This is a genomic window from Kitasatospora sp. NPDC058218 (assembly GCF_042882445.1).
Taxonomy (GTDB): Bacteria; Actinomycetota; Actinomycetes; order Streptomycetales; family Streptomycetaceae; genus Kitasatospora.
In genome coordinates, this window is sequence record NZ_JBHVWC010000057.1 from 1 (window position 1) to 55,768 (window position 55,768).

The 55,768-nt window shown below is 73.2% G+C and carries 55 protein-coding genes (1 of these 55 cut by a window edge); 18 read left to right on the forward strand and 37 right to left on the reverse strand.

Annotated features, from left to right (window positions below):
* On the forward strand, positions 1-380 hold a 380-nt coding region (locus ACFVYI_RS30800; protein ID WP_387891680.1), incomplete at its 5' end, for an amidohydrolase family protein.
* A 72-nt stretch (positions 381-452) separates the two neighbouring features.
* Here ACFVYI_RS30800 and ACFVYI_RS30805 read toward each other — a convergent pair.
* Positions 453-1,445, reverse strand: coding sequence for a hypothetical protein (locus tag ACFVYI_RS30805; RefSeq protein WP_387891682.1), 993 nt, complete (start codon positions 1,443-1,445; stop codon positions 453-455).
* Positions 1,446-1,647: 202 nt separating this feature from the next.
* Positions 1,648-3,447, reverse strand: coding sequence for a diguanylate cyclase domain-containing protein (locus ACFVYI_RS30810; protein ID WP_387891684.1), 1,800 nt, complete (start codon positions 3,445-3,447; stop codon positions 1,648-1,650).
* Positions 3,448-3,814: 367 nt separating this feature from the next.
* Between ACFVYI_RS30810 and ACFVYI_RS30815 the strand changes: the two genes are divergently transcribed.
* Complete coding sequence (locus ACFVYI_RS30815) at positions 3,815-4,342, forward strand: flavin reductase family protein (RefSeq protein WP_387891686.1); 528 nt, start codon at positions 3,815-3,817, stop codon at positions 4,340-4,342.
* A gap of 14 nt (positions 4,343-4,356) precedes the next feature.
* Here ACFVYI_RS30815 and arfB read toward each other — a convergent pair whose 3' ends face one another.
* Positions 4,357-4,788: an alternative ribosome rescue aminoacyl-tRNA hydrolase ArfB gene (arfB, locus tag ACFVYI_RS30820; protein WP_387891688.1), complete on the reverse strand. Its 432-nt coding sequence runs from the start codon at positions 4,786-4,788 to the stop codon at positions 4,357-4,359.
* Between the two features lie 100 nt (positions 4,789-4,888).
* Here arfB and ACFVYI_RS30825 point away from each other — a divergent pair, with 100 nt between their 5' ends.
* Together ACFVYI_RS30825 and ACFVYI_RS30830 are read left to right on the forward strand one after the other, a co-directional pair.
* Complete coding sequence (locus ACFVYI_RS30825; RefSeq protein WP_387891690.1) at positions 4,889-5,377, forward strand: hypothetical protein; 489 nt, start codon at positions 4,889-4,891, stop codon at positions 5,375-5,377.
* Between the two features lie 139 nt (positions 5,378-5,516).
* Complete coding sequence (locus ACFVYI_RS30830; protein ID WP_387891692.1) at positions 5,517-6,092, forward strand: TerD family protein; 576 nt, start codon at positions 5,517-5,519, stop codon at positions 6,090-6,092.
* Between the two features lie 154 nt (positions 6,093-6,246).
* On the opposite strand, the gene ACFVYI_RS30835 is transcribed toward ACFVYI_RS30830, so the two are convergent.
* The 7 genes from ACFVYI_RS30835 to ACFVYI_RS30865 form a co-directional block, all read right to left on the reverse strand.
* Positions 6,247-7,419, reverse strand: coding sequence for a hypothetical protein (locus ACFVYI_RS30835; protein WP_387891694.1), 1,173 nt, complete (start codon positions 7,417-7,419; stop codon positions 6,247-6,249).
* Positions 7,420-7,541: 122 nt separating this feature from the next.
* Positions 7,542-8,030, reverse strand: a complete 489-nt coding sequence (locus ACFVYI_RS30840; RefSeq protein WP_387891696.1) for a DUF3180 domain-containing protein — start codon at positions 8,028-8,030, stop codon at positions 7,542-7,544.
* 235 nt (positions 8,031-8,265) lie between these two features.
* A complete protein-coding gene (gene folK, locus ACFVYI_RS30845; RefSeq protein ID WP_387891698.1) occupies positions 8,266-8,865 on the reverse strand; it encodes a 2-amino-4-hydroxy-6-hydroxymethyldihydropteridine diphosphokinase in 600 nt (199 codons plus the stop codon).
* A 58-nt stretch (positions 8,866-8,923) separates the two neighbouring features.
* On the reverse strand, positions 8,924-9,283 hold the full coding sequence (gene folB, locus ACFVYI_RS30850; protein WP_387891786.1) for a dihydroneopterin aldolase: 360 nt from the start codon (positions 9,281-9,283) through the stop codon (positions 8,924-8,926).
* Positions 9,284-9,530: 247 nt separating this feature from the next.
* A complete protein-coding gene (locus ACFVYI_RS30855; protein WP_387891700.1) occupies positions 9,531-10,013 on the reverse strand; it encodes a nuclear transport factor 2 family protein in 483 nt (160 codons plus the stop codon).
* A gap of 31 nt (positions 10,014-10,044) precedes the next feature.
* On the reverse strand, positions 10,045-10,950 hold the full coding sequence (folP, locus tag ACFVYI_RS30860; RefSeq protein ID WP_387891702.1) for a dihydropteroate synthase: 906 nt from the start codon (positions 10,948-10,950) through the stop codon (positions 10,045-10,047).
* A 96-nt stretch (positions 10,951-11,046) separates the two neighbouring features.
* The gene (locus tag ACFVYI_RS30865; protein WP_387891704.1) at positions 11,047-12,882 is read right to left on the reverse strand and encodes a phosphatidylglycerol lysyltransferase domain-containing protein; all 1,836 of its coding nucleotides are present in this window, start codon (positions 12,880-12,882) and stop codon (positions 11,047-11,049) included.
* Positions 12,883-13,256: 374 nt separating this feature from the next.
* On the opposite strand from ACFVYI_RS30865, the gene ACFVYI_RS30870 reads away from it, so the two are divergent.
* Both ACFVYI_RS30870 and ACFVYI_RS30875 read left to right on the forward strand, forming a co-directional pair.
* Entirely contained in the window at positions 13,257-14,417 is a 1,161-nt protein-coding gene (locus tag ACFVYI_RS30870; protein WP_387891706.1) for an alpha/beta hydrolase, read from the forward strand.
* 118 nt (positions 14,418-14,535) lie between these two features.
* Entirely contained in the window at positions 14,536-15,324 is a 789-nt protein-coding gene (locus tag ACFVYI_RS30875) for a ferritin-like domain-containing protein (RefSeq protein ID WP_387891708.1), read from the forward strand.
* Between the two features lie 28 nt (positions 15,325-15,352).
* Here ACFVYI_RS30875 and folE read toward each other — a convergent pair whose 3' ends face one another.
* From folE to dacB, 6 genes are all read right to left on the reverse strand, one after another.
* A complete protein-coding gene (folE, locus tag ACFVYI_RS30880) occupies positions 15,353-15,958 on the reverse strand; it encodes a GTP cyclohydrolase I FolE (RefSeq protein WP_387891710.1) in 606 nt (201 codons plus the stop codon).
* A 109-nt stretch (positions 15,959-16,067) separates the two neighbouring features.
* A complete protein-coding gene (gene ftsH / locus ACFVYI_RS30885; protein ID WP_387891712.1) occupies positions 16,068-18,125 on the reverse strand; it encodes an ATP-dependent zinc metalloprotease FtsH in 2,058 nt (685 codons plus the stop codon).
* A 235-nt stretch (positions 18,126-18,360) separates the two neighbouring features.
* Complete coding sequence (gene hpt / locus ACFVYI_RS30890; RefSeq protein WP_280685463.1) at positions 18,361-18,915, reverse strand: hypoxanthine phosphoribosyltransferase; 555 nt, start codon at positions 18,913-18,915, stop codon at positions 18,361-18,363.
* A 71-nt stretch (positions 18,916-18,986) separates the two neighbouring features.
* Entirely contained in the window at positions 18,987-20,114 is a 1,128-nt protein-coding gene (tilS, locus tag ACFVYI_RS30895; protein ID WP_387891714.1) for a tRNA lysidine(34) synthetase TilS, read from the reverse strand.
* A 286-nt stretch (positions 20,115-20,400) separates the two neighbouring features.
* Positions 20,401-21,579 (reverse strand): zinc-dependent metalloprotease, encoded by a 1,179-nt coding sequence (locus tag ACFVYI_RS30900; RefSeq protein WP_387891716.1) that lies wholly within the window; start codon positions 21,577-21,579, stop codon positions 20,401-20,403.
* A 187-nt stretch (positions 21,580-21,766) separates the two neighbouring features.
* Positions 21,767-23,425: a D-alanyl-D-alanine carboxypeptidase/D-alanyl-D-alanine-endopeptidase gene (dacB, locus tag ACFVYI_RS30905; RefSeq protein ID WP_387891718.1), complete on the reverse strand. Its 1,659-nt coding sequence runs from the start codon at positions 23,423-23,425 to the stop codon at positions 21,767-21,769.
* A 76-nt stretch (positions 23,426-23,501) separates the two neighbouring features.
* On the opposite strand from dacB, the gene ACFVYI_RS30910 reads away from it, so the two are divergent.
* Both ACFVYI_RS30910 and ACFVYI_RS30915 read left to right on the forward strand, forming a co-directional pair.
* On the forward strand, positions 23,502-23,993 hold the full coding sequence (locus tag ACFVYI_RS30910; protein WP_329492202.1) for an inorganic diphosphatase: 492 nt from the start codon (positions 23,502-23,504) through the stop codon (positions 23,991-23,993).
* A gap of 217 nt (positions 23,994-24,210) precedes the next feature.
* On the forward strand, positions 24,211-24,882 hold the full coding sequence (locus ACFVYI_RS30915) for a heme oxygenase (biliverdin-producing) (protein ID WP_387891720.1): 672 nt from the start codon (positions 24,211-24,213) through the stop codon (positions 24,880-24,882).
* A gap of 113 nt (positions 24,883-24,995) precedes the next feature.
* Here the strand turns inward: ACFVYI_RS30915 and ACFVYI_RS30920 are convergent, their stop codons facing one another.
* Positions 24,996-26,651: an HtaA domain-containing protein gene (locus ACFVYI_RS30920; protein WP_387891722.1), complete on the reverse strand. Its 1,656-nt coding sequence runs from the start codon at positions 26,649-26,651 to the stop codon at positions 24,996-24,998.
* Positions 26,652-26,691: 40 nt separating this feature from the next.
* Complete coding sequence (locus tag ACFVYI_RS30925; protein ID WP_387891724.1) at positions 26,692-28,206, reverse strand: HtaA domain-containing protein; 1,515 nt, start codon at positions 28,204-28,206, stop codon at positions 26,692-26,694.
* 158 nt (positions 28,207-28,364) lie between these two features.
* Here ACFVYI_RS30925 and ACFVYI_RS30930 point away from each other — a divergent pair, with 158 nt between their 5' ends.
* From ACFVYI_RS30930 to ACFVYI_RS30940, 3 genes are read left to right on the forward strand one after another with little or no spacing between them, the layout of a single operon-like run.
* Positions 28,365-29,393 (forward strand): hemin ABC transporter substrate-binding protein, encoded by a 1,029-nt coding sequence (locus ACFVYI_RS30930; RefSeq protein ID WP_387891725.1) that lies wholly within the window; start codon positions 28,365-28,367, stop codon positions 29,391-29,393.
* A 23-nt stretch (positions 29,394-29,416) separates the two neighbouring features.
* Entirely contained in the window at positions 29,417-30,457 is a 1,041-nt protein-coding gene (locus ACFVYI_RS30935) for a FecCD family ABC transporter permease (RefSeq protein WP_387891788.1), read from the forward strand.
* Positions 30,454-31,275 carry a heme ABC transporter ATP-binding protein gene (locus tag ACFVYI_RS30940; RefSeq protein ID WP_387891727.1) on the forward strand — a complete coding sequence of 274 codons (822 nt, stop codon included), beginning with the start codon at positions 30,454-30,456 and terminating at the stop codon, positions 31,273-31,275. The genes ACFVYI_RS30935 and ACFVYI_RS30940 overlap by 4 nt, the downstream gene beginning before the upstream one ends.
* A 115-nt stretch (positions 31,276-31,390) precedes the next feature.
* Here the strand turns inward: ACFVYI_RS30940 and ACFVYI_RS30945 are convergent, their stop codons facing one another.
* The 3 genes from ACFVYI_RS30945 to ACFVYI_RS30955 all read right to left on the reverse strand — a co-directional run bounded on the left by ACFVYI_RS30945 (position 31,391) and on the right by ACFVYI_RS30955 (position 33,347).
* Positions 31,391-31,606, reverse strand: coding sequence for a dodecin (locus tag ACFVYI_RS30945; protein WP_360625025.1), 216 nt, complete (start codon positions 31,604-31,606; stop codon positions 31,391-31,393).
* 86 nt (positions 31,607-31,692) lie between these two features.
* On the reverse strand, positions 31,693-32,652 hold the full coding sequence (locus ACFVYI_RS30950; protein ID WP_387891729.1) for an asparaginase: 960 nt from the start codon (positions 32,650-32,652) through the stop codon (positions 31,693-31,695).
* Positions 32,653-32,726: 74 nt separating this feature from the next.
* Positions 32,727-33,347, reverse strand: a complete 621-nt coding sequence (locus ACFVYI_RS30955; RefSeq protein WP_387891731.1) for an ABC transporter substrate-binding protein — start codon at positions 33,345-33,347, stop codon at positions 32,727-32,729.
* Positions 33,348-33,822: 475 nt separating this feature from the next.
* On the opposite strand from ACFVYI_RS30955, the gene dtd reads away from it, so the two are divergent.
* Entirely contained in the window at positions 33,823-34,287 is a 465-nt protein-coding gene (gene dtd, locus ACFVYI_RS30960; protein ID WP_387891732.1) for a D-aminoacyl-tRNA deacylase, read from the forward strand.
* A gap of 40 nt (positions 34,288-34,327) precedes the next feature.
* Here dtd and ACFVYI_RS30965 read toward each other — a convergent pair whose 3' ends face one another.
* The 3 genes from ACFVYI_RS30965 to ACFVYI_RS30975 all read right to left on the reverse strand — a co-directional run bounded on the left by ACFVYI_RS30965 (position 34,328) and on the right by ACFVYI_RS30975 (position 36,567).
* Positions 34,328-35,290 carry a YgfZ/GcvT domain-containing protein gene (locus tag ACFVYI_RS30965; protein WP_387891734.1) on the reverse strand — a complete coding sequence of 321 codons (963 nt, stop codon included), beginning with the start codon at positions 35,288-35,290 and terminating at the stop codon, positions 34,328-34,330.
* 10 nt (positions 35,291-35,300) lie between these two features.
* Entirely contained in the window at positions 35,301-35,765 is a 465-nt protein-coding gene (locus ACFVYI_RS30970; RefSeq protein ID WP_360625041.1) for a Fur family transcriptional regulator, read from the reverse strand.
* 199 nt (positions 35,766-35,964) lie between these two features.
* Positions 35,965-36,567: an FABP family protein gene (locus ACFVYI_RS30975; protein ID WP_387891736.1), complete on the reverse strand. Its 603-nt coding sequence runs from the start codon at positions 36,565-36,567 to the stop codon at positions 35,965-35,967.
* Positions 36,568-36,854: 287 nt separating this feature from the next.
* Here ACFVYI_RS30975 and ACFVYI_RS30980 point away from each other — a divergent pair, with 287 nt between their 5' ends.
* A complete protein-coding gene (locus ACFVYI_RS30980; RefSeq protein WP_360625047.1) occupies positions 36,855-37,238 on the forward strand; it encodes a DsrE family protein in 384 nt (127 codons plus the stop codon).
* On the opposite strand, the gene ACFVYI_RS30985 is transcribed toward ACFVYI_RS30980, so the two are convergent.
* The 7 genes from ACFVYI_RS30985 to ACFVYI_RS31015 form a co-directional block, all read right to left on the reverse strand.
* A complete protein-coding gene (locus ACFVYI_RS30985; RefSeq protein WP_387891738.1) occupies positions 37,232-37,516 on the reverse strand; it encodes a DUF3099 domain-containing protein in 285 nt (94 codons plus the stop codon). The two genes, ACFVYI_RS30980 and ACFVYI_RS30985, sit on opposite strands and share 7 nt — an antisense overlap.
* A gap of 93 nt (positions 37,517-37,609) precedes the next feature.
* Positions 37,610-37,900, reverse strand: a complete 291-nt coding sequence (locus ACFVYI_RS30990; RefSeq protein ID WP_093861460.1) for a DUF1416 domain-containing protein — start codon at positions 37,898-37,900, stop codon at positions 37,610-37,612.
* 40 nt (positions 37,901-37,940) lie between these two features.
* Positions 37,941-38,774: a sulfurtransferase gene (locus tag ACFVYI_RS30995; protein ID WP_387891740.1), complete on the reverse strand. Its 834-nt coding sequence runs from the start codon at positions 38,772-38,774 to the stop codon at positions 37,941-37,943.
* 223 nt (positions 38,775-38,997) lie between these two features.
* Positions 38,998-39,078, reverse strand: coding sequence for an Ms5788A family Cys-rich leader peptide (locus ACFVYI_RS31000; RefSeq protein WP_350517234.1), 81 nt, complete (start codon positions 39,076-39,078; stop codon positions 38,998-39,000).
* A gap of 298 nt (positions 39,079-39,376) precedes the next feature.
* Positions 39,377-40,093 carry a DUF2993 domain-containing protein gene (locus tag ACFVYI_RS31005; protein WP_387891742.1) on the reverse strand — a complete coding sequence of 239 codons (717 nt, stop codon included), beginning with the start codon at positions 40,091-40,093 and terminating at the stop codon, positions 39,377-39,379.
* A gap of 214 nt (positions 40,094-40,307) precedes the next feature.
* Complete coding sequence (locus ACFVYI_RS31010; RefSeq protein WP_387891744.1) at positions 40,308-41,726, reverse strand: hypothetical protein; 1,419 nt, start codon at positions 41,724-41,726, stop codon at positions 40,308-40,310.
* A gap of 5 nt (positions 41,727-41,731) precedes the next feature.
* Entirely contained in the window at positions 41,732-42,025 is a 294-nt protein-coding gene (locus ACFVYI_RS31015) for a MoaD/ThiS family protein (protein ID WP_387891746.1), read from the reverse strand.
* A gap of 722 nt (positions 42,026-42,747) precedes the next feature.
* On the opposite strand from ACFVYI_RS31015, the gene ACFVYI_RS31020 reads away from it, so the two are divergent.
* From ACFVYI_RS31020 to ACFVYI_RS31040, 5 genes are all read left to right on the forward strand, one after another.
* Positions 42,748-43,479, forward strand: coding sequence for a response regulator transcription factor (locus ACFVYI_RS31020; protein WP_387891748.1), 732 nt, complete (start codon positions 42,748-42,750; stop codon positions 43,477-43,479).
* Between the two features lie 125 nt (positions 43,480-43,604).
* Positions 43,605-44,663 (forward strand): LacI family DNA-binding transcriptional regulator, encoded by a 1,059-nt coding sequence (locus ACFVYI_RS31025; RefSeq protein ID WP_387891750.1) that lies wholly within the window; start codon positions 43,605-43,607, stop codon positions 44,661-44,663.
* A gap of 106 nt (positions 44,664-44,769) precedes the next feature.
* Entirely contained in the window at positions 44,770-45,918 is a 1,149-nt protein-coding gene (locus ACFVYI_RS31030) for a S1C family serine protease (RefSeq protein ID WP_387891752.1), read from the forward strand.
* A 99-nt stretch (positions 45,919-46,017) separates the two neighbouring features.
* Positions 46,018-46,791 (forward strand): response regulator transcription factor, encoded by a 774-nt coding sequence (locus tag ACFVYI_RS31035; protein WP_387891754.1) that lies wholly within the window; start codon positions 46,018-46,020, stop codon positions 46,789-46,791.
* Entirely contained in the window at positions 46,788-48,302 is a 1,515-nt protein-coding gene (locus ACFVYI_RS31040; protein ID WP_387891756.1) for a sensor histidine kinase, read from the forward strand. The genes ACFVYI_RS31035 and ACFVYI_RS31040 overlap by 4 nt, the downstream gene beginning before the upstream one ends.
* Before the next feature lie 70 nt (positions 48,303-48,372).
* On the opposite strand, the gene ACFVYI_RS31045 is transcribed toward ACFVYI_RS31040, so the two are convergent.
* From ACFVYI_RS31045 to ACFVYI_RS31070, 6 genes are all read right to left on the reverse strand, one after another.
* Positions 48,373-50,166 (reverse strand): bifunctional metallophosphatase/5'-nucleotidase, encoded by a 1,794-nt coding sequence (locus tag ACFVYI_RS31045; RefSeq protein ID WP_387891758.1) that lies wholly within the window; start codon positions 50,164-50,166, stop codon positions 48,373-48,375.
* Positions 50,167-50,408: 242 nt separating this feature from the next.
* Positions 50,409-51,758: an ATP-binding protein gene (locus ACFVYI_RS31050; protein ID WP_387891760.1), complete on the reverse strand. Its 1,350-nt coding sequence runs from the start codon at positions 51,756-51,758 to the stop codon at positions 50,409-50,411.
* A gap of 18 nt (positions 51,759-51,776) precedes the next feature.
* Complete coding sequence (locus ACFVYI_RS31055; RefSeq protein WP_387891762.1) at positions 51,777-53,351, reverse strand: SCO6880 family protein; 1,575 nt, start codon at positions 53,349-53,351, stop codon at positions 51,777-51,779.
* A gap of 7 nt (positions 53,352-53,358) precedes the next feature.
* Entirely contained in the window at positions 53,359-54,675 is a 1,317-nt protein-coding gene (locus ACFVYI_RS31060; RefSeq protein WP_387891763.1) for a hypothetical protein, read from the reverse strand.
* Positions 54,665-55,483, reverse strand: a complete 819-nt coding sequence (locus tag ACFVYI_RS31065) for a hypothetical protein (protein WP_387891764.1) — start codon at positions 55,481-55,483, stop codon at positions 54,665-54,667. The genes ACFVYI_RS31060 and ACFVYI_RS31065 overlap by 11 nt, the downstream gene beginning before the upstream one ends.
* 169 nt (positions 55,484-55,652) lie before the next feature.
* Positions 55,653-55,768 carry the 3' end of a hypothetical protein gene (locus tag ACFVYI_RS31070; RefSeq protein ID WP_360625092.1) on the reverse strand. The gene runs 235 nt beyond the window's last position, so the window shows 116 of its 351 coding nt (coding positions 236-351); its start codon lies off the right edge, out of view; the stop codon is at positions 55,653-55,655.

The window sequence follows — 55,768 nt, forward strand, 5'->3', positions numbered from 1 at the left end:
TCGCGCTGATCACCGACGCCATGGGCGCCGCCGGCATGGGCGACGGCCTCTACCCCCTCGGCCCCCTCCAGGTCGAGGTCAAGGACGGCGTCGCCCGGCTGGTCGAGGGCGGTGCGATCGCGGGCTCGACGCTCACCCTGGACGTGGCGTTCAAGCGGTCCGTCACCGTCAACGGCCTCTCCCCGGCCCAGGCGGTCGAGTCGCTCAGCGCCGTCCCGGCCCGGCTGCTCGGCCTCTCCGACTCGATCGGCTCGCTGGAGCCCGGCAAGAACGCCGACCTCGTCGTCCTCGACTCCGAGACCTACGACCTGGTCGCCGTCATGCGCCGCGGCGAGTGGATCACCGGCGGCGAGACCTTCGCACCGGTCGGACCCGCCTGACCCACCGACGACGACGGCCGCCCGCTCCCCTCGGGGAACGGGCGGCCGTCTCGCGTCCGGACGCGGGGCCGGTCAGCCGCCGTACGGCTCGACGGTCACCTGGTCGATCAGCACCGAACCACCGCTCGGGTTCGTGATGGCGACGGTGTTCGAGCCCGCCTGGAGCTGCGGCAGTATGAACGTGGTGTACCAGGAGGACGCCGGGTCCTTGCCGGGCGAGTAGTTCTTGAACGACAACCCGCTCGGCCAGTCCTTTCCGTTGACCGCGGCCGAGGCCTTCACATCGGTCGCCGCGTTGTTGAAGTGCACGGTCAGCTTGTAGGTGCCGGCCGCGGCGACGTCGCCGGTCCAGCTCACCGTGGCGCCCGACTGGAGGGTCAGGTAGGAGCCGTCCGCCGACTTGGCACCCTTCACGGTGTTGCCGGAGGGGGCGTTCTGGCCCTGCAGCTGGCTCGCGTCGACGGTGGACGGGCCTGCGGTGCCGGTGGCACCGGGCGACGCCGTGGTGGAGGCCGACGGCGCGCCGCCCGTGGCGCTCGGAACCGGCGGCGCCACGGTCTGGGAGCCGTTCTTGCCCTTCTTGTCGTTGTCCGGGTCACCGGTGGAGAGCGCTATGCCGGCGCCGATCGCGATCGCCGCGACCACCGCCACCGCGCCGATCACCGCACCCTTGCTCTTGCCGCTGCTCGCCCGCTCCTCGCCCGGCTGCGGCCGGGAGCGCTCGGCGTACCGGGTCTGCTGGGTGGGCGCGGAGCCGTACTCCTGCTGCTGCGCGGGCTGGTGCTGCGTGGGCGCACCGCCGTACTCGCCCTGTTCCGGCGGGTACGGCTGCCCCTGCGGGTAGCCCTGCTGCGGCGGGTACTGCTGCGGGCGCTGCTGCCCGTACTGCGCACGACCGACCTCCATCGGGCGGTTGTACGACGTACGCGGCACGCCCTGCTGCGGCTCGGCCGGCTGCGCGGCGCCGCCGCCGGCCGGACGGTAGAGGTAGCCGAAGGGATCGTCGTCCTGGGGGGCACCGCCCTCCGGGCTCTCGGGCACTCCGTTGCTGCCGGCGGTCGTCACGGTGGTCAACTCCCCGTCGCGGTGGCGCCGCCGGGCTGCCGTGCCGTCGGCGCAAGTGGTGGTCGCTCGTACCCGGGAACCCTACCTGCCGCAGCCGACTCGCCGAAAAGACCCCTTGACAACCCGCGAGTAGCCTTCACCTCACCGCCACAGGTCACCGGCGCCGCCGGGGCCCCGGCCCCGGGCCCCGGCCGGACAGGGCCTACCCCGCCCGGCGGTGCGAGCGCTCGCCCCGGGCCCCGCGCACCGCGCCGCCCCGGGCCCGCTTCTCGTCGTACATCCGCTCGTCCGCGGTGTGCAGCACCTCCTCGATGCTCATCCCGCAGCCCGCCCAGCCGACGCCGAGGCTGACGCCGACCCGCATCCCCCGGCCGTCGATCCGCATCGGCGGGATGATCGCGTTGCGCAGCCGGTGCGCGAGGTCCTTGGCCTCCTCGCGGCCGATGCCGTCGGCCAGCACCACGAACTCGTCGCCGCCGAGGCGGGCCACCGTGTCGCCGTCCCGGACGGCCTGGCTCAGCCGGCGGGCGACCTCGACCAGGACGGCGTCGCCCGCGTTGTGACCGAACCGGTCGTTGATCGACTTGAAGCCGTCGAGGTCGCAGAAGAGCACCGCGAGCCCCTTGTCCGCCGCGGCCGCGCCGCCCGAGCGGAACGGGCCCGACCAGACGTCACCGCCCGGGCCGTGGTCGGCGGGGACCACCGCGTGCACGTGCTCGCCGTAGCCGGCGGCCGGCAGCGGGTAGCCCTCGGACACCACGTAGCCGTGCGTCGCGCCGGCCCGCGGGTCGGCCCCGTCCAGGCCCTCGTAGGCGGTGTGCGCGCTGTAGGAGTCGACGGCGTAGCCGCTGTACGGCTGCGCGTACGACCCCTCGCCGTGCCCGGCCGGGTGCTCGGCGAGGGCACCGACCGTCTGCGGTTCGTTGCAGAGCCGCCGCCCCAGTCGCGCCTTCAGCTCGGCGCCGTTCGGCAGACCGGTGAGCGCGTCGTGGCTGGCCCGGTGCGCGAGCTGGAGCTCGTGCCGCTTGCGGTCCTCGATGTCCTCGACGTGGGTGAGCAGGAAGCTCGGCCCCTCGGCCGCGTCCGCGACGATCGAGTTCCGCAGACAGACCCACTGGTAACCGCCGTCCCGCCGGGACAGCCGCAGTTCCGCCCGGCCGCTCTCGGCGCTGGTGCGCTCCAGCAGGGCGCGGTCGTCGGGGTGGACGAGATCGGCGAAACTCTGCTGGCGCAGCACCGCGCGGGGGCGGCCGAGCAGTCGACAGAGCGCGTCGTTGACCCTGGTCAGCTGGCCGCGCCCGGCGCCGTGCAGCTCGGTGATGGCCATCCCGCTGGGTGCGTACTCGAAGGCCTGGCGGAAGCTCTCCTCGCTGGCCCGCAGCGCCTGCTGCTCCTTCTCCAGGCGGGCCAGCGCGCGCTGCATCTCGGCCCGCAGCCGGGCGTTGCCGATCGCGATGGAGGCCTGGAGCGAGAACATCTCCAGCGCCTCGCGGGTCCAGGCGCCGGGCCGCTTGCCGCTGCGCGGGCGGTCCACCGAGAGCACGCCGAGCAGGTCGCCGCCGGCGCTGTACATCGGGGCGAGCAGGCCGTCCGCCGGGTGCCAGTCGTTGGCGTAGACGGGCATCGGGCCGTCGCCGATCCAGCGCGGAATGTCGCTGGCCACGGCCCAGCCGCGGTCGTAGGGCAGGAAGCGCAGGGTGCCCCAGTGGTCGCTGACGCCGAGCAGTCGGTCCCAGGACTCGCGCGAGCCGACCTGGCCGAGCAGCACGGAGGGACCGCCCATGGCGCTCTCCTCCAGCTCCCAGACGGCCGCCACCACGAGGTCGCCGTCCGGGCGGACCAGGCTGACCGCCGCGGCGTCGAAGCCGAGCCCGTGCACCGCGCCCTCGACCACAGCCTGCAGCGTGCCCGCCAGGCTGCGGGCAGCGTTGAGGTCCGCCACGACCCGGTGCAAGGTGCGGAGGGTCGCGAGACGGACGTAAGGCTCCGACTCGGCTTCCATGCGGGGGCTCCCCGGCTGCTTCGGATAGTTCTTGAATGGTTATCGTCCGATTGCCAGAAGAACTGAATCACAGGGAGCACAGCGTTCGGCACGCTCGGTCAGCAATAGGCCACCACTTGTGACTTAAATCACACGACACTTATGCACCCTTAATCAGCTCATCCGCCCCATAACGGGACATAGGGCTTTATAGGAACATTTCTGGTGGTCGGCCGCATTGACCGCGCACTGAAGCCGCCTGCCGCCCGGCAGGCCCCCCACTTCACCCCTGGGGGTGAGCCTCGCCGCAGACCGTAACCTCTGCGCCGCTGGTCCTACGACCACGGCCCGATGCCGTTCCGCCCGGCCGCCGACTAGCGTGCGGTACGTGTACTCGGCTCCGCAGCCCGAAGCTGCCTCCCAAGCGACGCCCGACGAGTTCCGGGCGGCACTCTCCCAGCTCGCCTCCGGCGTGAGCCTGGTGACCGTCCACGACCCGGAGGACGGCGAGGACGTCGGCATGACCGCCACCTCCTTCCTCTCGGTCTCACTGGAACCGCCGCTGGTGCTGATCTCCGTCCGGGAGGACTCCCGGATGGACGAGGTGCTCTCCCGCGCCGACACCTGGGCGGTCTCCCTGCTCGCCGAGGAGCAGAAGGCGCTCGGCTCGCGGTTCGCCATGAAGGGCCGGCTCAGCGACCGGCTGCTGTTCGCCGACGCCCCGCACCACCGGGGCCGCCACAGCGGCGCGCCACTGATCGACGGCGCGCTCGCCACCGTCGAGTGCCGCACCGAGCAGCGGATAGCCGCCGGCGACCACACCCTGCTGCTCGGCCGCGTCCTGGAGGCCGCGGTGCCGAACGCCGGCGGCCGCCCCCTGCTCTACTTCGGCGGCGGCTACCGCCGGCTGGGCTGACCCCGGCCGCCCGGCTACTCGCCCTTCGGCGAGCGCCGGCCCTGCTTCAGCTCGGCCCGGTGCCGCTTGTTGGTCAGTCGCCGCTCGACCGTGCCCCGGCTGGGCTTCGTCGCCCGGCGGGCCTTCGGCGGCGGCGCCGTGGCCTCGCCCAGCAGCGACGCCAGCCGGGCCGCGGCGACCTCGCGGTTGCGCCACTGCGAGCGGTGCTCCGAGGCGCGCACCACGAGCACCCGCCCGTCCACCAGCCGCCCGGCCAGCCGCTCCAGGGCGCGCTGCTTCCACACCTCGGGCAGCGCCGCGGAGGCCGCCAGGTCGTAGCGCAGCTCCACCTGGGTGTCGGAGGTGTTGACGTGCTGGCCACCGGGGCCGGAGGAACGGGAGAAACGCCAGAGGAGCTCGGCGTCGGGGACGACCACCGATCCCCGGACGCGGATGGGCTCGGGCATGCGCCCATCATCCCGTGCCCGGGCCCACCGGTCACGCGGTTATCCGGTCACCCGGCCGCCCGGTTATCCACAGCCGCCCGCAGCCCCGACAATGGCGTACGTGATCGAGCTCGGCTACTCCCTCTCCAACCGCTTCCCCGACCCCCCGCAGACCGACTACCGCAGCGCCTCCGTGCACGCCCTGCGGTACGACCTCTTCTGCGGCGACGTCTACCTGGACGCCGACGGCACCGAACTCTCCACCGCCTGGGGCTGGGTGCCGGTGCTGGACTTCGCCTGGGCGCTGTGCGACATCGTCGAGGAGCTGGACCGCGACCCGGACGGCAGCCGCGCCGCCCGGGTGCAGAGCTCCGACCTCGACTTCACCCAGAACACCGAGCTGCTGCGGTTCGCCCGCCGGTTCAACTGGGTCGAGGTGACCGCCACCTGGCTGCCGGACGGGCCGCCCGCGGTGGTCCGGCACAGCGATCTGCGCCGCGAGGCCCGGGATTTCCTCCAGGACACGCTGGCCGATCTCTTCGACATGCACCCCGACCTGGCCGACAATCCGAACATCTGGTCACTTCAGGGCCGCTTCCGCAGAATCTGAGCGGGAATCCGGGCGAGCTTCGACCTGGCCGAGCACCCATCCGTCATTCGCCGGGACAATGTGAGCCGCGATGCGTGGAACCAAGTCCACGGTCCCCCGCGTTATCCCGGGCAAAAGCAACGAAGGGACAGCAAACACCATGCCAGTGAGCCTCTCCAAGGGTGGCAACGTCTCGCTGACCAAGGAGGCCCCCGGCCTGTCCGCGGTCACCGTCGGTCTCGGCTGGGACGTCCGGACCACGACCGGTGCCGAGTTCGACCTCGACGCCAGCGCGATCGTGCTGAACGCCGACGGCAAGGTGCTGTCCAACAGCCACTTCATCTTCTTCAACAACACCAGCACCCCGGACAGCACCGTCGTCCACACCGGTGACAACCGCACCGGCGAGGGCGCCGGCGACGACGAGGCGATCAACGTCAACCTCGCCGGCCTGCCGGCCGAGGCCGTCAAGATCACCTTCCCGGTCTCGATCTACGACGCGGTCGCCCGCTCGCAGAACTTCGGCCAGGTCCGCAACGCCTACATCCGCGTGATCAACGCGGCCGGCGGTGCCGAGATCGCGCGCTACGACCTCTCCGAGGACGCCGCCACCGAGACCGCCATGATCTTCGGCGAGCTCTACCGCAATGGCGCCGAGTGGAAGTTCCGCGCCGTCGGCCAGGGCTACGCCTCCGGTCTCGCGGGCATCGCGCAGGACTTCGGCGTCCAGCTCTGACGCTCCCGAAGCGCCCGGCCCCCACCCCGGAGGCCGGGCGCTTCGCCGTTCCCGCGCCCGCCTGCCCGCCTCCTGCCCGGGGGAGGGCCGCCGACGCCTCGGCGCGCGTCCTCGGCCGGGCCGGGGGCGCGCGCCGAGGGCGGCAGCCGGAGGTTCAGCGCGAGGCGCGCAGCTCCGGGAGCTGGAGCAGCTCGGTCTCGTCGTCCGGGGTCAGGTCCACCACGGTCGGCCCGGCCTCGGAGAGCTCGCCCCCGGCCTGCTCGGCCCCGTCCTGCTCGACCTCCGGCTCCAGGTCGACCTGCTCGACCGGCGGCTGCGGCCGGCCCTGGACGACGGCCACCGGAGCGGCCTTGGCCGCGGCGACCGCCTCGTCGCCCACCACGTCCGCCAGGTCGGCCCGCTCGCCCAGCTCCGCGACACTGCCCACGGCCGGCGCCGGAGCCGCCGGCCGCCCGGCCGCGCCGGAGCGACCGAAGAAGCTGAAGCCCTGCCCCCGGGTCTGCTGCGGACGCGGCCGCTGCCGCTCGCCCGCCGCCACCACGGGCGTGCCCGGCGTCCCGCCCGACTGCCCGCCCAGCTGCCCGACCGTCGCCGTCAGCGCCGGCCGCGGCGCGGGCGCCGGAGCGACCACCGCGGGCCTGGACGCCGCCGGCGTGGGCACCGCGGGAGCCACCGGAGCCGGCACCGGACGGGCGGGTGCCACCGGCGCGGCCGCGGGGACGGGAGCCGGCGCGGTACGGGCCCGCAGCGCGACCTCCGCACCCGCCGCGCGCTCGCGCTGCGCGTCCCGGGCCGCCGCCTGCCGCTCCAGGTGCCGCAGCACGGCCGCGGCCCGGACGAACGCGGCCGGGCTGGCCGGGTACTTGGGGCGGGCGGCCGCGAGCGCCCGCTGGGTCGCCTCGGCCTCCTTGAGCGCCTGCTCGGCGACCGCCACGGCGCGCTCGCGCAGCAGCCGGGCGATCTCCGTCTCGGCCTTGGCCAGCCGCGACTTCTCGGCCGTCAGCCGCCGCCCGAAGCGGGTGGCCCGCTCCTCGGCGACCTCCGCCGCGTACTCGGCCTCGGCGAGCTGCTCCTCGAAGCGCTCCTCGGCCCGCAGCCGCTGCGCGGCGGACACCTCGGCGGCGGCCCGGGCGGCCCGGTCGCGCTGGCGCAGCAGCACGGCGATGCCGAGCGCGGCCAGCACGGCGGCGACGCCCACCGAACGGACCAGGACGGTGTCCTGACTGAAGAGCAGCGCTGCCACCGCGGCGACGATGAGCACGCCGGCGGCGGTGGGGGGAAGGATCCGGCCGAGGACGGAGGAATGACGGTGGCGTCCGCGAGACATGCCAAGAAACTAGCGTGCGAATTGGGGCCGTGTCAGCCCAGGGTCCGCTTTGGCCCTTGACACTGCGCAAGCTTTACCGCACGTGCCCGGGCCCTCACCCAAGATCACCGGGGAAGGTCGGCTCAGCGGTGCGAGGTCGCCGGCCCGCTCGGGTCGTCGTGGTCCTCCGGCAGCTTGCACACGTGCTGCAGCCAGAGCGCCGCCGCGATCACCGCGACGCCGGCCAGCACCGAGAAGCCGGCCGTGACGGCCTGGTCCTGGCGCGCCGGCACGTCCAGCTCACCGAGCAGGTAGATCCCCGCACCCGCGTAGATGCCGGTGACCACCGCCGAGACCAGTGCGCTCGCCTGCGCCAGCACCACCGCCCGGGCGGCGCCCAGCGGGTCGACCCCCTTCGCCCCGGGCTGCCGCTCGCGGGCCGCCTTCAGCCGGGACCGCAGCGAGATCGCCGTGGCGAGCAGGATCGCCGCCACCGCGGCCAGCACCACCGGCGCCGCACCCGGCACCGCGGGCAGGGTGTCCAGGGAGGCCCACAGCTTGGCACCGGCCCAGGACAGTGCCGTCGTTGCGGCGGTGATGCCGACCAGCAGACGGAGGCGGAGCAGCTTCACTCGGACGTGGTCCTTCCCGGGGGTTGCGGAGTCGGGCGGCCGCCCCCGGCCTGGCCCTGCTCCCCCCGGCCCGGCGGCTGGGAGGCGCCCCGGCCCGGCGACGGGCGGGAGGACGGTACGACGGCGCCAGGCCACCGTACCGGGCCCGGACCGGCGGGCACCCGCGCGGATGGCGGACACCTACTCGACGGCCGGGGACCCCGTCCGAGTTCCCCGGCCGCCGCGCCGACGCGGCCTACTCCGGCAGGGTCAGCCCGATGTCCTCGCGCCGCCGGACGCCCTGGGCGTCGGCGCCGCCGAGCGCCTGGAGCAGCGCGGCGACCTGGCCGTGGCCGGGCACCTCGGCCTCCGGCTGGGCGTCGAGCCAGGGGGCGAGCACGAAGGCCCGCTCGTGCGAGCGCGGGTGCGGCAGCAGCAGCTGCGGGTCGTCGCTGGTGACGCCCTCGTAGGCGAGGATGTCGACGTCCAGCGTCCGCGGACCCCAGCGGACGGTGCGGACCCGGCCGAAGGCGTCCTCGATCGCGTTGCCGCGCTCCAGCAGGTCGCGCGGGGGCAGGGTGGTGCGCAGCACGACCACCGCGTTGTAGTAGTTGGGCTGCTCGTCGGGCCCGCCGAGGGCCTCCGTCTCGTACACGCCGGAGACGGCCTTGATCTTGAGCCCGGGGGTGTCGGCGAGGGCGTCCACGGCACCCTGGAGGGTGTCCAGGCGGTTGCCCAGGTTGGAGCCGAGGGCGATCACGGCGCAGCGCTGGCCGTGCAGCGTCGTGTCGGCCGAGTCCACCCGGCTCTCCAGGTCGAACGTGGTCGGCGAGGCGGTCGGGTCGCTGGTGCTCATCGGACTTCCCCTACAACTGGAATGGGCTCTGCGGCTGGCACGGGGTGCGCGGTGCGGGTCATGCGCGGCCCCGGTGGATGGTCACGGTCACGTCGTCGAACGGCACGGTGATCGGGGCGTCCGGCTTGTGCACGGTGACCTCGACCTCCTCGACCGCCTCGTGCTTCAGGCACTGGTCGGCGATGCGCTGGGCCAGCGTCTCGATCAGGTCGACCGGCTCGCCGGCGATGATCGCGGTGACCTCCTCGGCCACGATGCCGTAGTGCGCCGTGCGGGTGAGGTCGTCGCCGGACGCGGCGGGGCGGGTGTCCAGGTGGAGCACGAGGTCCACCACGAAGGTCTGGCCCTCGACGCGCTCGCGCTCGAAGACGCCGTGGTGGCCCCGGGCACGCAGGCCCCGCAGGGTGACGCGGTCCAGCAAACGAATCACTGCTCCCAGTCGGACGGGCCCTGCCCCTGAAGAGCGGCGGGAGGGCAGGACGGAGACGGGCACCACGCCCGCCACTGCGTTGTGAATCTACCCGCGAGCGCGGACAACGCCTGACCGTCCTACCCGGCACGAACCGACGCCACGCGCACCGGAATGGCGATTGACGTGAACGTTCGGTGACCGCCCGGGAATTCCCGGGCCGCCGCCGGGAGACGATTTCCCGACGACCCCCGGATCAGTCCTCGTCCTCGTCGTCCCCGCTGGTCAGGACGGGTGAACCGTGGTGGGACCAGAGCTTCCAGCCCGCCGGGGTGCGGCGGAAGAGATTGGTCGAGACGACCTTTCCGCCGACCAGCGGGCCGAGTTCGCCCTCCTCCTCGGCCTCGCCGCCGGAAAGGATGTTCTCGGTGCACGTGACAAGGGCCACATCGCCCTGCACCTCGGCCTCGACGTCGGTCAGGATGAACTGGATGTACTCCGTGTTCGCCATGATCAGCATGTACGAGCGGGTCACCTGGGCCCGCCCGCGCAGCACCGGCCAGCCGGGGTGCACGCACACCACGCCGCCCTTGTCGTCGGCCTCGTCGGCCCCCAGCCAGGCCTCCTCGACGGCCTCCAGATCGCCGTTCTCCAGCGCCTCGTACAGCCGCCGGTTGGCCTCCAGTACGGCCTCCCGATCCGCTTCACGGGCCCGCTGACCCGCGGTCTCGCCGCTCACCCTGCCGTCACCTGCCACAGACCCTCCCGTTTCACCTGCCCACCCGGCCCGCCGACGGGCCGGAGGGGTCCTGCCGGGCCGCGCGCTGCCAGGCCGCGACCACCCGGACGGCGTCCGCCGTGCCGGACACGTCGTGCACCCGCACCGCCCAGGCACCGGCCCTGGCCGACAGCACCGACACCGCAGCGGTCGCGTCGTCGCGCTCCCTGGCCGGGCGCAGTTCCCCGGTTTCCGGGTCGGCGAGCAGCGTACCCAGGAACCGCTTGCGCGATGCGGCCACGAGGACGGGACGGCCGAGCGCGGTGAGCGCGGAGAGCCCGCCGAGCAGGGCCCAGTTGTGCTCGGCGGTCTTGGCGAAGCCCAGGCCCGGGTCCAGGATCAGCTGCTCCTCCTTGACGCCGGCGGCCAGCAGCGCGTCCACCCGGGCGGTGAGCTCGCCGACCACGTCGGCGACCACGTCGCCGTAGACCGCCTGGCTGTCCATGTCCGCGGACTGCCCGCGCCAGTGCATCACCACGAAGGGCGCGCCGGTCTCGGCCACCACCCGGGCCATCGCCGGGTCGGCCAGGCCGCCGGAGACGTCGTTGATGATCCGGGCACCGGCCGCGACGGCCTGCTCGGCGACGCGGGCGCGCATGGTGTCGACCGAGACGACCACGCCGGAGTCGGCCAGCTCGCGCACCACCGGCAGCACCCGGCCCAGTTCCTCCTCCTCGGGCACCCGCTGCGAGCCGGGGCGGGTGGACTCGCCGCCGACGTCCACCAGGTCCGCGCCGCGGGCCCGGAGCGCGAGGCCGTGGGCGATGGCCCGTGCGGGGTCGTGCCACATCCCGCCGTCCGAGAAGGAATCGGGGGTCACGTTGACCACGCCCATCACGGCGCAGCGGTCGAGCCGCGGCAGTCCGGCCGGCAGCGAGAAGGACAGCGAAGTGCTCATAACCCCATTATCAGTTCAAGTCCCCGGTCCCTCGGATACGGCCGGACCCCCGCCGGGTGTGTCCGACGGGGGTCCGGTGACGGGCGCGGGCGCGCCTCAGGCGGCCTCGGTGACCTCCGGGCGGGCCTGGGCCGGCAGGCCCTGGCGCTGCGGCTTGCGGCCGAAGCGCGGCATGCCCAGGGTGATGAAGGCCTCGGCCTGCATCGCGGCGAAGCCGATCCGGGGCAGGTCCCGGGTGTTCGGGAAGACCAGGAAGCGCGGCTCCCACTCGGGCTGGAACTTGGCGTTGAACTTGTACAGCGACTCGATCTGGAACCAGCGCGAGAGGAAGACCAGCAGCCCGCGCCAGGCCCGCAGCACCGGGCCGGCGCCGATCCGCTCACCGCGCGCCAGGGCCGAGCGGAACATCGCGAAGTTGAGCGAGACCCGGCGCACGCCCATCGCCGGCACGGCCTGCAGCGCGGCCACGATCAGCAGCTCGTTCAGACCGGGGTCGGCGGCACGGTCGCGGCGCATCAGCTCCAGCGAGATGCCGTCCGGCCCCCAGGGCACGAAGTGCAGCACGGCCTTCAGGTCGTCGCCGCTCTCGCCCTCCTCCGGCGCCCTGTGGGCGGTGACCACCACGCAGGCGTCGTCGCCCGGCTCGCCGAAGCGGCCGAGGGCCATCGAGAAGCCGCGCTCGGTGTCGGTGCCGCGCCAGCGGGCGGCGGCGTCGGCGATCCGGTGCCGCTCCTCCGCCGTGAGCTCCGCGACGCGGCGCACCTGGCAGGAGTAGCCGTTGCGCTCGATCCGCTTGACCATCTGCCGGACGTTGCGCATCGCCCGGCCGGAGAGCGAGAACGTGCTCGTGTCGACGATCGCCTCGTCGCCAAGCTCCAGCGCGTCCAGCCCCGCCTCGCGGGTCCAGACCTCGCCGCCGACCTCGCTGCAGCCCATCACGGCCGGCACCCAGGCGTGCTCGCGGGCCTCGGTCATGAACACCTTGATCGCGCCGGGCCAGGCCTCGACGTCACCGACCGGGTCGCCGGAGGCGAGCATCACGCCGGAGACCACCCGGTAGGAGATCGCCGCCTTGCCGGAGGGCGAGAACAGCACGCTCTTGTCCCGGCGCAGCGCGAAGTAACCGAGCGAGTCGCGCTCGCCGTGCCGGTCGAGCAGCGCGCGGACCTTCTCCTCGTCCTCGGCGGTCAGCTCGGGCTTGGGCTTCTCCGGGCGCAGCGCCAGGTAGGCGGTGGTGAAGGCGGTGATCAGGCCCAGCCCGCCGAGCAGGTAGGCGACCAGGTCGGAGACCCGGTCCGAGCTGTAGTCGACCGGTCCTTCGAAGCCGAACAACCCGTACCCGACGTGCTCCAGGCGGTGGAACAGGCTCGGGTGCCCGAGCTCGTAGCCGGTCCGGGTCGAGACCACCAGCAGGCCGAGCCCCACGCTGATGGCGCCCATCACGACCAGGTTGACCACCGCCCGCCAGCGGGTGCGGGGGTCGGCCTTGGCGTAGAACTCGCGCCGGTGCACCAGCATCACCGCGAACAGCACCAGCGAGACGACCGCCGGGCCGATCTGGTGCCAGCGCAGGATGTGCAGCGCCGCGCCGACCGGCAGCAGCACGCAGACGGCCCGCCAGGCGCGCCGCTTGCGGCGCCGAAGCGCGTGGGCGAGCAGCACCAGCAGCAGGCCGACCATCAGCGTGCCGGCCGCGGCCAGGGTCGTGGTACCGCCGGGCAGCTGCCCGGCGAAGGTGTGCACCTTGGTGTGCCGGAGCTTCGGGAACACCGCACTGGCGATGTCCACCAGCCCGATCAGCAGACAGGCGTAACCGACCGCGCCGGGCAGCCAGGCCCGGGGGACGGCGGCCGCTTGGGTACGAAGCGTCTGCAGGCCGCGGCGGCGGGGCGGCTGCTCGGGGCTCGGCTCAACGGACACGGGAACGCTCATGGAAGCTCAGCGTAGAGGCTGCGGAGCGCAGTCCTGTCACTCCGGGGGAGGAGTTGTGAGGGACCTTCATGCCTTTTCCTTCATCGGGCAATGCGCCCGCCAAACATCCGGAAACGGAGGGTAAACCGGGGTCGGGTGGGCGCTGCGATTGAGCCGAGGGGTGGGCGCCGGAGCCCCTAGCCGCGTGGCGCGACGGACCCCCGCATACCCGGTACGTACGGTGGACGCCGCATTCCAGGGCGCCGGTTGCGCCGGACCACTCCCGGGCTCCGGCCTGCCCCGACGTCCGGACAGCCTAGCCGCGATGGCCCCGGCTGACGCACCGCCAGACGATGAAGCCTGCCCCGAGAGTTTCCCACCGGAAGGCCGACGGCATGGAACTGACCAGCGACGCGCTGGTGAACTCGCTGCTCGCGCTCGGCGCGGCGGCCCTGCTCACCACCCTCTGGCTCTGGCCCCGGCTGGCCCGCCAGCGCCCGCTCCCGGTGCTCGGCCGGATCGCGCTGCTGATGGTCACTCAGGTCTCGGTGCTCGCGGTGCTGGCGCTGTCGGTCAACAACTCGTTCGGCTTCTACACCTCATGGGACGACCTGCTCAGCCCCGGTGGCACCAAGCTGGCGCTGACCAGCAGCGAGAACCACCACGGCAACGCCCCGGTCTCGGACGCACTGGTCCAGCCGACCGAGGAGGGCGGCCTGGAGACCGTCACCGATCTGCCCAAGGGCCCGCCGGAGGAGGTCGGCAAGATCGAGTCGGTCCGGGTCGCGGGCAAGGAGACCGGCCTCTCCGACCAGATGTTCGTGTACCTTCCGCCCGAGTACTTCGACCCGAAGCTCGCCATGGTGCGCTTCCCGGTCCTGCTGGCCATCGCCGGCTTCCCGGGCACCACCATGCACCTGGTCAAGGACCTGCCCGTCCCGCAGACCGCCTGGGAGCTGCGCAAGGCCGGCAAGATGGCCCCCGCGATCATCGTGATGACCCGCCCGACCGTCGCCCCGCCGCGCAACACCGAGTGCGTCGACGTCCCCGGCGGGCCGCGCGCCGAGTCCTGGTTCGCGAAGGACGTGCCCGAGGCGCTGCGCTCGGCGTACCGGGTCAGCCGTTCGCCGTCGTCCTGGGGCGTGCTCGGCTTCTCCACCGGCGGCAGTTGCGCGATGCGGCTCGCGATGCGCTACCCGGACGTCTACGGCAACGGCGTGGGCATGCACGGCGACTTCAAGGTCGCCGAGGACCAGTTCACCGGCGGCAACCTCTTCGGCGGCGACAAGGCACTGGCCGACCAGAGCGACCTCGGCTGGCGGCTGCAGAACCTCCCCGCCCCCAGCCTCTCGCTGCTGGTGATCAGCACCCGCAAGGAGAGCGACTACCCGGAGACGGTGAAGTTCGTCGACCTCGCCCAGCAGGTCGCGACCGCCAACCCGCAGTTCAAGGTCGAGTCGCTCTACCTGGACGACGGCGGCCACAACTTCGACAGCTGGATCCGCGAGCTGCCGGCCGCCCTGGAGTGGATGAGCGCCCGGCTCACCTGGACCTGACCGCCGCCGGGCGGGTGATTACCGGCCGGGCCGGGCCGCTCCGGCGCCGTCCCGGGGAACGTATCGCGACCGCCCGGCCGAACGGCCGGCGCAGACCCGGATCCGTGCAGGAGGCCCCATGCTCAGCACCCGATCGCTCTTCACCGAGATCTACCGCAACGACGAGGCCTACCAACTGTTCTGCAGCATCGCGGCCGGCGGCGAGGACCAGGGCGGCTGGGAGAACGAGCGGATCACCGCCCTCACCCGCGACCCGGTCCTCGCCCCCAAGATCGCCCGGCACGGCGCCGACGAACGCAAGCACGGCCGGATCTTCACCCAGCTGCTGAACAAGCGCGGCCTGCCCAAGGTGGACGTCCCCGCCGAGGCCGACTACTGCATGCTGCTGGAGCGCCAGGGCGTCGGCCTCTCGCACGAGCGGCTGAACAGCGAGGTCCCGCTGGCCGAGCGCGAGATCATCACGTACCTGGTGCACAGCCGGGTCACCGAACAGCGGGCGGCCGAGCAGATGCGCCAGCTGGTCAAGGTGTACGGCGACAACCCGGACCTCGGCCGGGCGATGCGGATGATCTCCGCCGACGAGGACAACCACCTCGCGTACTGCCACGAGGAACTGCTCCGACTGGTCGCCCGGGGCCACGGCCCGTACATCCGGCACGCCCTGGAGACCAGCGCGCGCGGCGAGATCCGCACCCACCGGGACGTCGGCCTCGCCGTCACCGCCCGGATGGCGCGGATCCTCCGGTGGCCGCGCTGGCAGCTCGCCGTGGTCACGGCCGGCGTCCACGCGCTCTACCTGTACGACCGCGCGCTCGGCTGGCGGCGGATGGTGAAGCTGCGGATGCCCCGGCACCGCAACGCCCTGGGCACCCCGGCCCCACCGCACGTGGAGCACGAGGTGGTCTGAGCGCCGGCCCGGCGGAGCCGCCGGGCCGTCAGCGCCCGATGATCAGGCTCATCGCCTCGGCCCGGGTGGCCGGGTCGCGCAGCTGGCCGCGCACGCAGGAGGTGATGGTCTTGGCCCCGGGCTTGCGGATGCCGCGCATCGACATGCACATGTGCTCGCACTCGACCACGACGATCGCGCCGCGCGGTTCGAGGATCCGCATCAGCGCGTCCGCGACCTGGCTGGTGAGCCGCTCCTGCACCTGCGGGCGGCGGGCGTAGACGTCGACCAGCCGGGCCAGCTTGGACAGGCCGGTGATCTTGCCGGCGACCGACGGGATGTAGCCGACGTGCGCGACACCGCGGAACGGCACCAGGTGGTGCTCGCAGACCGACGTCAACTCGATGTCCTTGACCAGCACCATCTCGTCGTGGCCCAGGTCGAAGGTGGTGGTGAGGACGTCCTCCGGCTCCTGCCAGAGGCCCGCGAATATCTCCTTGTACGCCCTGGCGACCCGGGCCGGGGTCTCCAGCAGACCCTCGCGGTCCGGGTCCTCCCCCACGGCGAGCAGCAGCTCGCGGATGGCGTTCTCGGCCCGCTTCTGGTCGAAGGTCCCGACGGTGGACGGACCGTCGAGCGTCACCGGGTCGATCATGCGGGCCTCGCTAACTAGTGGGAAGACTTGGCTGAACAGCACGGATGCCGCGCCTCCAGGGTACAAACCCCGGTGGCGCGGCATCCATTCCGTCCGTCTCGCGGCCGGATCAGCCCTCGGCGGGCGGCTCCGCCGGCAGCGGCGGGAGCTTCACCACGTCGACCGGGGAGGCCTCGGCGGCGGTGGCGGCGGCGCCGTTGGTCAGCGCCAGCTCCTTCGGGGACTGCACCGGCGGCCTGGTGGACGGCGTCCGGCGGGACGAGCCCGTCCAGGCCGGCCGGGCCGGGCGCTTGACGATGGTCGAGAAGATCTCGGCGATCTGCTCCTTGTTGAGGGTCTCCTTCTCCAGGAGCTCCAGGACCAGGTTGTCGAGCACGTCGCGGTTCTCGACCAGGATCTCCCAGGCCTCGTTGTGCGCGTTCTCGATGAGCTTCTTGACCTCTTCGTCGACCAGGCCCGCGACCTCTTCCGAGTAGTCGCGCTGGTGGCCCATCTCACGACCGAGGAACGGCTCCGAGTTGTCCGAGCCGAACTTGATCGCGCCGAGGCGCTCGGTCATGCCGTACTGGGTCACCATGGCCCGCGCCGTGGCGGTGGCCTTCTCGATGTCGTTCGAGGCGCCGGTGGTCGGGTCGTGGAAGACCAGCTCCTCCGCCGCGCGCCCGCCCAGCATGTACGCCAGCTGGTCGAGCATCTCGTTGCGGGTGGTGGAGTACTTGTCCTCGTCCGGCAGCACCATGGTGTAGCCGAGGGCCCGACCGCGGGACAGGATCGTGATCTTGTGCACCGGGTCGCTGTTGGGGCACGCCGCCGCCACCAGGGCGTGGCCGCCCTCGTGGTACGCGGTGATCTTCTTCTCCTTCTCGGACATGATCCGGGTCCGCTTCTGCGGGCCGGCCACGACGCGGTCGATCGCCTCGTCCAGCGTGACGTTGTCGACCAGCTTCTTGTCCGAGCGGGCGGTCAGCAGAGCGGCCTCGTTGAGGACGTTCGCCAGGTCCGCACCGGTGAAGCCGGGGGTGCGCTTGGCGACGGCCGAGAGGTCGACGTCCGGCGCGACCGGCTTGCCCTTCTGGTGCACCTTGAGGATGTCCAGTCGGCCCTGGAGGTCGGGGCGCTCCACCGCGATCTGGCGGTCGAAGCGGCCCGGGCGCAGCAGCGCCGGGTCCAGGATGTCGGGGCGGTTGGTGGCCGCGATCAGGATCACGCCGCCCTTGACGTCGAAGCCGTCCATCTCGACCAGCAGCTGGTTGAGGGTCTGCTCGCGCTCGTCGTGGCCGCCGCCGAGACCCGCACCGCGGTGCCGGCCGACGGCGTCGATCTCGTCGACGAAGACGATCGCCGGGGCGTTCGCCTTGGCCTGCTCGAAGAGGTCGCGGACCCGGCTGGCGCCGACACCCACGAACATCTCGACGAAGTCCGAGCCGGAGATCGAGTAGAACGGCACCCCGGCCTCGCCCGCGACGGCACGCGCCAGCAGGGTCTTGCCGGTACCGGGCGGGCCGTAGAGCAGCACGCCCTTGGGGATCTTGGCGCCGACGGCCTGGAACTTGGCCGGCTCCTGCAGGAACTCCTTGATCTCGTGGAGCTCCTCCACCGCCTCGTCCGCACCGGCGACGTCCGAGAAGGTCGTCTTCGGGGTGTCCTTGGTGAGCAGCTTGGCCTTCGACTTGCCGAACTGCATGACGCGCGAGCCGCCGCCCTGCATCTGGTTCATCAGGAACAGGAAGACCAGAACGATGATCACGATGGGCAGCATCGACAGCAGCAGGCTGACGAAGGTGCTCTGCTTCTCCGGGCTGATGGTGTAGCCCTCGGAAAGGGTGCTCTGGTCGGTGTCGTTGATCTGGGCCTGGAGCTTGTCGGCGATCGCGACACCCTGGTCGCCGATGTACGAGGCCTGGAACTTGGAGCCGGACGGGGTCTTGCCCGTGCCGGCGTTGGACAGCGTTGCGCCGTCCTTCAGCTGGATCTTGATCGTGTTCGAGTCACCAGTGGTGATCTGCGCCGACTTGACCTGCTTGGCGTCGATCGCTGCGACGACCTGCCCGGTGTCCACCGTCTTGTAGCCGTTCGAGTCAGAAACGACCTGCATCAGCACGATGACGGCGAGGACGGCCAGCACGATCCACATGATCGGCGCACGGAAGTATCGCTTGACGTCCATCCATGCGGGGCGTTGCCGCCCCGTCCCTCCTGCCACTCGACGGCGCCGCGGGGCCTGGGCCGCCGGCGCATCCGGTCTCTGCTCATGTGAAGAGCGGTTTTATTGGACCGTACCGCAGTCCGACCCGCCGGTGGCGGGAGCACAGCGACACGACCTACTTCTATTTCCCACGATGCAACGGGCGAGAACGGTCCACTGTTCCCGTCCGTAGCCCGAACGGGGCCCGAAGGCTCCCTCAGCCGCCGTAGACGTGCGGGGCGAGGGTGCCGATGAAGGGGAGGTTGCGGAGCTTCTCCGCGTAGTCGAGCCCGTAGCCGACCACGAACTCGTTGGGGATGTCGAACCCGACGTACTTGACGTCGATCTCGACCTTGGCCGCGTCGGGCTTGCGCAGCAGCGTGCAGACCTCCAGCGAGGCCGGGCCGCGCGAGCCGAGGTTGCCCAGCAGCCAGGAGAGCGTGAGCCCGGAGTCGATGATGTCCTCGACGATCAGGACGTCGCGGCCGGCGATGTCGGTGTCGAGGTCCTTGAGGATCCGCACCACACCGGAGGACTTGGTGCCCATCCCGTACGAGGACACGGCCATCCAGTCCATCGTCACCTGCGAGTGCAGGGTACGGGCGAGGTCCGCCATGACCATCACGGCCCCCTTGAGGACACCGACGATCAGCAGGTCCTTGCCCGCGTAGTCCCGGTCGATGCGCTCGGCAAGCTCCAGGAGCTTGGCGTCGATCTCGTCCTTGCTGATGAGCACCTTCGCGAGGTCAGCGCCCATGTCGTTCTGGTCCACCGGGGATACGTCCTCAAACGTTCGGGGTCTGGATGGCCGGCGGCCCGGCGCCCCGGGAGCATGCCTGCCCGTCAGTCGCCCTGCCGCCGAAAGACCAGCGTGCCACACCTGCGGGTGGCTTCGACGCCCCCGGGTAGGTGCAGCGGCCCCTGGCCGCGCCAACCGGTGACCAGCAGATCGATCGTTTCGAGGTGGCGCGCGAAGAGGTCGCCGGCCGGACAGCCCGCCCGCAACGCGGCCCTGCGCAGCACCCGGCGGCGCACCGCGGACGGCAGTTCGGCCAGCTTCGCGGCGTCCAGGGCGCCCTCGCCGGTCCGCAGATCGCGCTCGGCGAGCGCGGCCCACTGGTCCAGCGCGTCGGCGTCGTCACGGAACAACCGGGCCGTCCGGGCCAGTGCCTCGACCACGCCGCCGCCGAGGTGCTTCTCCAGCACCGGCAGCACCTCGTGGCGCACCCGGGAGCGGGTGTAGGCGGGGTCACAGTTGTGCGGGTCGTCCCAGACCGGGATCGCCTGGGCGGAGCAGGCCTGGCGGGTGGCGGCCCGGTCGAGCTCCAGCAGCGGGCGGCGGTAGCGGCCCTTCTGGGCCGGCATGCCGGCCAGCGAGCGGGCGCCGGAGCCGCGGGCCAGGCCCAGCAGCACCGTCTCCGCCTGGTCGTCGCGGGTGTGGCCGAGCAGGACGGCGACGGCGCCGTGGCGCTCGGCGGCCGAGTCCAGCGCGGCGTAGCGGGCGTCCCGGGCGGCGGCCTCGGGGCCGCCGGCGCGGCCGACCCGGACCGGCACGGCCTCGACCGGGTCGAGCCCGAGCGAACGGAGCCGCTCGGCGACCTGGGCGGCGCGGTCGGCGGAACCGCTCTGCAGGCCGTGGTCGACGGTGACGGCGCCGACCCGCAGACCCAGCTTGGGGGCCTCGAAGGCGGCCGCGATGGCCAGCGCCATCGAGTCTGCGCCACCGCTGACGGCGACCAGGACCAGCGGCGAGCCGGGCGCGGCCGGGGTGCGCGGCAGCCCGGACGGGTGGCGGTGGGCGTTGCCGATCAGGGTGGTCCCGACGGCGGCGCCGACCAGGGGCGCCCCGCTCGGGCGCTCGCGGGGCCGGCGCACGGGCGCGGTGAAGGTGGTGCCGGCCTCGGCGGCGAGGTCGGTGAGCGTGCGGCGTACGGCCAGGCGTATCGCTGCGACAGCGGGGTGTGGGCCCACGGCGGACGACTCCTTGACGGAGGGAACAGGACGGCGGTGGGCGCGGCGGGGACCGCGCATTTGTGAGCACCGTGTTACCGGGCGCTCACAGATGGTGGCAGAAAGGAGGCACCCGCTACGCCACCCGCGCCACCGGTACGACCACCGTCCCACGTACGGGTGAATGGAGAAACGTATCTTCACCCGCCATCTGCACGATTGGACCACTCGTACGAACGGCTTTGACCGCTGCCGACCACCCGGAGCCGAGCGCGCGCCGAACCCGCGATCGGGCGAAGATCCCGCCTCACCGCGCGACGCGGGCCACCCAGGCGGACGGGTCGTGGATCTCGTCCTTGGTCGGCAGGGTGTTCGGGGACGTCCAGACCCGGTTGAAGCCGTCCATCCCGACCTGCTCCACCACACCCCGCACGAAGACCGCGCCGTCCTGGTACTGACGGAGCTTGGCGTCCATGCCGAGCAGCCGGCGCAGCACCAGGTCGAGCCGGTTGGCCCCGCGGTCCCGACGCTGCTGGAACTTCTCCCGGATCTCCGCCACGCTCGGCACCACGGCCGGGCCCACGCCGTCCATCACGACGTCCGCGTGACCCTCCAGCAGCGACATCACGGCCGTCAGGCGGCCGAGGATCTCGCGCTGGGAGGGCGACTGGACGATCTCCAGCAGGCCGGTGGAGCCCGCCGCCTCGCCCCGGCCGCCGAGACCCGGCAGGCCGCCGCCGAGCGAACCGGCCGCGTCCCGCAGCCGGTCCAGCAGCGCCCCCGGGTCGACGTCCGTCTCGGCCAGGAACGACTGCACCTCGGACTGGATGTGGTCGCGCAGCCACGGCACGGCGGTGAACTGGGTGCGGTGGGTCTCCTCGTGCAGGCAGACCCAGAGCCGGAAGTCGGCCGGGTTCACGTCCAGCTCCCGCTCGACGTGCACGATGTTCGGCGCCACCAGCAGCAGCCGGCCCGGGCCGGGGCCGTCGGGGCCCAGCCGGGGCTTGTCGAAGAGCGCGGCCGGGCTGTCCGGCGCCTCCAGCGAGGGCTCGGCGGGGGCGAAGGTCTCGTACTGACCGAGCACCTTGGTCGCCAGGAAGGCCAGCAGGGCGCCGACCTCGATACCGGTGGCCTTCTCCCCCACCGTGCCGAAGACGCCGGCGGCGGCGCCGCCGGTCCGGCGGGCCTGGAGCTTCTCCACCAGCGGCTGGACGACGGTCCGGAAGCCCGCGACGTTGGCCCGCACCCAACCGGGGCGGTCCACGATCAGCACCGGGGTCGCCGCGGCCGCGCCGAGGCTGCTGGAGCGCATGCCGGTGAACGTCCGGACGTGCTCCTCCGCCTCCAGGGCGTGCCGGCGCAGCTCGGCGACCACGGCCGCCGCCTCCGCGCGGCTGACCTCCGGCCCCGGCCGTACCAGCCTGGTCGCTGTTGCGACCGCGAGATTCCAGTCGACCATGTCAGCACCGCCGCTCGCGCTCGTCATGCCCTCACCGTACGTGCTCCGGCCCATCGGGGGGAGCCACGGGTGCCCACGTCCTGCCGGACGGGCGACCGGACGCCGGCGCGCCGGTCGGCGGCCGCGCGGAGCCGAACCCGCCGTCCGCGCAAGGGGATCGGCCCGGAGCGGGGGTCGGCGCCGGTGGTGGCGGCGCCGCGCCCCGGTGGTCGGCTCAGTGGCAGCCGCAGGCGGCCAGCCTGGCCACGATGCGGTCCATCGCGGCGCGGGCGGTGTCGGCGGACGCGCCGGTCCTCGTCATCACGGCGAAGGTGAGCAGCCGGCCTTCGGCGTCCACCACCGTGCCGGCCAGGGTGTTGACGCCGCTCAGGCTGCCGGTCTTGGCCCGGACCAGCCCGGCCGCCTCGGCGGCGCCGGAGCCGGCGCCGAAGCGCTTGCCGAGGGTGCCGGTGAAGCCGGCGATCGGCAGACCGGTGAGGACCGGACGCAGCGTCGGGTGCTGGTCCGAGGCGGCCAGCGCGAGCAGTTGGACCAGGACGCCCGGCGGGATCGCGTTGCCCGGGTACAGCCCGCTGCCGTCGCCCAGGACCACCCCGGTCATCGGCACGCCGAGCCGGGCGAGCTCCTGGGTGACGGCGGTGGCGGCGCCCTCGAAGCTGGCCGGCTGGTGCGCGGCGAGTGCGGCCTGACGGGCGATCGCCTCGGCGAGGGTGTTGTCGGAGGTGGTCAGCAGGCGCTCGACCAGGCGGGCGACGGTCGGCGAGTCCACCCGGCCGAGGACGGGCGCGGTGGCGGCCGCGGGGGCGGCGGCGGGCTTGGCCTTGCCGTCGACGGTGACGCCCTGGGCCTTCAGCAGGGCGGCGAAGGCGTCGGCGGCCTGGCCGGCCGGGTCGGCCACCCGGGCCGGCGCCTCCTCACGGCTCTTCGGGTCGACCCGGCCCTCGTCGACCATCAACGGGGTGACCAGCGCGATGTTGGCGGCGTCGTGGTTCTTGTGCTGCGGGTTGCCCGAGTAGAGCGAGAGGTCGTAGTCGAGCTTGACGGTGGTGGTGCCGCCGGCCTTGAGGGCGTCGGCGGTCTGCCGGGCCAGCGCCTCCAGGGAGGCGGGGGCGGTGTCGGCGTCGGCGGGCAGGCCGCCGATCTGCACCTGGTCGGGGGGCAGCGCGGTGAGGGTCGGGTCACCACCACCCACGAGGGTGATCTCGCCGGGGTTCGCGCCCTTGACGACCCGGGTGGTCAGCCGGGTGTCGCCCGGGATCAGCGAGAGCGCCGCGACGGTGGTCGCCAGCTTGGTGGTGGAGGCCGGGGTGGCGGGCGTGTTCTCCCCCGAGCCGTAGAGGAGTCGGCCGCCGGCGGCGTCCGCGACGGCGAAGCTCACGGTGCCCAGGTTCCGGTCGCCGAGGGCGGCGGCGAGGGCCTGCTGGAGGCCCTGGGCGGTCGGCACGGCGGCGGTCGGGCCGGCATCGGCCGAGGCCAGGACGGCCCCCGCGGCGGGGGCCGGGCGCCCGGCGGCCGGGGTGGCGGGAGTCCCGGACGGCGCGGCGGGGGGCGTGGTGACGGCCGAGGGGGCGGTCGGACCGGCCGGCCCGGCGGCGCCGGTGGGGTCGGGTGACTCCGCCGCGCCTGCCCGGTTCCTGGCCGGGTCGCCGCTCCTGCCCCGGTCGTCGCCGCGGCCGTCACCCCGGTCGTCGCCCCGGTCGTCGTGCTTCCCGTCCTCGCCGTGGCCCGCGCTGTGCCCGCCGGGCGAGGGAGAGGGCTGGGCGTACGCGCCGCCGCCCGAGGACAGCACCGTGCCGGCGACCAGCAGCGCCGCCCCGAACAACCCTGCGGCCGTCCCCCTGCGGCGGTCTCCCGCCCCGACCCCTGCTCCCACCGACCGGCCCCTTTCCTGAGCACCCGCTCCCGTAGGAGACACTTGGATTCTGTCAGTCCCTACCTTGGAGGAACCGTTGGAGTTCGACGTCCTTATCGAAATCCCTAAGGGCTCGCGCAACAAGTACGAGGTCGACCACGAGAGCGGTCGCCTTCGCCTTGACCGGATGCTGTTCACCTCGACCCGCTACCCGGCCGACTACGGCTATGTCGAGGGCACCCTGGCGGACGACGGCGACCCGCTGGACGCCCTGGTCATCCTTGAGGAGCCGACCTTCCCCGGTTGCCTGATCAAGTGCCGCGTCATCGGCATGTTCAAGATGACGGACGAGGCCGGCGGCGACGACAAGCTGCTCTGCGTCCCGGCGACCGACCCCCGCTGGGAGCACCTGCAGGACATCCACCACGTGTCGGAGTTCGACCGTCTGGAGATCCAGCACTTCTTCGAGGTCTACAAGGACCTGGAGCCCGGCAAGTCCGTCGAGGGCGCCAACTGGGTCGGCCGCGCCGAGGCCGAGGCCGAGGTCACCGCGTCGATCAAGCGACTGGCGGAGCAGGGCGGTCACTGAGCCCTCGTACCGATCTCGTTCGCAGGGCGTTCGAGGTAGGTCGGGGCAGTCGGAGGCCGGGGTTCGCGGAGTTGTCCGCGGATCCCGGCCTTCGCCGTTTCCCGGGCCAGCCCGCTCCTCCGCCGGCCCGACGTTTTGCCGACACCCTGTCGGCATGATGGCGACTTAGGTTAGGCTAACCACAAAGTCGGGGCCGATTTCGATCTCTGGAGGCCGCATGCCCACGCCCGAGCAGCCCGTCCCGTTCTCCACCGTGCTCCGCACCGCCAGCAGCGAGGAGCACGAGGCCGCGGAGCAGTCGTCGTTCATGAGCCACCTGCTGGGCGGGCGGCTCGGACTGGACGCCTACGCCGACCTCACGGGCCAGCTCTGGTACGTCTACCGGGCCCTGGAGGGCCGGGCCGCCGAGCTGGCGGACCACCCGGTGGCCGGACCGTTCATCGACCGGGCCCTGCTGCGCACCGCCGCCATCGAGCGCGACCTGGAGCACCTGCGCGGGCCCGGCTGGCGCGAGGGGCTGGCCCCGCTGCCCGCCACCGCCGCGTACGTGGCCCGGGTGGAGGAGCTGGCGGCCGAGTGGCCGGCCGGGTACGTCGCGCACCACTACACCCGCTACCTCGGCGACCTGTCGGGCGGTCAGATCATCCGCGGCATCGCCGAGAAGACCTGGGGCTTCGAGCGCAAGGGCGACGGCGTGCGGTTCTACGTCTTCGAGGAGATCGACAACCCGGCCGCCTTCAAGCGCGACTACCGGGCCAAGCTGGACGCCGCCGGGCTCGCGCTGGACGACATCGAGCGCCGCCGGGTGGTCGAGGAGTGCAAGCGCGCCTTCGTGCTCAACGGCGCGATCTTCCACGACCTGGACGGGCGTTACCCGCTCAGCGCCTAGCCACCGCGGCGCACGGACGTTCCCGCACGGGGGCGTTCCTGCCCGCGTACATCCAAGCACCGGGCCCCGGCGAGCAGTTGCTCGCCGGGGCCCGGTCGCGTCTGGGCGCGGGATCAGGCCTGCGCGCCACTCCGACGGCGGACCACCACGGTGGCACTGCCGCCGAGCAGCAGCAGGCCGGCCGCGGTGGCCAGCAGCGGCACCACCGGGGTGTCCGCACCGGTGGAGGCCAGCGAGGCGCCGCCACCGGTGGTCAGCGAGGCACCGCCGACCGTGCCCGTGCCGGAGCCCGTACCGACGCTGGTGCCGCTGCCGACGCCGGCACCCGTACCGGCCGGCAGCTGGGCGCCCCTGTCGAAGGCCAGCGCGACGGTGACCGGGTCGAGCGCCTCGCCCGCCGGGTAGCTGCCGAACGCCGGCACGCCCTCCGCGGTCAGCGTGGCCGGGACGCCGGAGAGCGTCACCACGCCGTTGACCGGGGCGAAGTCGGCCTTGGCGAGGTCCAGCTTGGCGATCCGGACGCCGGAGAGCGAGGTGTCGCCCTTCCCGTCCCGGGACTTCGCGTTGACGTCGGCGGTCAGGTAGGCGCCGTCCTTGTCGATCTTCAGGCCGAACTTGGCGAGGGTGGTGTCCAGCTGGTAGCCGCCGCCCTCCGGGTGGCCGAGGAAGCGGACCGAGCCGTTGAAGCCGGCCGACACCGCGTGCGTCGCGGTGTTGTAGGTGCCGCTGCCGCCGCCGAAGCGGTAGTCCGCGGCGCCGCCGCCGAACTCCACCTTGCCGTTGGCCATCGTCGTCAGGTACTTGCGGAAGCTCTCCTTGACCGACCAGTCCAGGGTGGCGTTCACGATGGCGAGTTCGCCGGTGCCGCTCGGCCTGGCGGTGGCGGACGGCGAGCCGGTCGCGCCCGGGGACTGCGACGCGGACGGCGAACCGGTCGCGGAGGGCGAGGCCGAGGCCGACGGCGAACCGGTACCGCCCGGGGACTGCGACGCCGACGGCGAACCCGTGCCGCTCGGCGACTGCGACGCGGACGGCGAACCGGTCGCGGAGGGCGAGGCCGAGGACGAGGCGGACGGCGAACCGGTACCGCTCGGCGACTGCGACGCCGACGGCGTGGCGGTCGGCGACGGCGTGGCCGGGCTCTGCTTCAGCAGCAGCGCCAGCGGGTCCATCGCCGTCCCGGCCTGGTAGAAGCCGGCGAACGCCTTGGACCCCTGCTCGGTGAGCGCGGCCGCCGTCGGCACCCCGGTGGTGGTGTCCCGGCCGACGGTGAACGTCACCAGCGGCACGTCGTCGCGGCGGGTGACCTCGGTGGCGCCCATCGACTCCTTGGAGGCGGTGTCGGCGGTCAGCGTGCCGGTCGTGCCCGAGGTGGAGATCTTCAGGTCGCTCAGGCCGACGTCCAGCGCGCCGTGGTGGGCGGTGAAGCGGACCCCGCCGGTGAAGGCCGAGGTGAGCGAGTGCGTGGTGAGGTCGTAGGCCGCACTCGCCAGGGCGAAGTGGAAGCTGCCGTCCGCGTTGGTGGTGGCGCCGCCGGTCAGCTCCACGCTGCCCTGGCCGACCGGACCGGTGACGTAGGTCCGGAAGCTGCTCTTCACCCCCCAGTCCAGCGCACCGGTGTCGTACGTGACGCTGCCGGGCGCGCCCGCACCGAAGGCCAGGGCGGGCGCCCCGAAGGCGGTCAGGCCGAGGCCCGCGGTGGCCGCGGCGAGGGCGGCCAGCCGGGTGCGGTTGCGGCGGCCTGCGGGCATGGCGGTGCTGCGGGACATGGTGGAACTCCGTTCGGTGAGCGGGGGACGGGAACCGACGTCAGGCCGCGTCGGTGGGGGTGGAACGGCGCCGGCGCCGGGCGAGCACCGCGGCGGTCGCGGCCAGCGCGACCACCAGCAGGCCACCGGCCACCGCCGCCGGGACGCCGGCCGAGGAGGAGGACGCGGCGGCGGGCGCGGCCGCGGGCGCCGTGGTGGCGCTCGGGCTCGGCGCGGCCGGCGGGGCGCTGCCGATGTCCGGCAGCGGGGGGAGCGCGGCGGCCGGGTCGAGCGCGACGGCGAAGCTCAGCGGGTCCATCTCGGTACCCGCCGGGTACAGGTTGCCGAAGGCCTTGGCGCCGGCCTCGGTGAGTCTGAGCGGAAGTTCGGTGGCCTTCAGCAGACCCACCTCGGGCGTCAGTCCGGCCGCGTCGAAGGCGGCCAGCTCGACGGCGGTCAGCGTCTGCGAACCGCCGTCGGGCGTCCGGCCGGAGACGTCCGCGACCAGCCGGCCCTGGCCGCCGGCCACCGTCACGCCCGGGTTGGCGAGGGTGAGGTCGAGCCCGTAGGCGTCGCCGCTGCGCATGCCGGTGAAGCGGACGCTGCCGCCGAAGGAGGCGGTGAGGGCGCCGGCCGCCGGGTCGTACCCGCCCTTGGCCGGGGTCCAGCGGAAGAACGCGCCGCCGTCCGCCGCGCCGCCGCCGAGCTCCCAACGGCCCTTGGCGATCGCACCGGTGACGTAGTCGCGGAAGGTCCGGCGCACGCCCCAGTCGAGCGCCCCGTTCGCGAACTCCGTGCGGGCCGGGGCCTCGGGGGCGGCCGCCGGCGGGGTGGCCGCCGGCTGCTCCGGCGTCGCGGCGGGCGGGGCGGCGGGCGTGGTCGGCGTGGCGGTCGGCGCGGCCGACGCGGCGGACGGCGACGGGGCCGCCGAGGTCGGCTGCGCCGCCGGCAGGTTGACCGAGAGGCTGACCGGGTCCAGCGCCGTCCCGGCGGTGTAGAAGTTGCCGAAGGCCTTCGCGCCGGCCTCGGTCAGCGTCGCGGGCACGCCACTGAGCGCCAGCGTGCCGGCGGCGCCGCGCAGGTCGACCCCGGCCAGCGAGAGGTCGGCGAGCTTGGCCTGGCTGACGCTGCTGACCTGGCCGGTCTCCTTGGACTTGCTGCTGACGTCCGCGTAGAGCCCGGCACCGCCGCCGGCGGCGGCCCGGAAGGTGAGCCGGCCGATGCTCAGGTCGAGGGCGTTGGCGCCGTTCTCCTGGTGCCCGGTGAAGCGGACCCCGCCGGAGAACGCGGCACTCAGCGCGCCGGTCGCCGGGTCGTACGCGCCGTTGGCCGAGTGGAACCGGAAGGTGCTCCCGGCGACCGTGGCGGCGCCGCCGGTGAGCGCCCAGCTCCCCTTGGCGATCGGGCCGGTGACGTACGTCAGGAAGGACTGTTTGATCCCCCAGTCCAGCCGCCCGCCGGACACCTTGCCCTCCGCCGCCACCGCCTGGCCCGGTAGCAGCGCCACCGTCAGGAGAGCGGCGAGGGTGGCCACCAGAGTGGCGGCCAGGCGACGGAGCCGTCTGGGCAGAGGCACGGCGGATCACTCCTCGGCACAACAGGGGAGGGGTCGGCGCAGCGCCGACCCCCTTGCGAAATTCAGGTAAGGCTAACCTAATATATGAGTCAAGAGTCCCGCCGCCCACCCCCACCCACCGCCGTCGGCGGCGACAACTCCCAGCGAAGGGACGCACGTTGAGCAGCAGCACGATCCGAACCCGGGTGGCCCGCGGGCCCCTCCTGCTGCTGGTGGCCCTCGGTCTACTGCTCGCACTGACCGCCTGCGGCTCGGGCGCCGGCGCCGCCGGAGCGGCCGCCGAGGCCGGCGCCTCGCGCGCCCCGGACGCCGTGGAGCCGCTGCCCGAGGAGCCCGCCCCCCGGCTGCCGGCCACCGCCGCCTCCGCCGACGGCCGCCGGGTGACCGTGACCAGCGCCGACCGGATCATCCCGCTCAACGGGAGCCTCGCCGAGATCGTGTTCAGCCTCGGCCTCGGCCCCAAGGTGGTCGCCCGGGACGTCTCCACCACCTTCCAGCAGGCCGCCGCGCTGCCGGTGATCACCCAGGCGCACGACGTCTCCGCCGAGGGCGTGCTCTCGCTGCACCCGACCGTCGTCCTCGCCGACCGCTCCACCGGCCCGGCCGAGGCGATCGCGCAGATCCGCGCGGCCGGCGTCCCGCTGATCGTCCTGGACGACGCCAAGCAGCTCGCCGACGTCGGCCCCCGGATCGACACCGTCGCCGCCGGCCTCGGCGTCCCGGACGCCGGCCGGCAGTTGAAGGAGCGCACCGAACAGCGGATCACCGGGGCGAGGGCCGCGCTGCCCACCGCCGACCGCCACCCCAAGGTCGCCTTCCTGTACCTGCGCGGCAGCGCCTCCGTCTTCCTCCTCGGCGGCCCGGCCTCCGGCGCCACCTCGCTGATCGAGGCCGTCGGCGGCGAGGACGCCGGCAAGACCGCCGGGCTCACCGGCGACTTCACCCCGCTCACCAGCGAGGCCCTGGTCAAGGCGGCCCCCGACGCGATCCTGGTGATGAGCAAGGGCCTGGAGTCGGTCGGCGGCGTCGACGGCCTGCTCAAGCTGCCCGGCGTCGCCCAGACCCCGGCCGGGCTGGACCGCCGGATCGTCTCGATCGAGGACGGCCAACTGCTCAGCTACGGCCCGCGCACCCCGCAGGTGCTCCGCGAGATCGCCGACCAGCTCTACCCGGTGGCCGCCAAGTGAGCACCGCCGTACGGAAGAAGACCCTGGCCGTGCCCGGGCCGCGGCGCACCGCCGTGATCACCGCCGGCCTGGCCGCCGCCCTGGTGCTCTGCGCCCTGCTCGCGGCCGGCATCGGCGCCTACCGCATCCCGCTCGGCGACATCCTCGCCTCCTTCGGCCACCGGCTCGGCCTCGGCGGCCACGCACTGGACCGGGTCCCCGAGTCGGTGCTGTGGAACGTCCGCCTCCCCCGGGTGGTGCTCGCCCTGCTGGTCGGCGGTTCGCTCGGCTGCGCGGGCGCGCTGATGCAGGGCGTGTTCGGCAACCCGTTGGCCGAGCCCGCCGTGATCGGCGTCTCCTCCGGCGGCGCGGTCGGCGCGGTCGGCTGCATCGTGCTCGGCCTGGACGCCTTCGGCACCTGGACCATCACCGCCTTCGCCTTCGCGACCGGGCTGCTGACGGTCTTCGCGGTGTACGCGATGTCCCGCTCCGGCGGCCGCACCGAGGTGGTCACGCTGATCCTCACCGGGGTCGCGGTGAACGCCTTCTGCGGGGCACTGATCGGCCTCTTCCTGTTCACCGCCGACTCCGCCGCGATCAACCAGGTCACCTTCTGGCAGCTCGGCTCGCTCTCCCAGGCCACCTGGGGCAAGGTCCTGGCCGTGCTGCCGTTCGCGCTCGTCGGCCTGGCCCTCGCCCCCCGCTACGCACGGCAGTTGGACCTGCTGGCGCTCGGCGAGCGGCCGGCCCGCCACCTCGGCGTGGACGTCGAGCGGATGCGCCTGGTGCTGATCACCCTGGTCGCCCTGCTCACCGCCGCCGCCGTCGCCGTCAGCGGCATCATCAGCTTCGTCGGCCTGGTCGTCCCGCACCTGCTGCGGATGGTGGCCGGACCGGGCCACCGGTTCCTGCTGCCCGCCTCCGCCCTCGGCGGTGCGCTCGTGCTGGTCGCCGGCGACCTCGCCGCCCGCACCCTGGCCGAGCCGGCCGAACTCCCGCTCGGCGTGCTCACCGCGCTGATCGGCAGCCCGTTCTTCTTCTGGCTGCTGCGCCGCACCAGGACCAAGCAGGGAGGCTGGGCATGAGGCTGCGAACCCGACCCGAGGTACCCGGACGCCCCGCCCCGGGCACCGAACTGCTCACCGCCGAGGCGGTCCGGCTGACGATCGGCGGGCGCGAGCTGCTGGCCGGCGCGGACGTCCGGGTGACGGCCGGCGAGGTGGTCGCCCTGCTCGGGCCGAACGGCGCCGGCAAGTCCACCCTGCTGTCCGTGCTGGCCGGCGACCTCGCACCGACCGACGGCGAGGTCCGGCTGCTGGACCGCCCGCTGGCCGGCTACCGGCCCGCCGAACTCGCCCGGCACCGCGCGCTGCTGCCGCAGTCGGCCGCCCTCTCCTTCCCGTTCCCCGCGGACGAGGTGGTCCGGATGGGCCGCGCCCCCTGGGCCGGCACGGCGGCCGCCGCCGAGGACGACGCGGTGGTCGCCGAGGCGATGGCCGCGACCGAGTCCACCGCCTTCGCCGGGCGGCCGTTCACCGCCCTCTCCGGTGGCGAGCGGGCCCGGGTGGCACTGGCCCGGGTGCTGGCCCAGCGGACGGCGCTGCTGCTGCTGGACGAGCCCACCGCCGCCCTCGACCTGCGCCACCAGGAGCTGGTGCTGCGGGTCGCCCGGGCCCGGGCGGCCGCCGGGGACGCCGTGGTCGTCGTCCTGCACGACCTCTCGCTGGCGGCGGCCTACGCGGACCGGGTGGTGCTGCTGACCGCCGGTGCCACGGTCGCGGACGGACCGGTGGCCGAGGTGCTGCGCGCACCGCTGCTCAGCGAGGTCTACGGGCACCCGGTCGAGGTGCTGGCGCACCCGCGCACGGGCGTCCCGCTGGTCCTGCCGGAACGCGACCGGTGAGCACCGGGGAACGCCGAGCACCGGCGGGCCGCCGGGAGACCGGCTGGGGACGACGCCGGGGGCCGGCCGGCGGAGGAGGCCGGGAGGTCGGCCCCCGGCGTCGTCGAACCCCCGGTCAGGCCTCGTCGTCGAGCCGGAAACCCACCTTCAGGCCGACCTGGTAGTGCTGGATCCGGCCGTCCGCGAGGTGGCCCCGGACCTGCGTCACCTCGAACCAGTCGAGGTTGCGCAGCGTCCGGGAGGCCCGCTCGACCCCGTTGCGGATCGCGGCGTCGATGCTCTCGGTCGAGGACCCGACGATCTCGGTCACCCGGTACACGTGCTCGCTCATGACGGACTCCCTCAGCTGTGCGACGGCCCCCGTCCACCGTGCACCGCCACCGGGAGGTCCGCACTCCGGCGCCCGCCGGGCAGGCCTCAGAAGGCCGCCCGGACCTCGCCCACCGGCACACCGCCACCGAGCAGCGGCGCGGCGCCGATCCGCTCGACCGTACCGTCCGCGGCCGTCACGCCGAGCCGGCGCAGCGCGGCCGCCAGGACCGGCCCGCGGGCCCGCTCGGAACCGTCGTCGATCTTGAAGGCGAGCGCCCGGCCGTCCGGCAGCGCCACCACCTGAACGGCCTCGGCACCCATCTTGGACAGCGCGCCCGGCACCGCCCGCATCAGCCAGGTGTCGGCCCGGCGGGTGCCGGCCACGTACTCGGGATGCGCGCGCATGGCGTCGACCACCCGGCGCTGCGGCGTCCCCGGCTCGGCGCGCAGCAGGGCACGGTAGCCGCGGGCCAGCCCGGTCAGGCTGACGGCCAGCAGCGGCGCGCCGCAGCCGTCCACCCCGGCGTGCGCCGCCGACTCGCCGGTGGCCTCCTCCAGGGCCTCGCGGGCGAGCAACTGGAGGGGGTGCGCCGGGTCGAGGTAGGTCCCGGTGGGCCAGCCGTTGGCGACGCAGGCGGCCAGCCAGCCCGCGTGCTTGCCCGAGCAGTCCATCAGGATCGGTGCGCGCTCGCCGCCGGACCGCAGGTACAGCTCCGCCTCGGTCTCGTCGAGCGGCAGGTCCGCCGGGGTGCGCAGGGCGGACTCGTCCAGCCCGGCGTCGCTCAGGATCCGCCGTACGCCATCCCGGTGAAACGATTCCGCAGAGTGGCTGGACGCCGCCAGCGCCAGCAGCTCGCCCTCGATCGCCAGGCCCGCCCGCAGGGTGGCCACGGCCTGGAACGGCTTGGCGCAGGAGCGCGGGAAGACCGGCGCTTCGGGGCTGCCCAGCGCGAACTCCACCGAGCCGTCGGCGGCGAGCAGTACCAGCGATCCGTGGTGCCGGCCCTCGGTGAAGCCGGAGCGTATGACCTCGGCGAGCACGGGCAGGGTGACGGAGTGGGACATGGCGGAGGCCTTCCGGAGTGAGGGTGAGCCGGGGGCGAGCCGGACCGCACGCCCGCCCCGGACACCTCACCCGGTCAGAGCGGGCCGCCCGCGAGCAGGTCGTCGACCCGCGCTTCCCCATCACGGTACCTGCGGGTGATCTCGGCACTGCAGCCGTCCGCCGTCCGCAGCAGCAGCTGCCGCCGGCCGGACACCTCGCGCTCGTGCGCCCGCAGCCGGTCCAACGCGGCCAGCAGGTCCTCGGGCGGGTGCGCGGCCAGGTCGGCCAGCTGGACATCACCCATCAGGGCGTCCGCCTCCAGTTGGGACTGCTGACCCCTGGGCGGCCCCAGGGTGACGTGCCGGGCGGACCGGCGCACCGTCGACGGCGCGTCGGTGAGGATGGCCGGCAGCCGGTCCAGCAGGGCACTGCCCGCCGGGCTCTCACCCCCCGCCGCCACCAGGAGCGCACCCGGCCTGCGGTCCAGCTCGGCCCGCAGGATGTCCATCCGCCCGTGCAGCAGGCGCCGCAGATAGGAGAGGTCCGCCTCCTGCTCCAAGGTCTCCCGGCGCAGGGTCCGCAGCTGCTCCAGGCCCAACCCCTCCAGATCGGGCTCTCCCTCCGGGCCCGCCGCCGGGCCCGGAGGACCCCCCGCCGGCTCCAGGTCCTCGGGCATCCGCCCGGACCGGTCCCGCCCCGCGCTGCTCGCGTCCATCAACCAACCACCTGCCGTCGTCCGATCCCGCCCGCTCGCGGCACCCCGTCGCCTGCCGCCGGTCCGACCCGTCCCCCCGGCGGGCCGTCGCGCGTACCCACCGCGCACACCCGTCCGACGGCACGCGCGATCGCCCCCGAAGGTTCCCGCCCCCGGCGACGCCACCCCACGGGGCGAAACCGCCAGAACGCCTGACCCACCGACTCGACCGCCCGGCCGAACGGGCCCGGCGCGGCGGACCTTGGCGCCCCGGACCCTCGTACCGCCCCAGCGTGCCACCCCGCCCACCGCCGGTGCACCGCCCGTGCACCCGAACGGCCCCCTGGCGAACGGGGGTGGCTGATATGACCGGGGCTTTTCGCAGCAGGAGCGGCACCGCCCGGCGCGCAGGCGCACACAACCCGGCGCGCAGCTACCCCATGCACGCCCCTCGGGGGCCGCGGAAGCGCGCTGCCGGCTCCGGCACAATGGCCGCATGCGAGCAGTGGTGCAGCGAGTGACCGAAGCCAGGGTGACGGTGGCCGGCGAGACCGTCGGCGCGATCGAGGGGCCCGGGCTCTGCGTCCTGGTCGGCGTCACGCACGAGGACACCCCCGCCAAGGCGGCCCAGCTGGCCCGCAAGCTCTGGACGCTACGGCTGCTGGAGGCACCCGCCGGGGACGGGCCCGAGGCCGGGGAGAACGGCGTCGAGCTCTCCTGCTCCGACCTGGGAGCGCCGCTCCTGGTGATCAGCCAGTTCACCCTCTACGGGGACGCCCGCAAGGGCCGCCGCCCCACCTGGAACGCGGCCGCCCCCGGCCCGGTCGCCGAGCCGCTGGTGGACGAGGTGGTCGCCCAGCTGCGTGCGCTCGGCGCCAAGGTCGAGACCGGCCGGTTCGGGGCGGACATGCGGGTCGCGCTGGTGAACGACGGCCCGTTCACCGTCCTGGTCGAGGTCTGACCGGCGGCCGGTCCGGCCCGTCCGCCCCCGTTCGGCCCGGCTACTGCGGGACGATCACGTCCTGCGTCCCCGGCACCGTCCCGGCCAGCAGCACCGCGTCCACCGGGACGTTGCGCTTGACGATGGCCAGCGCGATCGGCCCCAGCTCGTGGTGGCGCGCCGACGACGTCACGAAGCCCAGCGCCCGGCCGGCCGGGTCCGAGGCGAGCCGCACCTCCGTACCGTGCGGGGGCAGCACCTCCTCGGTGCCGTCCAGGTGCAGGAAGACCAGCCGGCGCGGCGGCCGCCCCAGGTTGTGCACCCGGGCGACGGTCTCCTGCCCGCGGTAGCAGCCCTTCTGCAGGTGGACGGCGCTCGTCAGCCAGTCCACCTCGTGCGGGATGGTCCGGTGGTCGGTCTCGAAGCCGAGCCGGGGCCGGTGGCCCTCGATCCGCAGCGCCTCGTACGCCCAGATCCCGGCCGCCGGGCCGTACCCCCCGGTCAGCGCCGCCAGCTCGGCGCGCGGCAGGAAGAGGTCCCGCCCGTACGGCAGCTCGCGCACCGCCGCCGCGCCGTCCGCCGAGGCGGTGGAGCCGGCCGGCAGGTGGACCACGGCGTAGTCGGCGGTCGCGTCGGCGACCTCCACCCGGTAGAAGAACTTCATGCTCTCCAGGTAGCCGACCAGCGCCTCCCGGGTACCCGGCTCGACGTGCGCCCAGGTGGTGGTGCCGTCGTCGACCAGGTACAGGGCGTGCTCGACGTGCCCGTTCGCGGAGAGCACCAGCGCCTCGGTGGCCTGCTGGACGGGCAGCTCGCTGACGTGCTGGGTGAGCAGCAGGTGCAGCCAGGCCAGCCGGTCGGCACCGGTCACGGTCACCACACCGCGGTGCGAGAGGTCCACGAAGCCCCTGCCCCGGGCGAGGTCGCGTTGCTCGCGGAAGATGTCGCCGTAGTGGGCGGCCACGCCCTCGTCGGTTCCCTCGGCGGGGACGGCACCGGGCAGCGCAAGCAGCGGGCTCTTCATACCGGCCAGCTTACGACCGGTCCTCGGCGAGCTTGGCGGTGCAGTCGGCGCAGCGGCCGAAGATGGCGAAATGCTTGAGGTCGGTGTCGAAACCGTGCTGCTCGCGCAGGCTCTCGATCAGCGGCCGGGCGATCTCGGTCCCCGTCTCGGTGACCTTCTCGCAGTCCCGGCAGACCAGGTGCAGATGGTGGTGACGGCCCGCCAGGTGGTACGTCGGGGCGCCGTGGCCGAGGTGCGCGTGCGACACCAGGCCGAGCTCCTCCAGCAGCTCCAGGGTCCGGTAGACGGTGGAGATGTTGATGCCGCTGGCCGTCCGGCGGACGTGGCCGAGGATGTCGTCCGGGGTCGCGTGGTCGAGCACGTCGACCGCCTCCAGGACGAGCTGGCGCTGGGGCGTGAGGCGGTAGCCGCGCTCACGCAGGTCGGCCTTCCAGTCGCCGGAGAGCTGCCAGTCGGTGGTGCCGGTGTCCGCCACGGTGCTGTCCCTGCCAAGGTCGGGGGTCCTGCTGCAAGTGTAGGGACCGGCCCCCGACCGGTCCCTACCCCGTGCAAGGTGAGCTGTGCTCAGCGACGGGCCGCGCCCGGCAGGGGCCGCGCGAGCCGTGCTCAGCGGAAGGTCGTGCTCAGCGGGAGGCTGTGCTCAACGAAAGGCTGTGCTCAACGAAAGGCTGTGCTCAACGAAAGAACGCGATGCCGTCGTCCGGCAGGTCGTTGATGTCCTTGATCAGCTGAGCCGGGCTGAGCACCTTCTTCAGCTGCGCCGACATGTACGGGCGCAGCGGCACGTTCGGGGCGGCCTTCTCGCCGACCCAGAGCAGCTCCTCGTTGACGAACCCGAAGAGACGCTTGCCGCCCGAGTACTCCGGCGACCCCTCGATGCGGGCCACCGCGTCGGTGGAGACGTCGATCTGGGGCTTGCCGTCGGCCAGCTCGCCGTACCAGATCTCCACGGTGCCGTCGTCACGGACGGAGGAGATCTCGATCCCGCGGGCACCGCTGGTGCCGTGCTGGTTGCTGGTGATGCGCCAGAACGCGTGCTCGTTCTCCAGCGGGCGGATCTTCTCGCCCTCGCCGTCCAGCACCCAGGTGCGGGAGCGGAACTCCAGGAAGGGCCGGCCGTCGTGCCGGAAGACGATCTCCTGGCCGAAGTTGCACTTCTCCGCGCCGGCGGCCTCCTCAGCGGGAAGCGGCGCGTAGACGCCCGCGCCCTCCCAGGTGCCGAGGAGGAAGGCGAGCGGGACGACGTCCTTGTGGAGGTCGGAGGGGATCTCGATCATGTTCCTGGTCGCTGTCGTCGTCGATGTGGGGCAGCTTCAACCGTACGGCAGCCGACTCAGCGCTGGCCCTGGTACAGCTTCATCACCGAGAAGATGGCGAACCAGGTGATCAGCACGGCCATGAGGGCCAGCAGACCGTCGAAGAAGATTTCCAGACCGGACACGGGGGGCTCCCAGGGCGGCGACAGTGTGGTGGATTTTGCTGCCGCTCACTCTATCCGCCGGGTGACGACGGGTCTCGGTGAGCCCCACCACGTCGGCATTTCGCCGGGATCTAGGGTGGCGGCATGTCGTCTGATACGAAGCCCGACTCGAAGAAGCTCGTCATCAAGGTCACCGCCGGGGCGGACGCGCCGGAGCGCTGCTCGCAGGCCTTCACGGTGGCGGCGGTGGCCGTCGCCAGCGGGATCGAGGTGTCGCTCTGGCTGACCGGCGAGTCGTCCTGGTTCGCCCTGCCGGGGCGGGCGGCGGAGTTCGAGCTGCCGCACGCGGCGCCGCTGCCGGACCTGCTGGAGTCGATCCTGGCGGCCGGCACCGTCACCCTCTGCACCCAGTGCGCCGCCCGGCGCGGGATCGAGCAGAAGGACACCGTCGAAGGTGTCCGGATCGCGGGCGCACAGGTCTTCGTCAGCGAGATCATGGCCGACGGCGTGCAGGCCCTCGTCTACTGATCCCCCGGCGGGCGGCCCTCCTGGTCGGGACGGTCCCGATCGTGCCCGGGGTCGTCCCACTTCGGGTCCTCCCAGCGCGGGTCGTTCCACCAGTCGTCCTCCGGGTCCCGCTTGTTGGCGAAGACCGCGGCGGCCGGGGGGATGACCATCGCGAACAGGCACATGCCGATCGCGGCCGGGACGGACCAGAACCGGACCACGCCCCAGGCGAGGACGAACAGCCCCAGGCAGACGCCCATCATGGCGAAGTAGTAGCGATGCCGCCGGCTCCCCTGCACGCCTCCACGGTACGACCGAGGGCCCCTGCTTCCGCAGGGGCCCTCGGTGTCGGATCCGCCCGATCACGTCGGATCCGGCGCGCCTCGGAGCGCTCAGACCGCGATGGCGACCTCGGTCAGGTTGCCCTGGGAGGCGACCACCTGGCGGTCCACGGTCTGGCCCGGGACCAGCGCGCGCAGGGTCCACTTGCCCGGGCGGGCGAAGAACCGGAACTGGCCGGTCGCCGAGGTGGGCACCTCGGCCGTGAACTCGCCGCCCTCGTCGAGCAGCCGGACGTAGCCGTTGACCGGCTCGCCGTCTCGGGTCACGGAACCCTGGATGATCGTCTCGTTCGCCACGTCAACTCCTGCCAGGTCCGGCCCACCGGCCTTCGCACCGCACATGTCTTGTCTTCCCTTCAGCCTTACGGGTGGAGCCGGCGATTCAGTTGCCGAGCTCGATCGGCACGCCGACGAGGCTGCCGTACTCGGTCCAGGAACCGTCGTAGTTCTTCACGTTCGCCTGGCCGAGCAGCTCGTGCAGCACGAACCAGGTGAGCGCGGAGCGCTCGCCGATGCGGCAGTAGGCGATGGTGTCCTTCGCCAGGTCGATGCCCTCGGCCTCGTACAGGGCCTTCAGCTCATCGTCGCTCTTGAAGGTGCCGTCGTCGTTGGCGTTCTTGGCCCACGGGATGTTGCGGGCGCTCGGCACGTGGCCGGGGCGCTGCGACTGCTCCTGCGGGAGGTGGGCCGGGGCGAGCAGCTTGCCGGAGAACTCGTCGGGCGAGCGGACGTCGACCAGGTTGAGGCTGCCGATGGCGGCGATCACGTCGTCGCGGAAGGCGCGGATCGAGGAGTCGACGGCCTGCGCCTTGTACTCGGTCGCGGCGCGGGCCGGCACCTCGGTGACCAGGTCGCGGGAGTCCAGCTCCCACTTCTTGCGGCCGCCGTCCAGCAGGCGGACGTCGCCGTGGCCGTACAGCTTGAAGTACCAGTAGGCGTACGAGGCGAACCAGTTGTTGTTGCCGCCGTACAGGACGACGATGTCGTCGTTGGCGATGCCCTTGGCGCTGAGCAGCGCCTCGAAGCCGGCCTGGTCGATGAAGTCGCGGCGGACCGGGTCCTGGAGGTCGCTCTTCCAGTCGATCCGGACGGCGTTGCGGATGTGGTTCTTCTCGTAGGCGGAGGTGTCCTCGTCGACCTCGACGATGACAACCTTCGGGTCGTCCAGGCGGGCCTGGACCCAGTCGGCGTCGACCAGGACGTCGCTGCGGCTCATGGTGATGTTCTCCATCCGAGGGCGGTTTGCGGAAGGTGCTGCTGCTGGGTGCTCGTCGGCGGCGCCGTTCCGAATCCATGTCCGAATACTGGGACGGACGAGGGTGGCGCGCTGTTCCGAGCGGTGGTCTGTGGTGTGCAGCGGGGACGGCCGGCACCAGGTACCGGGCCAGGTCACCGGGAAAATCGGCGGCGGGCAGGAACTGCCCTGCAAAAACGCCGAGTTAGCGCATTCGACACAGACAGGCGGCCACGCGGCACAGGTCTACCGCCCGCCGCTTCGTGAGGTCCGTCTGTCGCTTCATGCGGACGATGCTAGGGACACGGGGCGCCCCCTGTCACCAGCGTATCGAATGGTGAGACCAGATCGCTCGCATTGCGAGATTTGACCATTCCATGGTGGGTGGGAACCGGCCAACGGCCCTACGGGGCTCCCCACGGGGGCGCCAGCGGGCGCACAGCACGCCGCCCCGCGGTCGGCGCTGGACAGCGCGTCTCGCGGAGCGGAACAGGAAACGGGAGCAGGAAGCGGCAGGGGCCGCGCGGGCCCGCCGAGGGCGACACGGACCGGCGGCGGCAAGGGCGGCGGCCGGGCCGGGGACGTCAGCCGATCAGGGTCACGCCGTCGCCCTGGAAGGACAGCTGGAGGCCCTCCTCCTGCGGCGTCACCCCGGACAGCTTCAGCCCGGCCGGGAGCTGGTCGAGGGTGAAGCTCACCGGATCGACCTTCTGGTTGGTGACCCCCGCGACCATCGCGGCCACCCCGGTGAGCTGGAACCCGTCCGCCGTGACGGTGTTGCCCTCGCTGCGCACCGAACCCTCGCCGACCGCGAGCGGGCCCAGCGCCGCCTTGATCTTGCCCGGGCCGCCGTACGACAGGCTCAACCGGGTGTTGGCACCCACCGGCAGCCGACCGGCGGCGGGCACCATCTGGGACGCGGGCGGCAGCAACTGGGTGAGGTCCGCGTAGGAGATCAGGCCGCTGCCGCTGCCCTTGGCCACCTTGGCACTGGTCAGGCTGTTGCTCACCGTGACACCGGACAGCCGGGCCTTGAAGGAGTGCAGCGCCACCTGACGGGTGCCGTCACCGACGGTCAGCCCGTCGGCCGAGATCCGGAGGTCGTCCACCTCCTTCGAGAGCAGATCGGTGAGGAACGGGACATCACCGATCGACACGTCCGGCCGCTGGCTCATCCGGCCGCTCTTCACCAGCTGCTCGGCGACCTTGTCCTCGGCCACGCCCACGGCGATCCGGTCCGCGCCCACCAGCAGGCCGGAAAGCACCACCAGGCCGATCGTCGCCTTCAGCCAACCGCGCATCGCTCTCCCCCGTCGTCGCCTGCCGCTGCCGTCGTACGCGTCGTTCTCTTCGTCGATCTCGTCGTGCTCGTCGTGCTCGTACTCGTCGGTGTCGTCGTCCTGGTGCGCGCCCCGCCCGGCCGTCCGCCGCCGGGGGCCGCGCCCGCACGACGGTACGACGCCCCGCCCCCGAGCATGGTTCCGGGGCGGGGCGTCGCGGGAGTGCCGCCCGAGCTCAGCCGGCCAGCAGGCGGGTGGCGATCCAGATCAGCGGTGAGGCCACCGCCAGCGGCAGTGCCACGCCCGCCGTCATGTGCACGAACCGGGACGGGAAGTCGTACCCCGCCACCCGGCGGCCGACCAGCGCGCCCAGACCCGCCAGGGCGCCCAGCACCGGCGGGGCCCCGACGACCAGGCCGAACACCACGGCCGCCAGCAGCCCGAGCACCGGGCCCAGCTGCTTCGGGCCGGGCAGCGGCGCGGCGGCCAGGACGGTGGCCAGCGCCACCGCGCCGACCGCCGCCGGCACCCAGTCCGCCAGCAGCAGCGCGGTGCAGAGCACCGTCACCACGGTGGCCGAGCCGAGCACGGTGAGCGCGTAGAACCGCTCCTTCGGGTCCGAGGGGCGGAACGTCTGGAGCACCAGGACGAGCAGGAAGAACCCGCCGAGGGTGCCGACGACGGCCGCCGTCCCCCCGTCGGAGTCGGCCAGCAGCACCGCCACGTCGGCGGTGAGACCGGCCAGCACGGCGAGGGCGATGCCCTGGCGGGCCGGCCACATGCCGTTCAGCCGGAACCAGCCGGCCGCCGTCAGCACCTGGAGCAACGCGACGACCAGCGCCAGCGCCGGCTGCCCGAGCGCCGCCGCGCCGGCCAGCAGCGCGGCCGCACCCGCGGTGATCAGGGCGGGCTGCAGGCCCGGGTCGTTGATCGGCGAGCCGGTCCGGACGGGCGCGCCGGGGGCGGGAGCGGGCTGCGCCGGGACGGCGCCCTGCGGCGCGCCGGCCCGCCGACGGCCGGTGGGGCCACCGGCGGGGCCACCGGCCGGCGCGGGGGCCGGCGGACGCTTGAGCGTCATGGTCGGCGGGTCGAAGACCGGCTGCGGGGCGGGGGCGGGGTTCGCGGCGGGTGCCGGGGCGGGCATCCGGCCGGGCGGCGCGGTCGGCGTCGCACCCGACACCACCACCGGGGGGAGCAGCGTCGTCGCCGCGTCGTCCATCGGCGGGACGGGCGGGAGCAGTGTGGTCGCCGCGTCGTCCACGGGCGGCTGCGCGTACGGCTGCTGTCCGTACGGCTGCTGCTGCGCGTACGGCTGGGACTGTGGCTGGGGCTGCGGCCAGTGCTGCCCGTGTTGGTGCTGCTGCTGGTTCGCCGGGTGACCGCCGTACGGCGGCCGCTCCCCGGGCGCGCCGAGCGGCTGGTGGCCGCCCTGGTGCCCCGGTGCCCGGCCCGTGGCAGGCCGGCCCGCAGCAGGGGCGTACGGCCGAGCCGGGTGCCCCTGCTGCGGATACTGCTCCGGCGCGTACCCCTGCTGCGGGGCGTACGGCTGCTGGGGCTGCGCCTGCGGATGCGGCGGCTGCTGCGACTGCTGCTGCTGCCAGCCGCCCGGGCCGGCGCCCTGCGGGCCGCCGTTCACGTTGTTCGGGTCCGTCACGCCGCTCACCCTCCCGCGAACGGCGGGAGCACCTCGACCGTGCCGCCCTCGCTGAGGGACACCGTCGCGTGGTCACGGCCGCCGACCGGGGAGCCGTCGACCAGGTAGGAGCAGTGGCCGAGCAACCGGACGAGCTTCGGCCGGTCGGCGTGCCGTGCCTTGGCCGCCGCCAGTGCCTCCGCCAGGGTCGCCGCCTCGTACGGCTCCTCGGCCAGCCCGGCCTCCGACTTCGCCGCCGCCCAGTAGCGGATCGTCCCGCTCGCCCGAGCGGCGCTCGCTGGCTCGGTGGTCGCGCCCATGGCAACCCCTTCTCGTCGTCCTCGCCCGGGCCCGGTACCCCGGGCGGGTCGCCACCGGGGCGGCCGAACACCACTCGAAAGAGGTATGCGTACGGTGCCGCCGATGTGCGTCCCATGATGGCGTGTCCGCCGGTGCGACCGGCAATCGCCCTGGCCGCACCGGTGCCGGAGCCCGCGCGAAGCTGTGGCCAGGCTCACCCCGGGGGGCCTCCGAAACCGGCGAACCGCCGCTTTCGAGCCCTCCCGGCGCGGGAGCCGGTCGGCTATCCTCGTCCCCTGAGGGATCCGGGCAGAGTCGCCCCCGGATCCTTTCGTGCTTTCAGGACGCCAGTACGGACGTTCTTGCGATTCGTCGGCCCACCCCCGGCGCGGAGCAGGAACCGCCCCGCCATTCGCGGCACAACGACGTGCCCCGGACCCGGTCGGGGTGTCGGAACCCGGCCCCGGGCCGCCGCCCGGTACGGGACAGACCGGAAGGTTCACGGGATGAGCAGGGCAGAAACGGTGCTTCAGGGGTTGCGGGACCTCCGACGCGCGCGCCGTGCTGCCGTGCGCGCCGGTGAGTCCTCCGGTGAACGCCTGGTCTCCTCCCCCACCCTCCCGTCGCCCGCCGCCTCCCCATCCGGGGCCCGCTGCGCGCGACACCTCCTTGCACGTGCGCCATCCGGCTGTGGCGGCAGCCGTAACGCGACCGCGACGACCCGGAAAGGGGACTACCGGGTATGAGTTCTCTGCTCCTCCTCACCAACGCGCTGCAACCCTCCGCGGAGGTGCTGCCGGCCCTCGGCCTGCTGCTCCACAACGTCCGGGTGGCGCCCGCCGAGGGCTCCGCCCTGGTGGACACCCCCAGCGCCGACGTCATCCTGGTCGACGGCCGACGGGACCTTCCGCAGATCCGCAGCCTCTGCCAGCTGCTGCGCTCCACCGGCATCGGCTCGCCACTGATCCTGGTGGTCACCGAGGGCGGCCTGGCCGCCGTCACCGCCGACTGGGGCGTCGACGACGTCCTGCTGGACACCGCCGGCCCGGCCGAGGTCGAGGCCCGGCTGCGGCTCGCCCTCGGCCGCCTCCAGGTGGCGACCGACGACAGCCCGATGGAGATCCGCAACGGCGACCTCTCGGTCGACGAGGCGACCTACTCCGCCAAGCTCAAGGGCCGGGTGCTCGACCTCACCTTCAAGGAGTTCGAGCTGCTCAAGTACCTCGCGCAGCACCCCGGCCGGGTCTTCACCCGCGCGCAGCTGCTGCAGGAGGTCTGGGGCTACGACTACTTCGGCGGCACCCGGACGGTCGACGTCCACGTCCGACGGCTGCGCGCCAAGCTCGGCGTCGAGAACGAACAGCTGATCGGCACCGTGCGCAACGTCGGCTACCGCTTCGTCGTCCCGGAGAAGCCGGACAAGGGCGAACGGCCGGACCTCTCCCAGCGCTCCTCGGCCGCGCTGGAGGCCTGACCGCCGGCCGGGCGGCTGGCACCCGCCCGGCCTGTACGCATTCGCCCCGTGCTGTCCTGCGGGCGCCTCCCGTGCCGCCGAGGTCCCCCCTGCCCCGGTGGACGCCACACGCGTAGACTCCCCTCGTGGCCAAAGTGACGCGCGACGATGTAGCCCGACTGGCTGGTACCTCGACCGCGGTCGTCAGCTACGTCATCAACAACGGGCCGCGCCCCGTCGCGCCCGCGACCAAGGAGAAGGTGCTCGCGGCGATCGAGCAGCTCGGCTACCGGCCGAACAGCGTCGCCCAGGCGATGGCCTCCCGCCGCACCAACCTGATCGGCATGGTCGTCCCCGACGCCCGCCAGCCGTTCTTCGCCGAGATGGCGCACGCCGTGGAACGCGCCGCCTCCGAGCGCGGCAAGCTCGTCCTCATCGGCAACTCCGACTACGTGGACGACCGCGAGGTGCACTACGTCCGCGCCTTCCTCGGCATGCGGGTCTCCGGCCTGATCCTGGTCAGCCAGGGCCCCTCCCAGCGGGCCGCCGAGGAGTTCGCCGCGATGGAGGGCGCCAAGGTGGTGCTGCTGCACCGCCGGCCCGAGGCGATCGACGACGTCGCGGTGGTCACCGACGACGTGGCCGGCGCCGAGGCCGTCGTCCGCCACCTGCTGGAGGAGCACGGGCACCCCTACGTGGCCTGCTTCGGCGGCCCGGTCGAGTCCCCCGCCCCCGGCGACCCGGTCATCGACCACGTCGAGGGCTGGCAGCGCGCCATGGACGCCCACGGCCTGCCCACCGAGCCGCACCTGATCGACGCGCCCTTCCACCGCTACGGCGCCTACGAGGTCGCACTCGGCCTGCTGCGCTCGGCGAACCGCCCGCCCGCCGTCTTCTGCTCCACCGACGACCAGGCGATCGGCGTGCTGCGGGCCGCCCGCGAGGTCGGCCTGCGGGTGCCGGAGGACCTCGCGGTGGCCGGTTTCGACGACGTGCCCGAGGCCGCCTTCGCCGACCCGCCGCTGACCACCGTCGCCTCCGACCGCGACGCGATGGCCCGGGCCGCCGTGGACCTGGTGCTCGACGACTCGCTGATGGTGCCCGGCTCGGACACCGAACGGGTCCGGAAGTTCCCGTCCCGCCTGGTCATCCGCCGTTCCTGCGGCTGCCGGCCGAGCGAGCCGCAGGACGTCCGGCCCTCCTAGCACCGATCCCGGCCTGACCAGGCTTTATGAGAAGTCAACGGGCTTCTCGGAGGCTTCTGACCCCGTTCTCATCAGATCCTCATCCGGCGGGCGGACGTTGGTCGGCATGAGCGATCAGCAGCACGGCAGCGAGCAGCACGACGACCCGTACCCGCCCTCGTACGCGTACCCGCACCCGCACCCCGCCGAGGGAGAGGTCGTCCAGGGCACCGTCCTCGGCAGCACGACCACCGGGTACCCGGCCGCCGGCCACCCCTCGGTCGGGACCCCGCCCCCTCCCCCGCCCGCGGCGCCGCCGCTGCCGCCGGCGCCCCCGGCCGCCGGCGGACCGGCGTCCCACGGCGGCCACGGCGGCCGGGCCAGGCGCGGCCTCCTGCGCGGCCGGGTCGCGCTGGTCACCGCCGTCGCGGCGGTCGCCGCCGTCCTCGGCGGCGTGACCGGCGGCGTGGTCGCCGCCCAGGAGCACGGCTCCGCCACCCGCACCGGCACCATCGCCAGCCCGGTCTCCGCCCGCTCCGACGGCAGCGCCGACGTCGCCGCCATCGCCTCGGCCGTCTCGCCGAGCGTCGTCCAGATCACCGTGAAGACCGCGAGCGGGACCTCCACCGGCACCGGCGTGGTGCTCGACAGGGACGGCCGGATCCTCACCAACTACCACGTCGTCTCCGGCGCCGCCGAGGGCGGCCAGGTCACCGTCACCTTCAAGGACGGCTCCACCGCCAAGGCCACCGTCACCGGCACCGACAAGTCCCTGGACGCCGCCGTGATCACCGCGAGCGGCGCCCGGAACCTCACCCCCGCCACCCTCGGCGACTCCTCCGCCGTCTCGGTCGGCGACCCCGTGGTCGCCATCGGCAACCCGGAGGGCCTCACCGGCACCGTCACCTCGGGCATCATCAGCGCCGAGAACCGCGAGGTCACCGTCCAGGTCGACGAGGGCGCCACCAGCGGCAACGGCGGCTTCGGCTTCCCCAACCTGCCCGGCCTGCGCGGCAGCACCCCGCAGAGCGGCGGCGAGACCACCACCTACAAGGCCTTCCAGACCGATGCCGCGCTCAACCCCGGCAACTCCGGCGGCCCCCTGATCAACGCGAACGGCCAGGTCATCGGCATCAACTCGGCGATGTACTCGGCGAGCGGCTCCAGCTCCACGGCCGGCGGCAGCGGTGCCGGCAGCGTCGGCCTCGGCTTCGCCATCCCGATCGACGACATCAAGCAGGTGCTGCCGAAGCTGCAGGCCGGGCAGAACATCTAGACGGACAATTACTCCGAGCAGGTCCCCACCCGCAGGCCACCGCACTCCCCCCAGCAGGCTCCCCGCAGGCTCTCCGACGATGAGAAAGGGCAACCGCCCATGACCCCGGCCGCCGACGACCGCACCCCCGCCGAGCCCGGACCGGCCTCCGCCCGGCTCCTCGTGGTCGACGACGAACCCGCCCTGCGGGACGCCCTGGAGAGCAGCCTCGCCTTCGAGGGCTACGAGGTCGCCACCGCCACCGACGGCTACGAAGCGCTGGAGTCCGTCGAACGGGAGAAGCCCGACCTCGTCCTGCTGGACATCATGATGCCCCGGATGGACGGCCTCACCGCCGTCCGCCGGATGCGCTCGCGGGGCGACACCGTCCCGGTGCTGATGCTCACCGCCCGCGACGCCGTCGGCGACCGGGTCACCGGCCTGGACGTCGGCGCCGACGACTACCTCGCCAAGCCCTTCGAACTGGACGAACTGCTCGCCCGGGTCCGCGCCCTGCTCCGCCGCAACGCCCTCGCCACCGAGGCCGCCGCACGCGCCGCGGCCGTCGAGGACGACAGCGAGGTGCTGGCCTTCGCCGACCTCCGGATGAACACCGCCACCCGCGAGGTCACCCGGGCCGGCAAACCGGTCGAGCTGACCCGCACCGAGTTCATGCTGCTGGAGATGTTCCTCTCGCACCCCCGCCAGGTGCTCACCCGCGAGCAGATCCTCAAGGCGGTCTGGGGCTTCGACTTCGAGCCCTCCTCCAACTCCCTGGACGTGTACGTGATGTACCTGCGCCGCAAGACCGAGCAGGGCGGCATGCCCCGGATCATCCAGACCGTACGCGGCGTCGGCTACGCCCTCCGCCCGGCCGCCGGCACCACCGCGTGAGCGACACCACCACCCCACCGCCACCCCTGCTACCGCCCCGCGTCCACCGACGGCAGCGGCTCGCCCGCTGGTACCGCGCCCGGTCCCTGCGCAGCCGGCTGACCTTCCTGACGGCGGCGGCGGTCGCGGTGGCGATCGCACTGTCGGCGCTGGCGTGCTGGTTCATCGTGGAGAAGCAGCTGTACGGGCAGGTGCGCAACGACCTGCGCAGCGTCCAGCTGCCGACGGTCCGGCTCCCGGCCTACTGTCCGACCACTCCGGAGGAGGCGCTGAAGCAGGCCGCCCTGCCGTTCCCGCGCAACGGCACCTCGCAGCAGGACCGGCCCAACTTCGCGTTCCGGGACACCCAGCTCGTCATGACCGACCCGGTCGGGGTCTGCCTGCCGCTCGGCGCCACCAGGGCGATCGACCTCCAGGCCGACGACACCAAGGTCCTCCAACTGCCGCCGAACCAGTCCATCTTCCGCAGCGGCCACTACACCAACGGTGCGCCCGCCATGGTCCGGGTGTACTGGGTCCCCACCGACAAGCCCGGCGGACCGCCCGTGCTGGTCATGATCGCCGCGCCGACCCAGCCGGTGGCGGACTCCCTGCAGCAGCTCGCCCTGATCCTCGGCGGCGTGGCCCTCGGCGGCATCATCCTCGCCGGAGTCGCCGGCCGGTTCGTGGCCCGCTCCGCGCTCAAGCCGGTCGACCAACTCACCGACGTGGTCGAGCACATCGCCCGCACCGAGGAGGTCGGCAGCACCATCCCGGTGCACGGCGACGACGAGATCGCCCGGCTCTCCGCCTCGTTCAACTCGATGAGCACCGCACTCGCCAACTCCCGCGACCGCCAGACGCGGCTGATCGCCGACGCCGGGCACGAGCTGCGCACCCCGCTCACCTCGCTGCGCACCAACGTCGACCTGATGATCCGCAGCGACGACACCGGCCGTCCGCTCCCCGCCGCGACCAGGACCAAGCTGCTCGGCAACATGAAGGCGCAGATGCAGGAACTCACCGTCCTGATCGGTGACCTGCTCCAGCTGTCCCGCCCCGACACCCCCAAGCCGGGCCGGATCCTGGCCGTCGTGGCGCTGCACGAACTCGCCGACCGGGCGGTCGCCCGGGCGAAGCTGCGCGGTCCGGGGCTGGTCTTCGAGACCGACATCGAGCCCTGGTTCGTCCAGGGCGACGCCGCCGCGCTGGAACGCGCCGTGATCAACCTGCTGGACAACGCGGTCAAGTACAGCCCGCCGGGCGCCGCGATCGACGTCCGGCTCCGCCAGGGCGTGCTGACCGTCCGCGACCACGGCCCCGGCATCCCGCCGGAGGAGTTGCCGTACGTCTTCGACCGCTTCTGGCGCTCGCCGTCCTCACGTCAGCTCCCGGGCTCCGGCCTCGGGTTGTCGATCGTCGCGCAGAGCGTGCGGGAGGCCGGCGGCGAGGTGTCGCTGGGACCGGCGCGGGACGGCGGCCCGGGCGCGCTGGCCACCGTCCGGCTGCCGGGCGGCCCGGCGCCCGACTAGACCGGGCCCGGACGGACGGAACGGGCGGGGCGCCCCGACAGCGCCCCGCCCGTTCCACCGCCGGCTACGGTCAGTCGAGGTCGCTGCCCGGGCCGATGACCTTGATGCGGTCCTGCGCCGGCGCCTTCAGCGGCGCGGCCGCCGAGCTGTTGGCACCGAGGTACGCGGCGAAGACGTCCAGGTCGGAGGCGCCGACCAGCTTGTCGGTACCGGCCGCGAAGGCCGGGAAGCCGTCGCCGCCGCCGGCCAGGAACTCGTTGGCCGCGACGCGGTACTTGGCGGCCGGGTCGATCGGCGCGCCGTTCAGCCGGATCGAGTCCGTCAGCACCCGGCCGACACCGGTCTTGCGCATGTCCAGGGTGTAGGTCAGGCCCTTGGACGACTGCAGGATCTTCGGCGAGGCCTCGTTGGACCCGCTCACCTGCTGCTGGAGCAGCTGGACCAGCTGGGCGCCGGTCAGCGTCTTGACCTGCATCATGTTGGTGAACGGCTGGACGGTGAAGGCCTCGCCGTAGGTCACCACGCCGTCGCCCTCGGCGCCGCTCGCCTTGTAGACGAGGTCCGAGCGGATGCCGCCGGGGTTCATGAAGGCGATCTGCGCGCCGCCCTTGTCGGCGGGCGCCAGACCCGCCAGCTGGGCGTCGGCGATCACGTCACCGAGCGGCTTCTCCGGGTCGCTGTTGCCGCGGCCGTTGATGTCCGAGGCGATGAAGCCGAGCGGCCGGTTGGCGATCGGGGCGGCCAGCTTGGAGTAGCGGTCGATCAGCGCCGTCATGTCCGGGGCCTTCTCGACCGTGCGGCGCACGACGTGGTTCTCGGCCTTGACCGAGGGGCGCACGATGCTGCCCGTGGTCCTGTCGAGCTTCAGGTCGATCTCGGTGTAGAGCCGGCCGAAGGAGGCGGCGCTGGTCACCGAGCGCGGCACGCCCTGCGGGTCGGGGATGGTGCAGGCGTAGGCGTTGTGGGTGTGACCGGTGACGATGGCGCCGATCGCCGGGTCCAGGTTCTTGGCGATGTCGACGATCGGGCCGGAGATGCCCTGGCCGGCGGTGCCGCAGTCGTAGTTGTAGACGCTGCTGGCCGGCAGGCCGCCCTCGTGGATCAGGGCGACGATCGAGTTCACGCCCTGCTTCTTCAACTCGGCCGCGTACTTGTTGATCGTGGCGACCTCGTTGCCGAACTTCAGGCCCTTGACGCCCTCGGCGGTCACGATGTTCGGCGTGCCCTCCAGGGTGGCGCCGATGAAGCCGACCTTCACGCCCTGCGACTTGGTCACCCAGTACGGGGCCAGGATCGGCTTGCCGGTCTTCTCGTCGGTGACGTTGGCGGCCAGGTAGTTGAAGTTGGCGCCCTTGAACTTGCGCCCCTCCTCGTAGCAGCCGTCGACCGGGTGGCAGCCGCCCTCCTGGAGGCGGACGAGCTCCTTGGAGCCCTCGTCGAACTCGTGGTTGCCGACGGCGGTGACGTCCAGGCCGAGCTTGTCCATCGCCTCGATGGTCGGCTCGTCGTGGAAGAGCGCCGAGGTCAGCGGGGAGGCGCCGACGATGTCACCGGCGGCGACGGTGATCGAGTCGTCGGCCGGTATCCGGGCCTGGCGCAGCGCGGTGGCCAGGTACTCGATGCCGCCGGCCGGGGTGCTGACCGCCTGGCCGGTCGCCGGGTCGATCTCCCGGATGGTGCCGGACGAACCGGCCGGGGGCTCCAGGTTGCCGTGGAAGTCGTTGATCGCCAGCAGCTGGAGGTTGACGGTCTTGTGACGCTTGGCGTCCGCGGCCTGGGCGGCGGTCGGCATGGCCACGGTGCCGACGAGGCCGGCCGCGGCGACGGCGGCCAGTACCGCGCGTCGGGATCTGACGGTGAGCATGAAGGTCCCCTGCACCTTGAGAGAGCGCCCGGCTGTGGACATGTGTGGGCGGGCGACGGTGTCGTTGCGCCAGTGCAGCCTAGAGTCAACGCGCGTAGCTGTCAGGACCCTGGACGTAACGACAGGGTTACCTGCTGACGAACCGTCGCCGCACGCCGGGCCCGCCGACGGGTCGACCCGGGTCGGCGGGGGCAGCGGCGGACGGGGTGCGGCGGGCGCGCCGGTGGGCGCCGGCGTCCGGCTCAGAGACCTGGTTCGGACGCCAACTGACGCTCTGCACGGGTCCGCTCGGCGACCGTGTCCTCCGTCATCGCACGGTCGGTGTAGACCAGTGGCCGCTCGGCGTCGGTGATGATGTGCTTCACCACCTGCACGTTGCCGTTGACGTCCCAGACCGCGATGCCCGGCGAGAGTGTGGGGATGATCTCAACCGCCCAGCGCGGCAGACCCAGCACCCGGCCGGTGGCTCTCGCCTCCTCGGCCTTCTGCATGTAGATCGTCCGGGTGGAGGCCATCTTGAGGATCGCCGAGGCCTCCTTGGCCGCCGCGCCGTCCACCACGTCCGACAGGTGGTGGACCACCGCCACGAAGGAGAGTCCGAGCCGGCGCCCGAACTTCAGCAGCCGCTGGAACAGCTGGGCGACGAAGGGACTGTTGATGATGTGCCAGGCCTCTTCGACCAGGAAGATGCGCTTGCGCCGGTCCGGCCTGATCCAGGTGTGCTCCAGCCAGACGCCGACGATCGCCATCAGGATCGGCATCGCGATCGAGTTCCGGTCGATGTGCGACAGGTCGAACACGATCAGCGGCGCGTCCAGGTCGATGCCGTCGGTGGTCGGCCCGTCGAACATGCCCCGCAGGTCACCGTCGACCAGTCGGTCCAGCACCAGCGCCACGTCCAGGCCCCAGGACTGCACCTCGTCCACCGCCACGCCCAGCGACTCCACCGAGGCCAGCTCGGGGCTGCGCAGGGTGTCGATGATGTCGTCCAGCACCGGCTGCCGGTCGGTCACCGAGGCGATCACATGGGCGTGCGCCGCCTTCAGCGCGAACCCGGCCCGCTCCTCCAGCCCCCGCCCCATCGCCACCTCGACGATGGTGCGCAGCAGCGACAGCTGACCGGTCTGGGTGATCGCCGGATCCAGCGGGTTGAGCTTCACCCCGCCGTCCCGCGCCGCCATCGGGTCGAGCCGGATCGACTTTATGCCCAGGGCGTTGGCGATCAGGTTCCACTCGCCGACGCCGTCCTCGCCCTGCGCGTCCAGCACCACGACCTGCCGGTCGCGGAACCGCAGCTGGCGCAGCACGTACGTCTTCTCCAGCGCCGACTTGCCGTTGCCGGACTCGCCGAGCACCAGCCAGTGCGGGGCCGGCAGCTGCTGCCCGTACAGCTGGAAGGGGTCGTAGACGTAGCCCTTGCCGCTGTACACCTCACGGCCGATGATCACGCCGGAGTCACCCAGCCCCGGCGCGGCGGTGGGCAGGTAGACCGCCTGCGCCTGGCCGGTGGAGGTGCGCACCGGCAGCCGGGTGGTCTCCACCTTGCCGAACGTCAGGCTGGTGAACGCGTCGGTGAGGTTGCCGATCGCCATGCGGGGCCTCCAGGTGGATCAGCGGCGGATGCCGGTGGCGAACGGCAGGGTGTTGACGAACGCCCGGTGGTGCTCGCGGTCGCACCACTCCAGCTTGAGGTAGCTCTTGCCGGCCGAGGCACGGATGGTCCGCTTGTCGCGGGCCAGCGCCTCCGGGTTGCGCGAGGAGACCGTGATGTAGCCGACCAGGTTCACCCCGGCCGCGCCGGAGGCCAGGTCGTCACCGCGCTGGTCGACCCGGCCGGTGTGGGCCAGGTCGCGCGGGTCGACCGTGCGGTTCATCTTGGCGGCGCGGCTGGCCTCCGCCTCGTCGTTGGTCTTCTCGGTGAGCATCCGCTCGATCGCGACGTCGGTGGGCTCCAGGTCCATCGTCACCGCGACCGTCCGGATCACGTCCGGGGTGTGCACCAGCAGCGGCGCAAGGAAGTTGACGCCCACCGGGGTCAGCGGCCACTCCTTGATCCAGGCGGTGGCGTGGCACCAGGGCGCGCGGGTCGCCGACTCGCGGGTCTTCGCCTCCAGGTACTGCGGGTGCGTCGCGTCCAGCTCGGCCGGCCAGGCGTTGCGCCGGGACATCGCCTGGATGTGGTCGATCGGGTGGTCCGGGTCGTACATCGAGTGCAGCAGCGAGGAGAGCCGGGCCTGCCCGAGCGGCTGGCGCACCCGGATGTCCGCCTCCGCCAGCCGCGCGCAGATGTCCGTCAGCTCCCGGGCCATCACCGCGGCCAGGCCCTCGTCGTCCCGGGCCCGCCGCGCGGTCGCCGTCCGGCCCATCGCGTGCGCCTCGGCCGCCAGGTCGCGGGTGTAGTGCATGCAGGCCACCAGGTACGCCCGGTGCTGCTCGGAGGAGGTCGACACCATCGACTGCAACTGGTCGTACGAGTCCTTCAACCAGCCCGGCGCGTTGTGGTCACCACGCCGCTCCACGTCCTTGGCGTGCGCGTCCGGATCGGCCGGCAGCGTACGGGCCAGGATCTGCAGCCGCGTCACGAAGCCGTCCCCGTTGGCGACGTGCTTCAGCAGCGTGCCGAACCGGTCGACCAGGGCCTCCTGGTCCTCCGAGTCGCGCAGACCGACGCCCGGGCCCTCGATCTCGATCGCGGCCGTCACCGTCCGCCGCTCCAGGTGCATCAGCACCCCGACCTCGTCCGGCCCGAACGGCGCCGCCAGCCAGCGCAGCCGCCCCACCCCGGGCGGCGGGCCGACCTCGACCTCGCGCCCGTCCATCCGGGTGCCGGCGTCCATCGCGTCCGACTTCCACACCGCCCGCCCGCTGCGGACCGTCCGGCGGTAGGTGCGGTTGATCTCCACCCACTTGTAGAACGTCCGGCGCCGGTACGGCACGTAGACCGCCGCGATGGCCAGCAGGGGCAGGCCGACCAGACCCGCGATCCGCAGCGGCAGGATCGGCATCAGCAGGCCCCAGAGCATGCCGAGGAACGCCCCGAAGATGATCAGGACGATCTCGCCGGACTCCCGGTTGCGGCCGATCGGCGCGTTCGGGCGGGCCTTGCCGATCAGGTAGGTGCGGCGCTGGTGCACGTACGGCTGGGCGTACTGGGCGCCGTACTGGCCGAGTGGTTCGCTGCTCACTTACCCGTCACCCTCCCTTCGCTGGATTGCTGTCGCGGGTCGAAGCCGTGGCCGGCGAGGCCTGCGGCGGCGGTGCCGGGGTGCGCGAGGCGTGGGCGGCGATGCCCGGCGCGACCGAGCCGCCGCCGCCACCCGGGCTGCCGCCGCCACCCTGCGCGCCGCGGTCGCCGTGCGTACTGATGCCCTGCTTGACCAGGTTCGCCGTACCGTTGATCATCGCCGATCCGGCCGACACCGCGCTGGCCCTGGCATGGCGCATGCTCATGATCTCGTCGCCGAAGCCCGGCACGAAGCGGTAGACGGAGGCGCTCGCGAAGATCGACAGGAAGAGGATCGCCAGGCCGGACAGCACCCGCGCGAAGTCGTCGTTGGCCCCGGCGCCGGTGGCCACCGCGCCGGCCAGCCCGAGGATGATCACGATGATCGGCTTCGCCAGGTCCACCGCCAGCATCACCCCGGCCCAGCGGCGCACGTGCTTCCACAACTGCTTGTCCACCAGCCCCGCGTACACCGCCGTCCCCAGCAGCGCGCCCACGTACAGCATCGCCGCCCGGATCAGCAGCTCGATCCAGAGCACCGCCGCCGCCAGCACGGCCACCAGCGACACGATGATCAGGATCAGCGGCCCGCCGCCCATGTCACCCTTCTCCAGGGTGTCCGCGAACCCGCCCAGGTACGTCCCGGTGTCCGACTTCGTCCCCACCGCGATCGCCGTGGTCAGCCCGTCCGTCGCACTGACCACGGTGTACAGGATCAGCGGCGTGAACGCCGAGGCCACCACGGTCAGCCACAGGAAGCCGATCGCCTCCGAGATCGCCGTCGTCAACGGCGCACCGCGCACCGCCCGCTTCGTCACCGCCAGCAGCCAGAGCACCAGCGTGATGATCGTCGAAGCGGCGAACACCACCGCGTACTGCTGCAGGAACGACGCGTTGGTGAAGTCCACCTGCGTCGTCCCGTCGATGGCCCCCGACAGCTTCCGCACCACCCAGGCCGCCGCCTGCGCGCAGCCCTTGGCCAACGCCCCGAGCGGATCGGTGACACTCCCGACCGTCCCGGAGCCGGGAATGACCACCGCCCCGTTCGGGGCGCAGCCCGCGTCGCTGCCGGGAATCGGCAGGTCGACCTTCTGACAGGTGGCGCTCGGGGACGGCGTCGCCGTCGGCGACGGCTCCGCGAACGCCCGCTGCGCGGTCAGCAGCGCCGCCACCTGCACGGCGGCCACCGCCCCCGCGAACGTGCCGGCCAGGCGGACACCGGGTCGCGCGGCGGCGCGGGCGACAGGGCGCGCGGCACGGCGCCGCGGGGTGGACTCAACGGGCATAGCGGAAACCCCCGAACTGCTGGACGGCGCCGGTGATCTCCTCGGCGGTGGCGGCCTGCTGGTCGCCCGGCATCGGGGCTGGGCCAGGCCGGCTTGCGTAGTCGGTGAGCTTCCAGTCGCCGCCCGCCCAGCGCAGGGTCAGGGTGAGGGTGAACCAGTTCTCCATGACCGGCTGGACGGAACGCTCGCCGGCGAGCCCGGTGAGGCCGGTGCACCAGACCTCGATCTTGGCCTCGCCGTCGCTGTAGCCGACCGACTTGGCGCCCACCGGGACGGTGCGGCTGACGAAGGTGAGGCCCTTGGGCGCACGGCCCTGGGCGTCGAGGCCGTAACGGGCCGCGGTGTCCCCGCCGAACCCCTGGTCCAGGCGGGTCTGGAGGGCGGTGAGGGCGGACGGGTCGGCGATGGTGGCCACGATGGTGTGGCGGCTGTCGGTGCGGAACATGTCGGCCGAGCCGATGGCGACCGCGTAGTTGGTGGCGGCCGACTGCGCGCCCTGGTCGGTGTGCGGGAAGCCGCCGGCGATCCCGTTGGTGGCGGTGCCGACCGGCTGGTCGCCGCTGGGGGCCGGGCCGGCGCCGGAGGCGGCCGTGGGGGCGACCCCGTCGGCCGAGCGGGCGGGCGCGGTGCCCGGATCGGCCTTGCCGCGGTTGGCGATGGAGATCGCCACCACCAGCAGGGTGACCACCACCAGGACGGCCAGCAGGGTGCGCATCGGGCGCGGCTGACGGCCGGTCGGCTGGGAGGAGGGCTGTTCGCCGACCGGCAGCCGCGTACGGGTGTGCGGCTGGTCGTCGGACAACGGCACGGCGGCCCTCCTGGTGCGGGGAGCCGGGGCGGCTCCGGGGTCCCCTCCGCCCGTGGGCGGGCGCGGAGGGAGGGGTGAATGGGTGGACTCCCGACGGGGACTCCGCCGGGTCCGGCGGCCGGGCGGGAGGGCGGCTGTGCCGCCCACGCGCGCCCGAACTGTCCGATCGTCAGATGGCCATGCCGTACACAATGGTGAACAGAGTGCCAAGTGATCCAATGATGAACACGCCGGTCAGCCCGGCGATGATCAGCCCCTTGCCCTGTTCGGCGCCGAAGCTGTCCC

What these genes read in the sequence shown, in the direction of transcription:
- ACFVYI_RS30940 (WP_387891727.1), top strand. Translation starts at nt 30,454, where the DNA reads ATGAGGCTGCGAACCCGACCCGAGGTACCCGGACGCCCCGCCCCGGGC.
- ACFVYI_RS31035 (WP_387891754.1), top strand. Translation starts at nt 46,018, where the DNA reads ATGACCCCGGCCGCCGACGACCGCACCCCCGCCGAGCCCGGACCGGCC.
- ACFVYI_RS30835 (WP_387891694.1), bottom strand. Translation starts at nt 7,419, where the DNA reads ATGTCTCGCGGACGCCACCGTCATTCCTCCGTCCTCGGCCGGATCCTT.
- ACFVYI_RS30950 (WP_387891729.1), bottom strand. Translation starts at nt 32,652, where the DNA reads ATGTCCCACTCCGTCACCCTGCCCGTGCTCGCCGAGGTCATACGCTCC.
- ACFVYI_RS31015 (WP_387891746.1), bottom strand. Translation starts at nt 42,025, where the DNA reads ATGGGCGCGACCACCGAGCCAGCGAGCGCCGCTCGGGCGAGCGGGACG.
- ACFVYI_RS30955 (WP_387891731.1), bottom strand. Translation starts at nt 33,347, where the DNA reads ATGGACGCGAGCAGCGCGGGGCGGGACCGGTCCGGGCGGATGCCCGAG.
- ACFVYI_RS30900 (WP_387891716.1), bottom strand. Translation starts at nt 21,579, where the DNA reads ATGACGAGCGCGAGCGGCGGTGCTGACATGGTCGACTGGAATCTCGCG.
- ACFVYI_RS30965 (WP_387891734.1), bottom strand. Translation starts at nt 35,290, where the DNA reads ATGAAGAGCCCGCTGCTTGCGCTGCCCGGTGCCGTCCCCGCCGAGGGA.
- ACFVYI_RS31020 (WP_387891748.1), top strand. Translation starts at nt 42,748, where the DNA reads ATGAGTTCTCTGCTCCTCCTCACCAACGCGCTGCAACCCTCCGCGGAG.
- ACFVYI_RS31045 (WP_387891758.1), bottom strand. Translation starts at nt 50,166, where the DNA reads ATGCTCACCGTCAGATCCCGACGCGCGGTACTGGCCGCCGTCGCCGCG.
- ftsH (WP_387891712.1), bottom strand. Translation starts at nt 18,125, where the DNA reads ATGGACGTCAAGCGATACTTCCGTGCGCCGATCATGTGGATCGTGCTG.
- ACFVYI_RS31000 (WP_350517234.1), bottom strand. Translation starts at nt 39,078, where the DNA reads ATGAAGCGACAGACGGACCTCACGAAGCGGCGGGCGGTAGACCTGTGC.
- ACFVYI_RS30870 (WP_387891706.1), top strand. Translation starts at nt 13,257, where the DNA reads ATGGAACTGACCAGCGACGCGCTGGTGAACTCGCTGCTCGCGCTCGGC.
- ACFVYI_RS31005 (WP_387891742.1), bottom strand. Translation starts at nt 40,093, where the DNA reads ATGCGCGGTTGGCTGAAGGCGACGATCGGCCTGGTGGTGCTTTCCGGC.
- folE (WP_387891710.1), bottom strand. Translation starts at nt 15,958, where the DNA reads ATGATCGACCCGGTGACGCTCGACGGTCCGTCCACCGTCGGGACCTTC.
- ACFVYI_RS31050 (WP_387891760.1), bottom strand. Translation starts at nt 51,758, where the DNA reads ATGGCGATCGGCAACCTCACCGACGCGTTCACCAGCCTGACGTTCGGC.
- ACFVYI_RS30980 (WP_360625047.1), top strand. Translation starts at nt 36,855, where the DNA reads ATGTCGTCTGATACGAAGCCCGACTCGAAGAAGCTCGTCATCAAGGTC.
- ACFVYI_RS31060 (WP_387891763.1), bottom strand. Translation starts at nt 54,675, where the DNA reads ATGCCCGTTGAGTCCACCCCGCGGCGCCGTGCCGCGCGCCCTGTCGCC.
- ACFVYI_RS30920 (WP_387891722.1), bottom strand. Translation starts at nt 26,651, where the DNA reads ATGTCCCGCAGCACCGCCATGCCCGCAGGCCGCCGCAACCGCACCCGG.
- ACFVYI_RS30995 (WP_387891740.1), bottom strand. Translation starts at nt 38,774, where the DNA reads ATGAGCCGCAGCGACGTCCTGGTCGACGCCGACTGGGTCCAGGCCCGC.
- ACFVYI_RS30915 (WP_387891720.1), top strand. Translation starts at nt 24,211, where the DNA reads ATGCCCACGCCCGAGCAGCCCGTCCCGTTCTCCACCGTGCTCCGCACC.
- ACFVYI_RS31030 (WP_387891752.1), top strand. Translation starts at nt 44,770, where the DNA reads ATGAGCGATCAGCAGCACGGCAGCGAGCAGCACGACGACCCGTACCCG.
- ACFVYI_RS30875 (WP_387891708.1), top strand. Translation starts at nt 14,536, where the DNA reads ATGCTCAGCACCCGATCGCTCTTCACCGAGATCTACCGCAACGACGAG.
- arfB (WP_387891688.1), bottom strand. Translation starts at nt 4,788, where the DNA reads ATGCCCGAGCCCATCCGCGTCCGGGGATCGGTGGTCGTCCCCGACGCC.
- folK (WP_387891698.1), bottom strand. Translation starts at nt 8,865, where the DNA reads ATGAGCACCAGCGACCCGACCGCCTCGCCGACCACGTTCGACCTGGAG.
- ACFVYI_RS30810 (WP_387891684.1), bottom strand. Translation starts at nt 3,447, where the DNA reads ATGGAAGCCGAGTCGGAGCCTTACGTCCGTCTCGCGACCCTCCGCACC.
- ACFVYI_RS30945 (WP_360625025.1), bottom strand. Translation starts at nt 31,606, where the DNA reads ATGAGCGAGCACGTGTACCGGGTGACCGAGATCGTCGGGTCCTCGACC.
- ACFVYI_RS30990 (WP_093861460.1), bottom strand. Translation starts at nt 37,900, where the DNA reads ATGTGCGGTGCGAAGGCCGGTGGGCCGGACCTGGCAGGAGTTGACGTG.
- ACFVYI_RS30865 (WP_387891704.1), bottom strand. Translation starts at nt 12,882, where the DNA reads ATGAGCGTTCCCGTGTCCGTTGAGCCGAGCCCCGAGCAGCCGCCCCGC.
- ACFVYI_RS30830 (WP_387891692.1), top strand. Translation starts at nt 5,517, where the DNA reads ATGCCAGTGAGCCTCTCCAAGGGTGGCAACGTCTCGCTGACCAAGGAG.
- dtd (WP_387891732.1), top strand. Translation starts at nt 33,823, where the DNA reads ATGCGAGCAGTGGTGCAGCGAGTGACCGAAGCCAGGGTGACGGTGGCC.
- ACFVYI_RS30975 (WP_387891736.1), bottom strand. Translation starts at nt 36,567, where the DNA reads ATGATCGAGATCCCCTCCGACCTCCACAAGGACGTCGTCCCGCTCGCC.
- folP (WP_387891702.1), bottom strand. Translation starts at nt 10,950, where the DNA reads ATGAGCACTTCGCTGTCCTTCTCGCTGCCGGCCGGACTGCCGCGGCTC.